This window comes from Roseicyclus marinus (assembly GCF_030163795.1).
Taxonomy (GTDB): Bacteria; Pseudomonadota; Alphaproteobacteria; order Rhodobacterales; family Rhodobacteraceae; genus Roseicyclus; species Roseicyclus marinus.
Genome location: NZ_JASJOF010000003.1, coordinates 158,675 through 215,597 on the forward strand (window position 1 = coordinate 158,675; position 56,923 = coordinate 215,597).

Here is a 56,923-nt window from a genome sequence, read left to right on the forward strand (position 1 = left end):
GGGCCGCCCATGGCTTGCCCGGTCAGGGCCGCAAGCGTCGATGCCGCCTCGGGGGTCAGGCGCAGGAAGATATCGGTGATCCCGCCGCTTTCGGACAATTCCACCGCCAGGATATCCCATGGGTGCAGGGCGATATCCTGTCCGGCCAATGAATATGTCACGACAGGATCGGGAGGATCCAGCGCACGCAGGTTTTCGGTGGCGGTCTGACCCTCTGCCGCGAACGGCACGAACAGGACAAGGGCCAGCGCCCTAGACAAGGGATCGGAACATGACCAGCGCATCGACATATCCCTCGGTCGGGTGGTGAAACGCTGCAGGCAGACGGCCCACGGTCTCGAATCCCGCGCGGTCCCAAGTCTCGATCGCGCGGGTGTTGGTGGAGACCACGAAATTGTATTGCATCGCGCGGTAGCCGCGCGCGCGGCCCTGATCCAGTGAATGGGCCAACATGGCGCGCGCGATGCCTTTGCCCCGTGCATCGGGCGCGGTGATGTAGCCGCAATTGCAGACATGCGCGCCGCCCCCGCCTTGGTTGGGGCGGAGGTAATAGGTGCCCATCACCATGCCGCCAAGCTCCGCCATGAAGGTCGTCTTGTCCGGGGACAGCCAATACTCCACCGCAGCTTCGGCCGTTATCGCGGGGTCGATGGCATAGGTGTCGCCCGCCCGGAATACCGGCAGGATCAGGGCAGCAATCGCCCCGGCATCGGCGCGGCCCGCTTCACGGATCGTCGGGTCGGGCATGGGGGCGACCTACTTGGTGCCGCCACCGAGTGTACCGCCACCCAGCGTGGTGCCGCCGCCCGCGGCGGGCGTGCCGCCCCCCGCCACGACCTCGTCCCAGATGTCGCCCAGACGGTCGGCGATCAATTCGCGGGCATCGCTGTCGTCATCGGTGTTGTGGATCACGAGAAACGGCGCGACGAATCCCGCTTCGTCGGGGCAGATGAACAGTGCATCGACCACCTCGCCGCGCAGGTCGTAGCCGCCCACGGTCCAGTCCGACCGGCCGGTAAAGCCGGGCGCGCCGAACCGGTTGCGGTACGTCTCGATGGTGACCTCGGCGTAGCTCATGCAGATGTCGCGGGTGTTGACCGCGTTGAAATCGATCACCGACCAGCCTTCGGCCGAGGCCGCCGAACCGATCCCTACCGCGAGGCAAAGCCCGCAACCCCATGCTTTTGCCGTCATAATCGGTCTCCTTTCACCTGTGACCCTCAGTAAACTACAACCGACCTGATCGACTTGCCTTCGTGCATCAGGTCGAAGGCGGTGTTTATCTCATCGAGCGGCATCTTGTGCGTGATCATGCTGTCGATCTCGATCTTTCCGTCCATGTACCAGTCGACGAATTTCGGCACATCGGTGCGGCCCTTGGCCCCGCCGAACGCCGTGCCTTTCCAGACGCGGCCCGTGACCAGCTGGAAGGGGCGGGTCGAAATCTCGGCCCCGGCGGGGGCGACCCCGATGATGACCGACACGCCCCAGCCACGATGCGAACACTCGAGCGCATCGCGCATTACCTTCACGTTGCCGGTGGCATCGAATGAATAATCCACGCCGCCGATCTGATCGGCCCCGCGCTTGGTCAGGTTGACGATTTCCTGCACCACGGATCCTTCGATTTTGGACGGGTTGACGAAATGGGTCATCCCGAACTTGCGCGCCATCTCCGCCTTGCCGTCGTTCAGATCGACGCCGATGATCATGTCCGCGCCCGCCATCCGCAGGCCCTGGATCACGTTCAACCCGATCCCGCCCAAGCCGAAGACGGCGGCAGTCGATCCGATCTCGACGCCCGCGGTGTTGATCACCGCACCGATACCGGTGGTCACACCGCAGCCGATGTAACAGATCTTGTCGAAGGGCGCGTCCTCGCGAACCTTGGCCAGCGCGATCTCGGGCATCACCGTGTGATTGGCGAAGGTCGAACAGCCCATGTAGTGATAGATCGGCGTCCCATCGAGCATCGAGAACCGCGTGGTCCCGTCGGGCATCAGGCCCTGGCCCTGGGTGTTACGGATGGCGGTGCAGAGGTTTGTCTTGCCCGACAGGCACGACGGGCACTGCCGACATTCCGGCGTATAGAGCGGAATGACATGATCGCCCGGCTTGAGGGTGGTCACGCCCTCGCCCACTTCCAGCACCACGCCCGCACCCTCGTGCCCGAGGATGGACGGAAACAGCCCCTCGGGGTCCGCGCCCGAGCGGGTGAATTCATCGGTGTGGCAGATGCCCGTGGCCTTGATCTCGACCAGAACCTCGCCCGCCTTGGGACCGTCGAGATTGACCTCCATGATTTCAAGCGGCTTGCCCGCTTCCAATGCGACGGCGGCACGAGTGCGCATGATCTGTCCCTCTCCCATGATCTTGTGTTCGTGCGACCTTGAGACAATCTGGTGGGCAGCGCAACGGAGGATAAACCCCATGAGATTGCTGATCTGCCTGATCCTCGCGATCCTGCCGGTCGCGGCGCAAGCCGGGTCCGAGGATACCTGCGGCGCCTCGGGATTTCAGGGTCTTGTCGGACAAACGGCCGAGATCGCCCGCCTGCTGGACCTCGATATGCCCCTGCGCGTCATCGAGCCGGGCATGGCCGTGACGATGGATTTTCGCCCGGATCGGATCAACTTCGAGATCGATGACGAGGGGCGCATCATGGTGGTCCGTTGCGGGTGACTTGCGCCGCCCCGCGATTCCCCCTATATCGCCTTCAACAGCGGCGCCCCCGGGTCCACACCGGATGGCACCACCGGACAAGTTCGACGGGCCGCGCGGCCCGTTTTTTCGTTTCTGGAGACCCGTTTTGTCGGAGCTGATCGCCAAGACCGCCATCGACCGGCGCATGGCCGAAATCCTGACCCCCGTGATCGAGGGGATGGGATTCGAGCTGGTGCGCATCCGTCTGATGGGCGGTCAGACCAAGACCTTGCAGATCATGGCCGAACGCCCCGGCGGCGGGATCGAGGTGGATGAATGCGCCCAGATTTCCACCGCCGTCAGCGCGGTTCTGGATGTCGAGGATCCGCTTGAGGATGCCTACACGCTCGAAGTCTCTAGCCCCGGCATCGACCGCCCGCTGACCCGGCTCAAGGATTTCGAGACCTTCGAAGGTTACGAGGCACGGATCGAGACGACCGAAATGATCGACGGACGCCGCCGCTTCAAGGGTGTCTTGGCCGGCGTCGAAGGCGACGAGGTTCTGCTGAACATCGAGGAAGGCACCGTGGGGCTGCATTTCGACTGGCTGTCGGATGCCAAGCTGGTCCTGACCGACGAGTTGATCAAAGAAATGCTGCGCCAGCGGAAGGCCGCCGGCATCATCGACGAAACCCAGTTTGACGACATCGAGGAAGAGTCCTCGGAGGCGGAGGAGTAACGCACAATGGCCATCACGTCAGCCAACCAGCTGGAACTGTTGCAGACCGCCGAGGCCGTGGCCCGCGAAAAGATGATCGACCCGTCGCTGGTCATCGAGGCGATGGAAGAGAGCCTCGCCCGTGCCGCCAAGTCGCGCTACGGTGCCGAACTGGATATCCGCGTCGCCATCGACCGCAAGACCGGGCGCGCACGATTTACCCGTGTGCGCACCGTTGTCGCAGATGACGAGGTCGAGAACGAAAAGGCGCAGCTGACGGTCGCACAGGCCAAGCCCTATCTCGAGGATCCCAAGGTCGGCGACACGATCATCGACGAGATCCCGCCGGTCGAACTGGGCCGGATCGCGGCGCAATCGGCCAAGCAGGTGATCTTGCAGAAGGTGCGCGAAGCCGAGCGCGACCGCCAGTACGAGGAATTCAAGGACCGCGCAGGCACCATCATCAACGGTATCGTCAAGCGCGAGGAATACGGCAACGTCATCGTCGACGTCGGCCGGGGCGAGGGCGTTCTGCGCCGCAACGAAAAGATCGGCCGCGAAGCGTATCGCAACGGCGACCGCATCCGCTGCTACATCAAGGATGTGCGCCGCGAACCGCGCGGCCCGCAGATCTTCCTGTCGCGGACGGCACCCGAATTCATGGCCGAATTGTTCAAGATGGAAGTGCCCGAGATCTATGACGGCATCATCGAGATCAAGGCCGTGGCCCGCGATCCCGGGTCGCGCGCCAAGATCGGCGTGATTTCCTACGACAGCTCCATCGACCCCGTGGGCGCCTGCGTCGGCATGCGCGGCAGCCGCGTCCAGGCGGTGGTGAACGAGCTTCAGGGCGAAAAGATCGACATCATTCCGTGGAACGAGGATCCCGCGACCTTCCTCGTGAACGCCCTGCAGCCGGCCGAAGTCACCAAGGTGGTGATCGACGAGGATGCCGAGCGGATCGAGGTCGTGGTTCCCGACGAGCAGCTGTCGCTGGCGATCGGGCGGCGCGGCCAGAACGTGCGGCTTGCCAGCCAGCTGACGGGTCTCGATATCGACATCCTGACCGAGGAAGAGGAATCCAAGCGCCGTCAGGCCGAGTTCGAGGAGCGCACCAAGCTGTTTGTCGATACGCTGGATCTGGACGAATTCTTCGCCCAGCTGCTGGTGTCCGAAGGCTTCACCTCGCTCGAGGAAGTGGCCTATGTCGACATGGACGAATTGTTGGTGATCGACGGCGTCGACGACAGCACCGCCGAGGAATTGCAGGCACGCGCCCGCGATTACCTCGAGGAGCAGAACAAGCAGGCGCTGGAAAAGGCACGCGGTCTCGGTGTCGAGGATGCGTTGATTGATTTCGAGGGCCTGACACCCCAGATGCTGGTGGCACTGGGCGAAGACGGCATCAAGACGCTGGAAGATTTCGCCACCTGCGCCGACTGGGAACTGGCCGGCGGCTGGACCACGGTCGATGGGGCCCGCGTCAAGGACACCGGCCTGCTCGAGCCCTTCGACGTCAGCCTCGAGGAAGCGCAGAACATGGTCATGACCGCCCGCGTCAAGCTGGGCTGGGTGTCCATCGAAGAACTCGAGGCGCAGGCCGCCGCCGAACGCGGCGAGACCGATGACGAGGATGAAGACGAGGAGGTGGAGGGCTGAGGCCCTCTTCCTTGGAGGACGCACGGGACATGGGCCGTGGCGGAGCACAGACAGACCGGGCCGATGGCCCCGAGCGCCGCTGTATCGCGACGGGCGAGGTTCAGCCAAAGCATGGGCTGATCCGGTTCGTCGTCGGCCCGGATGGCCTTGTCGTCCCCGATCTGGGCGAGAAATTGCCGGGGCGCGGCATCTGGGTCGCCTCGGAACGCGCGGCGCTGGACCTGGCGGTGAAAAAGAACCTCTTTTCCCGCGCTGCGAAACAGCCTGTCACCCTGCCCGATGGCCTTGTCGACATCGTCGAGGCCGGGCTGGCGCGGCGGCTGACGGACCTGATCGCGCTCAGCCGCAAGGCGGGTGATGCGGTGGCCGGGTTCGAGAAGGTGAAAGACTGGTTGGCGACCCGGAAAGTCGCTGTCCTGCTTCAGGCCACAGATGGGTCCGAGCGGGGAAAATCGAAGCTGTGGACGCCCACCGGCGCCCGCTATTTCAGCGTCCTGACAGCCCGGGAATTGGGTTTGGCATTCGGACGCCAAAGTGTGATACATGGCGCGCTTGCCGCTGGCGGTCTGGCCCCTCGTGTTGTAGAGGGTGCCGCGAAACTGCAAGGCCTGCGCAAGGCAGACGGCGGACCGACCGCCGGGAAAGACGAACGGAACGCATGAGCGACACGGACGGAAAGAAACCCCTTGGCCTCTCTGGTGGTGCGCGGTCTGGCCGCGTGAGCCAGAGCTTCTCGCGCGGACGCACCAAAAGCGTCGTGGTCGAGACCAAGCGCAAGCGCGTTGTCGTGCCGAAACCCGGCGCGCAATCCGCGGCTGCGCAGAATGCCGAGGGTGGCAAGCGCGAGAAATCCCTGCCCGATGCCGAGCTTGAACGCCGCCTGAAAGCGCTTCAGAACGCCCGCGCCCGCGAGGTCGAGGACGAGCAGCGCCGCCAGCAGGAAGAACGCGAGCGCGAGGAAGAACGCGCCCGCCGCCGCGCCGAAGCCGAGGCCAAGGAACGCGAAGACCGCGAGCGCGAAGAGATGCTTCGCGCCAAGGAAGAGGAAGACGCCCGTCGTCTTGCCGAGGAAGAAGCGCGCCGCAACGCACCCAAGGACGTGCCGAGCGATCCGGCCGCGGTCGAAGCTGCGGCTGCCGCTGCGCCCGCCGCACGCGGCGGCGCCAGCAAGCCCCTGCCGCCCCCTGTCCGCCGCAAGGCCGAGGACGAGGATCGCGGTGGCAAGCGTGGCGCAGGCGAACGCGATGGTCGCCGGTCCGGCAAGCTGACGCTGAACGAAGCGCTCACCGGAGGCGAAGGCGGCCGCCAGCGCAGCCTCGCCGCGATGAAGCGCAAGCAGGAGCGCGCGCGCCAGAAGGCGATGGGCGGCCAGCAGGACCGCGAAAAGATCGTGCGCGACGTGCAATTGCCCGAAACCATCGTGGTCAGCGAGTTGGCCAACCGGATGGCGGAACGCGTGGCCGACGTGGTCAAGGCGCTGATGCAGAACGGTATGATGGTCACCCAGAACCAGGTGATCGACGCCGATACCGCCGAACTGATCATCGAGGAATTCGGCCACCGCGTGCAGCGCGTGTCGGATGCCGACGTCGAGCATGTCATCGACTCCGTCGAGGACAAGAGCGACGATCTGAAATCGCGCCCGCCGGTCATCACGATCATGGGCCACGTCGACCACGGCAAGACCTCGCTTCTGGACAAGATCCGGCAGGCGAATGTCGTGTCGGGCGAGGCCGGCGGCATCACGCAGCATATCGGTGCCTACCAGGTGAAGACCGAAAGCGGCGCGGTGCTGACCTTCCTCGATACGCCCGGCCACGCGGCGTTCACCTCGATGCGGGCCCGTGGCGCGCAGGTGACCGATATCGTGGTTCTGGTCGTTGCCGCAGACGATTCGGTGATGCCGCAGACGATCGAGGCGATCAACCATGCCAAGGCGGCCAAGGTGCCGATGATCGTGGCGATCAACAAGGTCGACAAGTACGAAGCCGACCCCGACAAGGTGCGCGCCGAACTGCTCCAGCACGAAGTCATCGTCGAAAAGATGTCGGGCGAAGTGCAGGATGTGGAAGTCTCGGCCCACACGGGTCAGGGCCTGCCGGAACTGCTGGAAGCCATCGCGCTTCAGGCGGAGATCCTCGAGCTCAAGGCCAACCCCGACCGCCCCGCGGAAGGTGCCGTGATCGAAGCGCAGCTTGACGTGGGCCGCGGCCCCGTGGCGACCGTGCTGGTCCAGAAAGGCACGCTGAAACAAGGCGATATCTTTGTCGTCGGCGAGCAGTGGGGCAAGGTTCGCGCGATGGAGAACGACAAGGGCGATCGCGTGAAGATCGCCGGTCCGTCGGTTCCCGTCGAGGTTCTGGGCCTGAACGGAACGCCTGAAGCGGGTGACGTTCTCAACGTCGTCGAGACCGAGGCGCAGGCCCGCGAGATCGCGGAATACCGGGCGCAGGCCGCCAAGGACAAGCGCGCGGCGGCAGGTGCTGCCACCACGCTTGACCAGTTGCTGGCCAAGGCCAAGGCGGACAAGAACGTGGCCGAGTTGCCCATCGTGGTGAAGGCCGACGTGCAGGGCTCTGCCGAGGCCATCGTTCAGGCGATGGAAAAGATCGGCAACGACGAAGTGCGTGTGCGCGTTCTGCATTACGGTGTGGGCGCGATCACGGAATCCGACATCACGCTGGCCGAAGCTTCGGGTGCGCCGGTGATCGGCTTCAACGTCCGGGCCAATGCGCCCGCACGGACCAGCGCGAACCAGAAGGGCGTGGAAATCCGTTATTATTCGGTGATTTACGACCTGGTCGACGATGTGAAGGCCGCTGCTTCGGGCCTGCTTGGTGCCGAAATTCGCGAGAACTTCATCGGCTACGCGCAGATCCGCGAAGTCTTCAAGGTCTCGGGCGTCGGCAACGTCGCGGGCTGTCTGGTGACCGAGGGCGTGGCCCGCCGGTCTGCCGGTGTTCGGCTTCTGCGCGACGATGTCGTGGTCCACGAAGGCACGCTCAAGACGCTCAAGCGCTTCAAGGACGAGGTCAAGGAAGTGCAATCGGGCCAAGAATGCGGCATGGCTTTCGAGAATTACGACGACATCCGCAAGGGCGATGTCATCGAAATCTTCGAACGCGAAGAGGTCGAACGCTCGCTGGCGTGACCTTGCCAAAAGCGTAAAGCGCGGGCCGGTTTCTTGCCGAAAGGTAAAGAAACCGGCCCGTTTCTTTTTCAGGGATTAACAGCTGCCTGACCTGTTTGGCCTTTGGTCACGAAAGCGCGGAAACGGCGTCATTCGGCCGGTTGCGCGTCGCCCCGGTTGCGCATCCAGACGCTGCCGTTCAGCGCCCCCGCGACGGTGACCCAGACAAGATAGGGCAGGAAGAGCGCGCCCGAAATCCAGTCGAGTTGCCAGAAGGTGACCATGGTGCCCGCGACGGCAAACCAGAGACCCAGCATCACGACGAAACCCGCACGGATGCGGTGAAGGCCGAAAAAGACCGGGGTCCAGAGCGTGTTGAAGGCAATCTGCATCGCCCAGAAGGCCATGGCATAGGCGCTGCCCTCGAGAGGGGCGACGCGGGCGGCTGCGACGGCCGAGGAGATGTAGAGGATGGTCCAGACCACCGGGAACATCCAATCGGGCGGTGTCCATGACGGTTTGGACAGGGCGCGATACCACGCCCCCGGCATGAACATGGAGCCGGTCGTGGCAGCAGCCCCGCAGGCGGCCAGAAAAATCGCGAATAATGCCCAATCCATCCTTTGCAGATAGGGCGTCAGGCCGTCCGCGCCAAGGCACCTTGTGCGCGGTCGCGCGCTTCGAGTTGGGAGAGGACGGAAATGACACTTTCCCCCCAGCCCGATTTCGACGAATCGGGGTGGGCGGCTGCTTCGACCAGAAAGGCGACTTCGGGCAGGGGTTTGGCGAACAGCACGGGATTGGTCGGAAAGACCGTCACCATGCCGGCGCGTACCATGGACAGGCCCAGAAGCCCCATTTTCTGCCTGCGGGTCGTATAGGCGCGACAGGTCACGCTGTCATGACCGTTCCGGGCCAGGTTCCGGCCGATCGCGTCATAGCAATGGCGCGCGGCGAAGATGCCGGGACGTGCTGAGAGGGGCAGCGCGCCGATCCCGGCCTCGGAGCGGAGATAGAGGCGGTTCGCCTCGGCCAGAAGGCGGCGCACGAGGCGACGGATTTCAGGGCTGGGGCGCGGATCGGCAAGGAAGGCGTCAAGGTCGAGCCCCGCCTCGGCCATCCAGTCGGTGGGCAGGTAGAAGCGGCCTGCGCGCGCATCTTCGCCCACGTCGCGGGCGATGTTGGTGAGCTGCATTGCCACGCCCAGATCGCAGGCGCGCGCCAGTGCGCGGGGATCGCGGACACGCATCAAGACGCACATCATCGCCCCTACGGCGGAAGCGACCCGCGCCGAATAGCTGCGCACGTCCGACAGGGTGGCATAACGGCGTTCCATGCCGTCCCATGCCAGCCCTTCGAGCAGCGCCTCGGGCAATTCGCGGGGCATGTCGAAGTCTTCGACCAAGGCGGCAAAGGCGCGGTCGGCGGGTGCGTTGCGGGGTCGGCCGGCATAGACCAGATCGAGCCGGTCGCGCAGCGCGAGGACGGCGGCGGGTTTGTTGGTGCCGAAATCGACCTCGTCATCCGCGACGCGGCAGAACGCGTAAAGCGCCAAGGCCGGATCGCGCACGCGGGCGGGCAGAAGCCGGGAGGCCGCGTGGAAGGAATAAGACCCTTCGCGGATCGCGCTGCGGCACCAATCGAGATCGCCCGCCTGCATCATTCGGCGGCCACCTTGGTCGGGGCCACGACGTAGGGACGTGGCGCATCGGGAACGAGCTGTGTCAGCACCTCGGAGGAGGTGACGACCGAGGGGATGCCCGCGCCGGGATGGGTGCCTGCGCCGACAAGGAAGAGATTGGCGAATTCCTCGGAAATGTTGTGCGGTCGGAACCAAGCGGATTGGAAAATCCGGGGTTCCAAGCTGAAACCCGCGCCATGGGGGCTGAGGTAGCGGGTCTGGAAATCGGCGGGCGTGAGGATGTGGCTGGCCGAAAGATGATCCTCGAACCCCGGAATAAGATGCTCGTTCAACACGCCCGCGAGGTTGCGGCGATAGGTTTCGCACATCTCGTCCCAATCGACGCTGTCCGCGCCGTGGAGGTTCGGAACCGGGCTGAGGGCATAGAAGGTATCATCGCCCTTGGGCGCGACCGAAGGATCGGTGACGGAGGGGCGGTGCAGGTAGATCGACATGTCATGAGCAAGGTGCCGTTTCATGAAGATGTCGTTCAAGAGACCCTTGTAGCGCGGGCCGTTCAGGATCGTGTGGTGGCCCACATCGGTCCATTTGCCCGCCGTGCCCTTGGTCCCGAAATACCAGACGAAAAGCCCCATCGACCAACGGGAGCGGTTGAGCCGCGCCTTGGTCCAGCGGCGCTTGGTCTGGTTGCGCAGGAGGTGGTCGTAGGTCGTGCCCGGATCGGCGTTCGAGACGACGATATCGGCGGCGAGGTGTTCGCCGTCGCCGGTGATCACGCCATCTGCGCGGCCCGCGGTCACGGTGATCTCGTCAACCTCGACGCCGCGGCGGACGGTGCCGCCCTGATCCTCGATCACGCGCACCATGGCATCGGCCATCGCCTGAACGCCGCCCATCGCGTAATGCACCCCGAATTCCTTTTCGAGGTGGGAGACGAGGATATACATCGACGTCACATGCGTCGGATCACCACCGATAAAGAGCGGGTGAAAGGACAGCGCCATGCGCAGGCGAGGATCGCGGACGCGGGCGGCGGCATGGCCATAGACGGAGCGGTCGGCGCGCAGTTTCACGAAACCGGGCAATTCGCGGATGAGGTCCGCAAGCTTGTTCATCGGGCGGCGACCCAACCCTTCGAAGCCGAATTGGTAGCGCGCCTCGCTGTCCTTGAGGAATTTCCTGTAGCCCGGCACGTCGCGCGGCGAGAGGCGGTGCACCTCGTCGATCATCGCGCCCTCGTCCTGCCGGACGGTGAAGACGGAACCGTCGCGCCAGCGGATCTCGTAATAGGGATCGACGGGGCGCAGATCGACATCCTTGCGGAAGTCGCGACCGCATTCGGCCCAGAGCTGTTCGAAGACCTGTGGCACGGTGACGATGGTCGGGCCGAGATCGAAGCGATGGCCGTTTTGCGTGACGGAAGAGCCGCGCCCGCCCACCCGGTCGAGCCGGTCCAGCAACGTGACCCGGTAGCCCTTGGCCCCCAGCCGCATGGCGGCGGACAGCCCGCCCAGCCCCGCCCCGATGACGATCGCGCTGGAAGGGCCGGAGGAATTCGGTCGATCGGTCATCCGGGGCCTCAACTGTCTAGTTAGATTTACATTATGGCACAGAAGGCGGGATTGCCAAGACAATCCTGTGTCGCATTGCCTTTTCTTCTGGCCGGGAATATGTCAGACTAAGTTGACACATGGAGGACCGGCCATGCAATCCGTCACCTTGAGCCTGTATCGCTTCGGGTCAATGCGCGCGCGCCTGTGGGCCTTGGCGCAGATGGCGACCGCACGATTCGCCCTGAAAGCCGTGCGCGATATCGGCATGGTGAAGCTGTGCGGGTCGGGTGTGGGCGAGGGGTTCACGCCGGTTCCCGACACCTCGGTCTATGCCATCCTTGCCATATGGCCCGACCATGACGCCGCGCGGCGCGCGATGTTCGGAACGCGCGTGTTCCGGCGGTATGCGGAGATGGCCGACGAGACGATGACGATTTTCCTGACCCCGGCTTCGGCGCGGGGGCGTTGGGACGGGGCCGAGCCCTTTGTCCCGCAGGAGATCGCGTTGGATGGGCCTGTTGCCGCGCTGACGCGGGCGACGGTGAAGCTGCGCAGCGCGGGGCGGTTCTGGAAACAGGAACCCGCGATCTCGCGCGCCATCGGGCAGGACCCGAACGTGCTGTTCAAAGTGGGGATCGGGGAATTGCCGCTGGTGCGGCAGGCCACATTCTCGGTCTGGCCCGATACGGCGAGCATGGCCGCCTTTGCCCGCGCCGAAGGCCCCCATGCGACAGCCATTCGGGCGGTGCGCGAGGGCAAGCTGTTCAAGGAAGATCTCTATGCCCGGTTCCGGGTCGATGCGGTCGAAGGGTCATGGGGTGGCGTGACGCCGGACCTGACCCATGTGCCGCCCCAGACGATGAAAGTCGCCGCCGAATGAAGGATCTTGCACGCATGGGCCCGTTCCCCTTTTCCGCCATCGTCGGGCAGGAGGACATGAAACAGGCCATGGTCCTGACCGCCATCGACCCCGGTATCGGGGGCGTTCTGGTCTTTGGCGACCGTGGGACGGGCAAATCCACCGCTGTCCGGGGCCTTGCGGCTTTGTTGCCGCCGATTTCGGCGGTGGCGGGTTGCCCGGTGAATTCGGAACACGAGGGGCAGATCCCCGATTGGGCCAAGGTGGCCGACCGCGACGTGGTGGAAAAGCCCACGCCGGTGATCGACCTGCCGCTGGGTGCGACCGAGGATCGGGTGGTTGGTGCGCTCGATATCGAGAAGGCGCTGACGCTGGGCGAAAAGGCGTTCGAACCCGGCCTTCTGGCGCGGGCCAATCGCGGATACCTTTATATCGACGAGGTGAACCTGTTGGAGGATCATCTGGTCGACCTGCTGCTGGATGTGGCGCAATCGGGCCAGAACGTGGTGGAGCGCGAGGGGCTGTCGATCCGGCATCCGGCGCGCTTTGTCCTTGTCGGTTCGGGCAACCCCGAGGAAGGGGAATTGCGGCCGCAGCTTCTGGACCGGTTCGGCCTGTCGGTCGAGGTGACGTCGCCGAGGGATATCGACACGCGAATCGAGGTGATCCGGCGACGCGATGCCTATGACCGGGATCCGGTCGGGTTCGTCACGGAATGGCATGGGGCCGACATGGATTTGCGCGCCCGGATCGTGGCAGCGCGGTCTGCGCTGGGCCATGTCGAAGCGGGCGAGGATCGCTTGCGCGATTGTGCGGAATTGTGCGTGGCACTGGGGTCGGACGGGCTGCGCGGGGAATTGACGCTGCTCAGGGCCGCGCGGGCGCTGGCGGCGTTTGACGGTGACACGCAGGTCACGCGGGACCATCTGCGGGCGGTCGCGCCCTCGGCGCTCAGGCACCGGTTGCGGCGCGATCCGCTGGACGAGGCGGGATCGACCACGCGCGTGAGCCGCGTGGTGGAGGAGGTTCTGGGGTGAGCGCGGGCGAAGAGCGCTGGCAAAGGGTCAACCTGGCGCTGGCCTGCTTCGCGCTTGACCCCGCAGCGCTTGGCGGCATCTGGCTGCGCGCCCGTGTCGGGCCGGTGCGGGACCGTGTGCAAGATGCACTCTACACGGCATTGCAGGGTCTGAATTTGCGGCGCATCCATCCCGGTATCGGGGATGACGCGCTGTTTGGTGGCGTCGATCTGTCGGCCACCTTGGCCGAGGGCCGGGTGGTGCGGACCACGGGTCTGTTGGGCGATCCCGCCGTTCTGGTGATGCCGATGGCCGAACGGGTGAAACCGGGGCTGGCGGCACGGCTGGCCGCCGCGCTTGACGCGCGCAAGGGTCTGTCCCTGATCGCGCTCGACGAGGGAGCGGAGCCGGAGGAACGGCTGCCTTCGGCGCTGGCGGATCGGTTGGCGATCCATTTCGATCTAGCGGAACAGGGTCTGACATTCTCGCCCGAACTGGCGCTGGACCGTGACGCGCTGGCGGAGGCGCGGGCGCTGTTGCCGCGCGTGACGCTGCCCGATGGCGCGATCGCGGAACTGGCCGAGGTTGCCGCGCGGTTGGGCATAGAATCATTACGTGCGCCCCTGCAGGCCTTGGCCGTGGCGCGGGCCAGCGCCGCCCTGTCGGGCGAGGATTGCGTGGAAAGCGCGGATCTGTTGCTGGCGGTGGAACTGGTTCTGGTCCCGCGCGCGACGCGGTTTCCCGAGATGCAGGACGACGCCCCGGAGCCGGAACCCGAACAAGACCAACCCGACCCGCCGCCCGAGGCCGAGGACAGGCCCGAGCCGGAAGAGGACGAGGACAGGATGGACCTGCCCCCGGCCGAGATGCTGCTGGAAGCGGCCAAGGCGATGCTGCCCCCAGATTTGCTGGCGCGGCTGGCCGCCGGGCGGGCCGTCAGGTCGAGCCCGTCGGCCAGTGGATCGGGGGCTGCGAAGAAGGGGAACCATCGCGGCCGCCCCCTGCCGTCGCGCGCGGGGCGTCCCGGTGGCGATGCGCGGGTGGATCTGGTGGCGACGTTGCGCGCGGCGGCGCCGTGGCAGCCGATGCGGCGCAAGCTGGCGGGTCAGCATGACCGGTTGCACATCCGCATGTCGGATATCCGCCTGCGCCAGTTCGAGGAAACATCGGACCGGGCGATCATTTTCGTCGTCGATGCCTCGGGTTCGGCCGCATTGGCGCGGTTGGGCGAGGCGAAGGGCGCGGTGGAATTGCTTTTGGGCGAGGCCTATGCGCGGCGCGATCACGTGGCGCTGGTGGCGTTTCGGGGTGACGGGGCAGAGGTTTTGTTGCCGCCCACCCGGTCGCTGGTGCAGACCAAGCGTCGGTTGTCGCAATTGCCGGGGGGTGGCGGCACGCCGCTGGCCGCCGGGCTGAAGGTGGCGCTGGAACTGGCGCTGTTAGCGCAGGGCAAGGGGATGACACCGTCCGTGGCGCTGCTGACCGATGGTCGGGCGAATGTCGACCTCGCGGGTCAGGCGAACCGGGCGCAGGCGGGCGAGGATGCGTCGGCCATGGCGCGCGCGATCCGGGCGCGCGGATGGCCCGCGATCGTCATCGATACGGGCATCAGGCCGACGCGCGGGTTGGACGCGCTGGCGCGCGACATGGGCGCACCCTACCTGCCGCTGCCGCGCGCGGATGCGCGCAGCCTGTCGGCGGCGGTGGACGCGTCGCTGACCCCGGCATGAGGCTCGATACCAGAGAAAACCTGCCGCCACCCGATTGGCCGGGGCGGTCGGCCAGCAAGATCGTGGCCGCCAAGCCGCATCGCTGGCATGTGCAGGTGACGGGCGAAGGGCCCGATATCCTGTTGCTGCATGGCGCGGGGGCGTCGACGCATTCCTGGGCCGGGTTGATCCCCTTTCTGGCGGACCGGCACCGGGTGATCGCGCTGGACCTGCCCGGACATGGCTGGACGCGGAGCCCGCGAGGGCGGGCGCGGCTGGGCGATGTGGCGGGCGATATCGCGGCGCTGTGTGCGCAGGAGGGTTGGGCGCCCGAGCTGGTGGTCGGACATTCCGCGGGGGGTGCGATCAGTCTCGAACTGGCGCGTCAGGGTCTGTTGCGGCCCCGGCATCTGGTGATCGTGAATGGCGCGCTTGAGAATTTCCGTGGGGCGGCGGGTGTGTTGTTCCCGGTTCTGGCCAAGGTTCTGGCGTTGAACCCGTTCACCGGTCTGTTGATCAGCCAAGGCGGGCGATCGGTGCAGCAGGTGCGGTCGATCCTGTCGAGCGCGGGAACCACGTTGGATGACGCGGGGTTGGCGCGCTATGCGCATCTGATCCAGCGCAAGGCGCATGTCGACGGAACGCTGGCGATGATGGCGCAATGGTCGTTGGACGATCTGAACCGGAGGCTGTCCGATATCGCGGTGCCGACCCTGTTTGTGCATGGGGCAGAGGATGGCGCGGTGGATGTGTCCGTCGCGCGCCGCGCGGCATCGGTCATGCCGGCGGCGGAGTTGGTCACATTGCCCGGTGTCGGACATCTGGCGCAGGAAGAGGTTCCCGCGCGCGTGGCCGAGGAAATCCGGCGGTTCACCGACAGGTAATCTGGAAAAGGAAAGGGCGCCGCTTGGGCGCCCTTGTCCGATGTCATGCCGTCAGTTTGGGTTCGATCACTCGGCCGCGAGCGACACGAGGTAGGCGTAGAGATTGATCGCCTCTTCCTCGGAACGGACGCGGAAGGCCATTGCGCCACGCGCGCTGTTGTCGCCGGTGGCCTCGCGGATGTAGCCGGTCGGATCCTGCACATAGGCGACGAAGCTTGCCTCGTCGATGATGACGCCGGCCTCGTTCAGGGCCTGCATGCCGGGCGACCAGCGGAAATCATCGCCGGTGCCCCAGGCTTCGCCTGCGATGCCATAGAGGTTCGGGCCGGTACGGGCATTGCGGCCAGCCAGCGTGTCACCGGCCTCGTTCACGACGACGTGGCACGCCACGCACTGGCGGAATGCGGCTTCGCCAGCGGCGGCGTCGCCGGTTGCATCCTGCGCGAATGCCATCGGTGCGGAGAGGAGCGTTGCCGCCGCAGCGAGCACGAATTTGCGACTCATGGGGTAGTCTCCCTTCAGATTGGTCCCGGCGCACATAACTATGTCATTTCCACCGGGGTCCAGTGCTTTTTCGCGAAATCACGCCACGGCGTGCGCGATTGCGCATTGTTTCCAAAGGGTCTTGAGCGCCAGCACGAGGTATTCGATGTCCTCGTCGGTGTGGAGCGGTCCGGGGGTGAAGCGCAGCCGCTCGGTTCCCTTGGGCACGGTGGGGTAGTTGATCGGCTGAACGTAGATGCCGAACTGGTCCATCAGGATATCGGCGAGCATCCGGCATTTCACCGGATCTTTCACCATCACCGGGATGATGTGGGAGGGGTTGCGTTCATGCGGGATCCCCTCGGCGTCGAGGCGCGCGCGCAGGCGGGCGACCTGCCGCTTTTGCAGGTCACGCTCGTAGCTGCTTTCCTTGAGGTGCCGGATCGAGGCGGTGGCGGCGGCGGCCACGGCGGGCGGCAGGGCGGTGGTGAAGATGAAGCCGCTGGCGAAGCTGCGGATGAAGTCGACCAGGGCATGGCTGCCGGTGATGTAGCCGCCGACGACGCCGTAGGCCTTGCCCAGTGTCCCCTCGATCAGGGTGATGCGGTCCATCAGGCCTTCACGCTCGGCCACGCCGCCGCCGCGGGGGCCGTACATGCCGACGGCATGGACCTCGTCGATATAGGTCATGGCGCCGTGTTTCTCGGCCACTTCGACGATTTCGCGGATCGGCGCGATGTCGCCATCCATGGAATAGACAGATTCGAAGGCCACGATCTTGGTCGCGTTGGCGGGCAGGGCCGCCAGTTTGCGATCCAGATCCTCGGGGTCGTTGTGTTTCCAGATGACCTTTTGGCAGCGTGCGTGGCGGATGCCTTCGATCATGGAGGCGTGGTTGAGTTCATCGGACAGGATCACCGCATTGGGCAGGCGCGATCCAAGCGTCGAGAGCGCCGCCCAGTTGGAGACATAGCCGGAGGTGAAGAGAAGCGCGGCTTCCTTGCCGTGGAGATCGGCCAGTTCGGCCTCGAGCTGGCGGTGGTGCCACGCATTGCCGGAAATGTTGCGGGTGCCGCCCGCGCCGGTGCCGCATTCCTCGACCGTCTCGATCATCGCCTCCATCACCTTGGGGTGATGGCCCATGCCGAGGTAGTCATTGGAGCACCAGACGGTGACTTCGTCCTGGCCGTGGGAATGGTTCTTCACGCGGGGGAAATTCCCGCACTGGCGTTGCAGTTCGGCGAAGATGCGATAGTTCCCCTCCTGCTTCAGTTGATCGAGCTGGGCTTGGAACAGCTTGTCGAAGTTCATCGGACATCCTCGCTTGTCTTCATGGCTTGGGTATTGGGCGCGGGCGGCTCGGGGAGCATCCAGCGCCAGAGTTTTTGGTCGGGAAGCGGGAGCACCATGAACCAGTGTTCCAGCAGGGCGAGCGCGGCAAGCGCGGCAAGCAGGGCGAAACCGACGACATCGGCCTGCGCCTCGGCGAACCACACCCTCTCCAGGAAACAGGCAACGGCAAAACTGAGGCCGGTGATAGAGAGGGGGAACAGCCAGTTCATCCGCGCGATGCGGAAATGGCTGGGCAGGTGGTTCAGGTGTTCGGGGATGAATTCCACGTTGATCTTACGGACCCCGAGATAGAGGTTGAGCTTGGCCGAAATGCGGGCGGCGAAGAGGAGCGCGAAGGTCCACATGCCGAAGCGGTTATCGGCGCCGTAGCTGGCCAGGATCATCGCCAGAAGCGTGAAGGCCAAGAGCATCTCGTGATAGGCGATGGTGCCCCAGGCGCGGATGAAGCGTTCCCATTCCGGCACACCGTCCTTGAGGGGTTGGCGCACCGGGCCGGTGATCACACCGGTCAGGAACGCCAGTTCGATCCAGCCCCAGAGCGCCAGCGCCGAAAGAAAGGCGACATAGACACCCATGATGGACCCGTTGCCGAGCGTGTCGAGAAAGCCGAAGCCCCCAAGGATCAGGAAGGGCAGGTTCCAAAGCACGGCCCAAAGCCGCGCCTTGGCCCCTTCGTGATCGACACGGCGCACGGTCATCAGGATCGCCCCGGTGGAGAACCACCAGAGAAACAGGGCCACGAGGGCGGCGATCCAGGGCGAGGTGAGCATCAGTAGGCGGGCTCCAGCCGGGTGGAGGCGGGAACCTGATGCTTGACCGCCGGGATGGTGAAAAGACCGACGAAGGCGATCGCGGCCCGTGTGGAGGCCGACAGACGCTTGAAGACATTCCCGGTCTTTTTCGCGTCAGCCAGATCGACATTGGCGCGTTGCAGCGCCTCGAGCCCTTTTTGCCAGCGCGGGTGGTCGATATCGAGCGTGATCGGGAAGACCTGTTTCGAGATCGTCGAGGTCTTGGTGAAGACCTCGTGCGCGTACCAATCGGGATCGACGCCCAGCGCCTTGTGGAAGGCCGGGCGCTGATGGTCACGGACATACATCGTGGCATAGACCGCCGTCAGGAAGAACTTGATCCACAGCACGTTGACACCCGAGGTCAGCTTGGGGTCGGTCTTCATCAGGAGCGCGAAGGCTTCGCCGTGGCTGAACTCGTCGTTGCACCATTCCCGGAACCACTTGAAGATCGGGTGGAACCGATGTTCGGGGTTCGCCTCGAGGTGGCGGTAGATGGTGATGTAGCGGGCGTAGCCGATCTTTTCCGACAGGTAGGTGGCGTAGTAGATGAACTTGGGCCGGAAATAGGTGTATTTCTTCTTTTGCGTCAGGAAGCCGAGGTTCACGGAGATCCCCGCCTCGCGCAGCGCGTCGTTGATGAAGCCCGCATGCCGCGCCTCGTCGCGCGCCATGAGCTGGAACAGCGTCACGATATCCTCGTTGTTGCCGCGCCGCTTCATCTCCTTGTAGAGGACGCAGCCCGAGAATTCGGCCGTGCAGGAGGAGACGAGGAAATCGATGAATTCGGCCTTGAGCTTGGGCTCCATGCCGTCCCAGTCGATCTGGTCCCAGTCTTCGTTCTTTTTGAAGTGACCCTTGTTGGGATCGCTTTTCATCTGGTCGATCAGCTTGTCCCAGTCTTCGCGCACGCCGGAGACGTCGATCGCGTCCATCTCGTCGAAATCGGTCGTGTAGAAGCGTGGGGTCAAAAGGGTGTTCTGCATGGCAAGGGCGGTCGCGCCCTCGCTGTCGACCACGCCCTGATGATTGTCGGCTGCCAGCGCCTCTTCGACGGTGGCGGCATCGGCGGAATGAGTCAGATCCTTCATGCCGGGAGTCCTTCTTTGTGCGTTGCCGGGGCGCGGCCGGGCACGGGTTCGGGCGTGATCTCGTCGGAGAAGGAGAATTCGCACAATTCCATGAACTCGAAATCGCCGGTCATGCGCGTCCAGAGCTGTTCGAGCTTGCTGGCGCGGGAGATGCGGGCGATGCGCTGTTCGCGCACGACCTCGCCATAGGGGGCCATCACCGGCGGCCCCTGAACCTGAACCTCGTCACCGGGGTTGATCACCGCCCCGTTCAGGAATTTCACATGCGCGTGTAAACTGTCGAAGCAGTGGCTGACCTCCACTTCGCAGGGCGCGGTTTCAAAATCTTTCGTGAGCCATCCCATGGGTCATTCCTCCAGCAGGCGGGCAAAGACCGCCTCGTTGCTTGCGCCGAACCCGAACAATTCTGCCCGGAAGTCGGTCAGGTCATCCCGAAGCCCGATGCGTCCGTCTGAAAAACGCACCAACCGGATGGGCTCGGACGGGGACAGGCCGACGGCCCCCCGTTCGCGTTCCAGCACGCGGTAGATCCCGGCGACAAAGCCGCCTTCGGTGGGGCCCAGATCGGCGATCAGGGACCCGTCGATATCCAGAACGCGGGCGGACCCGTCCATCTGGCCGAAAATGCGGATGATCCGTTCGTGCACCACGGGCACCTCGGCCTCGCTGGGCGGCATTGCCTCGAGCGGGCGGTCGGTGAGGCGGGCATAGGCCACGATGATCAGGACCGAAATGCACAGGGCGAACATGGCGCGCACGAGGATCGTGGGGACCATTTCCTTGTCACGTTCGACAAGCTTCTGTTCGGCCTTGGTGTAGCTGCGGGTGAATGTGGGCATGATGCTTACTCCGCCGCGACCGGCCGGGCGGCCGGAACGCGTTCGATGACAGGCTCGGAAACAGCGGTTTCGGCCGCCTCGGACAGGATCGCGGCGACCTTGCGCGCGTCGGGGATGCAGCGCAGCGCGGGCTGCGTGTGCTTCATCTTCCACGGGCGGACATGCGGCCATGTCATGATGTAGGAGAGCCGCGCGCCGTCATCTTCCATCAGGTCCAGCGCGATGGAGCCATGCCCATCCTTGCGCAGGCCCAGGGAGGCATTGGCGATCTTCCGGAAGGGCAGGTTGAGCGTCATCGTCAGCGCCGCCCCGATGCGCATGGCGACGCGGCGGTTGGTGATGGTGTAGACGGTCGATTTCGCCTGCATCACGGCGACGACGAGCAAAAGCGCGCAAACGATCAGCCCCAGCACGAGGAAGAAGGAGGCGGCGGTTGCGGCATCGGCCCAGGTTTCGGTGGCGGCACCGGCGACGGTGCGCCAGGCGAAGAGGAAGGCGAAGTAGCCCGCCACCCACCAGAAGCTGAGGCTTTCGGTCAGAAGCGGCCACCAGGCCGGCTGGCCCTGCCAGAGAATATGTTCGCCTTCGGGCAACGCCTCGGGGAGGCCCCGGACGGGTTCCATGACGAAATCGTCGTGATCATGCGGCATCGGTCGTTTCTCCTTCCTCGGTCTGTCGGTAGGACCGGCGCGCGGGGTCTGGCCGCGCGCCGGGTCTTGGTGTCACAGGAGCGGGTCGATCCGGTCTTGCGACGCGTAGAGGATGCCGCCGCCGTAGTAGGCGGAGATCTTCTCTTCCTCGAGCAGGGTGATCTGCGTCGGGGATTTCGTGACGGGCACAGCGGCGAAATGCTTGCCGTAGATCGCGTTGATCTTCACCTTGCCGCCCCAGATCCGGCAGAAATGGATGGGCACAAGGCGCGTGCCGCCACCATGATCCGCATCAAGTTCGATCTCGAGGTAGCGGACCAGCTGTTCGGGTGCGTCGACCCACATGTCGCTGATCGTGCCGACCACCGCCCCGTCGCCCGCGACGGCGGGCATGCCGCGCGGATCGCTGCCGGCGGATACGCGGAAGCTTTCGGTCTGACCCATGGGCACGATCTTGGCGTGGCCATGGCCGTCAAGCTCGGGCACGTCGCGGCGCGGCGTCCATGCACCGGGTCCGACACCGGCCAGCATCGCATCGCCGGTGACGTCATAGGGGTAGCCGTTGCTGGCGTTATGCGCGGCCTTGGTCAGCGGCAGGTCGGCGCGGCGATGCGCGGCCTCGTTCTCGGGCGAGGGCACGGTGACCTCGCCGCGGCCATGCATCAGTTTGAAGGTCTTGGGATCGGGAACCGGGAAGGGGCCCTGGTTGGGGGCGACGGTCCCGTCCTCGTTCTCGAGCGGGTAACCTTCGCGCATGTTCTCGGTCTGCAGGTAGTAGATCAGCAGCGCGAAGAAGATCCAGAACAGCCAGATAGACAGGCTGGCGAGATCGAAGTTGCCGAAGAATGCGTTTTCCATTGGATTTATCCTCTTGGTCTCGGCGGTTTCAGGTGGGCAGGTCGGCGAGCCCGATCTTGCCGGCCCCCCCTTCCCTCATGTCGGTCGTTGCGGTGCGCACCAGCGGCCCGAGGGCCACCAGCGTGATGAACAGGAACAGGATCTCGATGTGGTAGACGACCGAGTAGCCGGTCGCCGGATTGTCGAGCGCCGCGCCAAGGTGGCCTTGGGTCGCGGCGGAATTCACGAGGTCGCGGATGCCGCCGCCGATGGCGGTGGACAGGCCCGCGGCGGTCGCCTGCGCGGCACCCCATGCGCCCAGCGCGAGGCCCCGGCCCGCCTTGCCCGCGGGCATGGTCATGGCCGCCGTCAGCGTGGCGACGGAGAACAGACCGCCGCCGAAGCCGATCAGCGCGGCGCCCGCGAAGAACAGCGGCGCGGAGCCCCAAGGGTTGGCGAAGATCACGGCGGAAAAGGCGACGAGACCGGCAAGGATGCCGCGCGCGCCCATGCGGTAGGGATTGATCCCGCCCGAAAGCCATTTGGCGGCAAGCGCGAAGCCGACCAGCGCCCCGGTCGCCCAGGTCGCCGTCAGCATGGTCGTGGCCGAAACCGACAGGCCCAGAATCTCGCCGCCGTAGGGTTCGAGCAGCACGTCTTGCATGTTGAAGGCGATGGTGCCGAGGAAGACGACGGCCAGAAGCCGCCCGGCGGTGCCGCCCGCGGCGTAATCGGCCCAGGCATCGGCGAAGCTGGGATCATCCTCGGCCGCCTCGCGCTGGGCGCGGGTCATGGGCTGCACGCGTTCCTGTTTCCACAACGCGATGACATTAAGAACGATGGTGACGACCGCGGTGGCCTGCACGACCTGGATCAGTTCGATGGGCGTGAATTCGCGCAGGAACCATCCGATCACGATGGAGGAGACTGCCATGCCGATGAGCAGCATCACGTACAGCAGCGCCACGACGCGAGGGCGCGTTTCGTCGGTGGCGCGGTCGGCGGCGAGCGCCAAGCCTGCCGTCTGGGTCATGTGCATGCCGAGGCCGGTCATCAGGAAGGCGATGCCGGCCAGCGCCTCACCCGCGAAGGGGATATCGTAGCGCACCTGCGTGACATCGCCGCCCAGAACCAGAAGGGCGGCGGGCATGATGGCAAGGCCGCCGAACTGCCACAGCGTACCGAACCAGAGATAGGGAATGCGTTTCCACCCTATGGCGGATTTGTAGGTGTCGGACTTGAACCCCAGAAGCGCGCGGAAGGGCGCGATCAGAACGGGCAGCGCGACCATGGAGGCGACGAGGAAGGCGGGAACCTGAAGCTCGACGATCATCACGCGGTTGAGTGTGCCGAGCAGCAGGACGGCGGCCATGCCGACCGAGACCTGGAACAGTGACAAGCGCAGCAATTGCGACAGCGGGAAATCGTCCGACGCGGCATCGGCGAAGGGCATGTAGCGGATCGAGATGCGCTTGAGCAGGCTCATGCCCGATACTCCAGGCAGGTCGAGATGTAGAAGCCGCGGCTGACGCGCTCGATCTCGGAAATCGAGCCTGTCGCGCCGTTCCGGGTCGCCTCACGCGACAGGTGGCGGGGGTTGTGCGGGATCATCGTGGGCGAACGGTCCGAGCGCGGGAAAAGTTTGCCCAGACCCCAGAAAGCCATGAGGAACGCCGTGCGCGGCGCGACCGTGAAGATGACGCTTTCGCGGACGCGGGGGCACAGATGCGCCAGCGCGCGGCCCAGATCGGGGGCCTCGTAATAGATCATCGAATCCATCGCCATCACATGGTCGAAGGCACCCAGATCCGACGCCAGCATGTCGCCGGAGGTGAAGGTCACCTGACGGGCGAGCGGTTCGGGCAGACGCTTGGCCGCGATCTCGACCAGCGCGGGCGAGATGTCGATGGCGACAACCTCGGCACCACGGCGGGCCAATTCCTCGGTCATGGCGCCGGTGCCGCACCCCGCATCCAGCACGCGGCGGCCGGTCAGGTCATTGGGCAGGCGGGACAGCATGATCGCCCTCATCCTGTCCCGCCCTTCACGCACGGTCTGGCGGATGCCGGACACGGGCGCATCGGAGGTCAACCGCTCCCACGTTTTCGTGGCGGTGCGGTCGAAGTATTCTTCGACCCGGTCGCGCGTGGCGCCATATGTCGGCGTTGCGACCATCAATCGAACCCCAGCAATTCAAAGATGTGGCGGTCTTCCAGCGGCGAGGGCGAAAGAGGATCGGTGCCGCGCCACAAGGTTTCGGCCAGCCGGATGTATTCAGCGCGACACTGCACGATGTCCTCGTCGTCGGGCATTTCGAACAGGGTCTTTTTCTTGAGCCGCGAGCGCCGGATCGCATCCACATCGGGCATGTGGGCGATGCGGTTGAAGCCGACCTCGGCGCAGTAGCGATCCACCTCGTCGGTGGCTTTCGAGCGGTTGGCGATGCAGCCCGCAAGCCGCACGTTGTAGTTCTTGGACTTGGCCTGCACGGCGGCGATGATGCGGTTCATCGCGTAGATGCTGTCGAAGTCATTGGCGGTGACGATCACCGCGCGGTCGGCGTGTTGCAGCGGGGCGGCAAAGCCGCCGCAGACCACATCGCCCAGAACATCGAAGATCACCACGTCGGTGTCTTCCAGCAGGTGGTGCTGTTTCAGGAGCTTGACCGTCTGGCCCACGACATAGCCGCCGCAGCCGGTGCCTGCGGGCGGGCCGCCGGCCTCGATGCACATGACGCCGTTGTAGCCCATGGTCACGAAATCCTCGGGGCGGAGTTCCTCGGCGTGGAAATCGACCTCCTTGAGGATGTCGATGACGGTCGGCTGAAGATGGCCGGTGAGGGTGAAGGTGCTGTCATGCTTGGGATCGCACCCGATCTGGAGCACTTTCTTGCCAAGCTTGGAAAAGGCCGCCGAGAGGTTCGACGAGGTGGTCGATTTCCCGATGCCGCCCTTGCCGTAGACGGCAAAGACCTGCGCGCCCTCGATCTTCGTCTCGGGATCGAGATGGACCTGAAGCGAGCCTTCGCCATCCTCGCCCTTTTTCAGGACGGGGGGCGCGCCAAGATCGCGTTTGGCGAGACCTGCGGCCTCGCGCATGTTGGCGCGGGCGGCGGGGGGCTGTCGTTCGTCCAGCATAATCTCGGGTCCTTCCCTATTCGGCGGCCACGTTGAGACCCTCGAGCGTATCCTCGAGCTCGTCCGCGCCAGCCTGAAGCGCGGCCAAGGTGGCCTCATCGGGTTGCCAGTAATTCCGTTCGAACGCCTCGATCAGGCGGTTGGCCATGCGGGCCGAGGCCTGCGGGTTCAGCGCGGCCAGACGGCGGCGCATGTCTTCGTCAAGCACGAAGGTTTCGGTCAGGCGCTGGTAGACCCACGGGTCGACCTGCCCGGTCGTCGCGGACCAGCCCATCGTATTGGTCACCTGCGCCTCGATCTGGCGGACGCCTTCATGGCCGTGTTTCAACAGCCCCTCGAACCACTTGGGGTTCAGGCTGCGGGACCGGGTTTCAAGCGCGACCTGTTCCTTGAGGGTGCGGACCTTGCCCTCGCCCCGGGTCTGGTCGCCGATGAACACCGGCGCTTCGACCCCGCCCTTGGCGCGTTTCACCGCGCGGGAGATACCGCCCAAAGTGTCGAAGTAATGGTCGACCGTGGTGACGCCCAGTTCGACCGATTCAAGGTTCTGATAGGCCAGATCGACATCTTTCAGCGCCGCCTGAAGGAGGCCCGCGTTCTTGTGCGCCTTGCCGTCCATGCCATAGGCGAAGGACTTGCGCGCCTGATAGGCGTCGGCCAGTTCGTCCTCCTGACCCCAAGCGCCGCTGTCGACCAGTTGGTTGACGTTGGAGCCATAGGCCCCTTCGGCATTCGAAAAGACGCGAAGGGCCGCTTCCTCCATGCCGACACCCATCTGCGCGGCGTAGTCGAGCGCATGGGCACGGACGAAATTCATCTCGATCGGCTCATCGGCGGTGGCGGCCTTGTAGGCGGCTTCGGCCAGCATCCGGGTCTGGAGCGGCAGCAGATCGCGGAAGATGCCCGAAAGGGTCATCACCACGTCGATGCGCGGGCGGCCCAGTTCGGCGAGGGGGATCAGATCGGCGCCGCAGAGCCGCCCGTATCCGTCGAAACGCGGTCTGGTGCCCATGAGCGCGAGCGCCTGGCTGATTGGGCCGCCATCGGATTTGATATTGTCCGAGCCCCAGAGCACCAGCGCGATGGACCGTGGGAATTCCCCGGCCGCTTCGATCAGCCGCTGCGCCTGTTTCGCGCCATCCTGCAGTGCGAAGGCGGTGGGCATGCGGAACGGGTCGAAGGCGTGGATGTTGCGCCCGGTGGGCAGAACCTCGGGCGAACGGATCAGGTCGCCGCCCGGAACGGGTTCGATGTAATGGCCCGAGAGCGCGCGCATCAGCCCGGTCAGCTCCGTTTCCTGCCGCAGCAGATGCTCGATCCGCTTGCGGGTGTCGGGGTCGGTCTCGGCCATGACGCGCAGGTGTTCTTGCAATTCGGCTTCGGCCATCGGGCGGCCCACGACATGCAGACCGTCGGGGATCAGGGCGTCTTCGGTTTCCAGAAGGGTCAGCCAGAGCTTGTCGGGATCGCGTTCGGTCAGATCGACCGCCTCGGCCTGGGTGGCGATGAGGGCGGCCAGATCGTCGCGTTCATGGGCATCGGGGGCAAGCGAGCGCCAGCGCGTCAGGCTGTCCTTCAGTTCGGAAAGACCTTTGTAGAGACCGGCGGAGGCCAAGGGCGGCGTCAGATGCGTGATCGTCACCGCGTTCGAGCGGCGCTTGGCCAGCGTCGCCTCGGACGGGTTGTTGGAGGCGTAAAGATAGACGTTCGGCACCTCGCCGATCAGCCGGTCGGGCCAATCGCGCGCGCCCAGCCCCGCCTGCTTGCCCGGCATGAATTCCAGCGCGCCATGCATCCCGAAGTGCAGCAGCACATCGGCGGACCATGTGTTGCGCAGCCAGAGGTAGAACTGCGTGAAGGCATGGGTCGGGGCGAAGCCGTGCTCGAACAGGAGGCGCATCGGGTCGCCCTCGTAGCCGAAGGTCGGCTGGACGCCCACGAAGACATTGCCGAAATGCTGGCCGAGGATGAACACGCCGCGCCCATCCGATTGCACCTTGCCGGGTGCGGGGCCCCAGACCGCCTCGATCGCCTTGAGGGGCGGGGTGTTGCGGACGATCGTGTCGGCATCGACGTGGGCGGCGACATTGGCTTCCTGGCCGTATTGCTTGGCATTGCCATGCAGGATCGCGGCGCGCAGGTCGTCGACATTTGCCGGAACCTCGACCGCGTAGCCATCCGCCTTCATCCGGGTCAGCGTGTTGAACAGGCTCTCGAACACGCTGAGATAGGCAGCGGTACCGATCGCGCCCGCATTGGGCGGGAAGCCGAAGAGGACGATGCCCACCTTTTTCTCGGCATTCGCCTTGCGCCGCAACAAAGCCATCCGGCGGGTCTTTTCCACGAGGCTGTCGATGCGTTCGAGACAGGGCGCCATCGCCTTGGTGTCGGAGGCGCGCGGGCAATTGTAGGAACAGCCGTGGCAGCCATCGGCACTGTGGCGTCCGCCGAAGATCGTGGGGTTGGTCGCGCCGTCGATCTCGGGCAGGGCGACCAGCATGGTGGTTTCGACAGGCCCCAGACCGCCACCCGATTCGGCCCATTGGCCCAGCGTCTGAAACTCCAGCGCATGGGCGGCGATGTAGGGCAGGTCGAGCCCCTTGAGCACCTCGACCGCGGCCGCGCTGTCGTTATAGGCGGGCCCGCCGATCAGGCTGAACCCGGTGAGCGACACCAGCGCATCGATGCGACCGCCGGTGAAATAGGCCTCGATCGCGGGCCGCCCGTCGAGACCGCCGGCAAAGGCCGGGATCACGGCAAGCCCCGCCGCCTGCATCCGCCGGATCACGCCATCGTAATGCGCGGTGTCGGAGGCCAGCACGTAGCTGCGCATCATCATCAGCCCCACGGTCGCGACCGGGTTTTCCGGCTGCGGCAGGGTGGTGGCATCGGTGGTGATACGGTGGCCGGGCAGATCGGGGTGATAGAGGCCGACCTCGGGGTAATCGATGGGGGCCGCGGCCTTGGCGCCCTTGAGGGCGCGATCCTTTGCATAGGTGCCGACGAGAAACCGCACCATCTGTTCGACGTTGTCGTCGGAGCCGCCCAGCCAGTATTGCATGGTCAGGAACCATGCGCGCAGATCCTGCGCCTTGCCGGGGATGAATTTCAGGATCTTGGGCAGGCGGCGCAGCAGTTTCATCTGCTTTTCGCCCGAATTGGCCGAAGGTTCCTTGGACCCGCGCAGCTTTTTCAAAAGGCGCATCGGCCCGGTGGCCGGCTTCATCATGTCCAACTCGCCCATCCGGGTCAGCTGGACGACCTCGCGCGCCGAGATCACGCCGATCATCGCGTCGCAGGCATCGCGCCGCGCCTGCAGGTCGGGCAGGATCGCGGTGATGTGTTCCTCGATGAACAGAAGGTTCGCAACGATGATGTCGCCATGGCGCACGGCGATCCGTGCCTCTTCCAAGGCGGCGGGGTTCTCGGCCCATTCGGCGGCGGCGTGAACGGAAACGTTCAGCCCCGGAAACTCGCCCGCAAGTCGTGCGCTGACCCGCGCCGCCGGACCCGCCGCGTGGCTGTCCAGCGTGACGATCACGACCCGGTAGCCGGGGATATGATCGCCATCACCGCGCATAATGGGCCTTGGCCTCGTAAAGCGTATCGACGCTGATTTCGGTGACGCCGCGTTCGGCGGCGAATTTCTCGGTGTTGCGCTTGGCCTTGCCGCGCACGAAGAAGGGGATCTTTTTCAATTCGCGCTCGGCATCGGCGAGCCAGACCATGACATCGGTGCCGGTTTCCACGGGCGCGGGCATGTCCGTCTTTGATTCCGAAATACTCCGGGGGGAGTCAGCTTCGCTGACGGGGGGCTGGCCCCCCTCCACGGCGCGGGGTGCGTGACCACCGTGGTGGCTGGCGCCGGCCTCGTCATGGAACTCGAAATCCTCGCGGAACATCGCCAGAAGATGTTCCTCGAGCCCCATGACCAGCGGGTGGATCCAGGTGTCGAAGATCACGTTCGCGCCTTCCCAGCCCATTTGGGGGGAATAGCGGGCCGGGAAATCCTGAACATGGACGGGGGCCGAGATCACGGCGCAGGGGATGCCGAGGCGCTTGCCGATATGGCGCTCCATCTGGGTGCCGAGGATCATCTCGGGCGCGGCATCCTCGATGGCTTTTTCCACCTCAAGGTAATCGTCGGTGATCAGCGCCTCGAGGCCGAACTCCTTGGCCAGTTGACGGATCGGCCGGGCGAATTCGCGGTTGTAGCAGCCAAGGCCGATGACCTCGAAGCCCATCTCGTCGCGCGCGATGCGGGCGGCGGTCTGGACATGGGTGGCGTCACCGAACAGGAACACTCGCTTGCCGGTCAGGTAGGTGCTGTCGACCGATTTCGACCACCACGGCTGGCGGAGGCGGGACAGATCCTTTTTCGGCTCCACACCGCAGATCCGGGCCACTTCGGCCACGAAATCATGGGTGGCGCCGACGCCGATGGGGACGGTTTTCGTGAAGGGAATGCCAAGCGTCCGCTCCATGTGGCGGGCCGCCGTTTCGGCATGTTCCGGATACATCAGGATGTTGATGTGGGCCGCGCCCAGCCGGGTGAGGTCATGGGGCGTCGCATCGAAGGGGGCCACGACATTGATGCCGATCCCCATCTCTTCGAGGAGCGCCTTGACCTCTTCGATGTCGTCGCGGTGGCGGAAGCCCAGCGCGAGGGGGCCGATCAGGTTGGCGGTGATATGGGGCGTCTTTTCGACAGGACCGGCCAGCGCCTTGACGAGCTGGTAGAAGGTCTCGTCGGTGCCGAAGTTTTCCTTGCGCTGGTAGCTGGGCAGTTCCAGCGCGATGACGGGAACGGGCAGGTTCATGGTTTCGGCCAGCCCGCCCGGATCATCCTGGATCAGTTCGGCGGTGCAAGAGGCGCCGACGATCAACGCCTGCGGCTTGAACCGGTCATAGGCGTCTTGGCAGGCCCGTTTGAACAGGCCAGCCGTATCCTCGCCCAGATCGCGCCCTTCGAAGGTGGTGTAGCTGACCGGCGGGCGGTGGTTGCGCCGTTCGATCATGGTGAAAAGCAGGTCGGCGTAGGTGTCGCCCTGCGGCGCATGCAGGACGTAATGCAGACCCTTCATCGCGGTGGCAACGCGCATCGCGCCGACATGCGGCGGGCCTTCGTATGTCCAGACGGTGAGTTTCACGCGCGCTCCTCCAATTTCAGGAGGGCACGGCGGCGCAGAGGGCGGCTGAAGAGACCCGCCAGATCACCGGCCTGATCGTAGAAATGGACCGGGGTGAAGACGAGTTCGATCGCCCATTTGGTCGTCAGCCCCTCTGCCTCAAGCGGGTTGGCAAGGCCAAGGCCGCAGACGGTCAGATCGGGACGGGCGGCGCGCACGCGGTCGAGTTGCTTTTCGACATCCTGGCCTTCGGAGATCGTGGGACCGGCCGGGATCAGGTCGAGGTCGGGGCCGACGAGGCCCTTGTGGATGAAGGGCTGGCCGATCTCGACCGCCACCATGCCGCATTCACGGGTCAGGAACCGGGCCAGCGGGATTTCCAGTTGGCTGTCGGGCAGAAAGAAGATCGACTTGCCACGCAGATGTTCGGAAGCGTTGGCGATGGCCGTCCGCGCGCGGGCGCGGGGGGCTGCCGTCACGGCGTCGAAAGTCGCGTCATCGACGCCGAATTCATCGGCGATGGCCTTGAGCCAAAGCGTCGTTCCCTCTTCGCCGAAGGGGAAGGGTGCCTGGATCATCCGCGCGCCACGCCGTTCGAGCGCGGCGGCAGTATCGCCGAGAAAGGGCTGAAGGCAGGCGAACACCGTGTTCGGCCCGATCCCGGGCGCATCCGCGCTGCGCGGGGCGGGCAGGACATGGATCGGGCCGATGCCCATCTTGGTCAAAAGATCGACGGCCTGATCCTCGACAACATCCGGCAGGGCACCCACGAGCAAAAGCTCGCGGTCTTCCGTCCCGGGGAGGACGGGAACCATGGAAGCGAGACAGGCATCTTCGCCTTGGGTAAAGGTCGTCTCGATGCCGCTGCCGGAATAGTTCAGCACGCGCACATGGGGCGCGTGGATTTGGGTCAGCCGTTCAGCGGCGCGGGCGAGATCGAGCTTGATCACCTCGGACGGGCAGGAGCCGACGAGGAAGAGCTGCTTGATGTCGGGGCGACGGGACAAAAGGCGCGCGACCTCGCGGTCGAGTTCGTCATTGGCATCTGCCAAGCCGGCCAGATCGGTTTCCTCGAGGATGGCCGTGCCGAAGCGGGGTTCGGCGAAGATCATGACGCCGGCGGCCGATTGCAGCAGGTGGGCGCAGGTGCGCGAGCCCACGACAAGGAAGAAGGCATCCTGCATCTTGCGGTGCAGCCAGATGATGCCGGTCAGGCCGCAGAACACCTCGCGCTGGCCGCGCTCCTTGAGGATGGGCGCATCGCGGCAGGTGCTGGCGGGGATATTGGCGGGGCGGTTCACAGGCGGCCCTCCGCGTCGAGGCGGGCCATGCGCAGTTTCCAGACGAATTGCGCCGCATTGATGACATAGGCCGTGTAGGCGGCGAGCGCGATCCACATCTGGTCGGCATGCGACCAGCCCGCGACAAGCGCCCAGACATAGGTGAGGTGCAGGGCGATCACGAGAAAGCTGACCACATCCTCCCAGAAGAAGGCGTGGGCAAAGAGGTACTGGCCGAAGACGACCTTTTCCCAGATCGCGCCGGTGATCATGATCGTGAGCAGCACGGCGGTCTTGGCGATGATCGACCAGGTCGCGGCGTCATAGCCCGCGCCGGTGAGCAGGAAACGCAGCACGAGAGCCAGCGACACGAGAAAGACGAGAAATTGAACCGGGGCGAGCACGCCCTGGACGGTTGTCCAGATCGTGGCATCGCGCCGCGCGCGTTCCTCGGGCGTGTAAAGCTGCCGTGACGGGGAAGATGTCAGGGTTTCGCTGGTCATGCGAATGTCGATTCCTCTGGGCGATAGGGAAAAACTAGCCCCCAGAGCAGGAGAGTGTCAACTAAAACTTACACCTTAAATGGACATCGACAGAGACATTTCGGGTGCGGCAGGACCGGGGTGAGTATTGGATTTCCCAATAATTTTTGGGTTGCGCGCATTCGGAATTCGGTGACTGCCCCTTGAAGCTGGGGTGCTGTCAATTTACTTTGACATATAGAACGGTTTGCGCGACAGTTGCGCAGGCCAATTGCTGCCCGACCGACGCATGGCCATAGAAAGACGTCGGAGGGGGGCGCAAGCGGTGGCATCACATGAAAGACGACTCGCATAACAAGGCGACGACGAGCCTCGCGACCGACGGTGCCGAGGTGCGGCTTTTGGCGCGGCGCGCGATTGCCGTGCTGGCCGCCAACGGCAACGGCCGGAACGACGGAGTGACCCGGCGGCTGGAACAGCTGTTGGATGCTTTCGTCGCTGCCGACGAGGATCAGCGCCACGAGATGCTGCTGCGCCTGCGGCAGGACAGCGTGTCGGCCGATGACATCATCGACCATATCATTCCCGCGGTCGCGCGCCTGATGGGCGAGCGTTGGGCGGGCGACCAGATCAGTTTCGCGGATGTGACCATCGGCACCGCACGGCTGCAAGAAGCGGTGCGCGCGCTGGGCTGGCACGACAAGAGCCGCCAGAAGATCCCCGAGAGCGCGCCTGTGATCCTGCTGATCATCCCGCGGCCCGAACATCACACCCTTGGCGCCTTCGTTTTGGCGGACCAATGGCGGCGAATGGGATTCAGGGTCGATATCGCCATGGATCAACATCCGCGCCAGATCGCGGAACGGCTGCGCAAACGGCGTTACGCCATGATCGGGATCACCGCGTCGGGGCGCAGAACCCTTGCGTCGGCAAGGGAATTGGTGGACATAATCCGGCTTACCGTTGCGCGGACGTCGCCCGTTTTCATTGGTGGTTCCATTCTGGACCGGGACGTCGATGTTCTCGCCATTACCGGAGCAGACCACACCGCGCGCGATGCGGGCACGGCGTTGCGGAAATGCGGGCTTGTAGAAGCGGGGTGGGAGGCCCCGTCACTTGAAACGTCCGGGAATGTCGGCACCCGACAGGAACGGCGGTAGGGGCATGGATCGCATGAACACGCGCGGATCGGATTTTCTGGGTCAGCCGTCCGCTCCGGCCATCGGGCCGGAGCAGTTCAACGAAATCGTCACCACCGCAGCGGATCTTGCCATCGTGCTCGATACGCGGGGCACCGTGAAATCGGTGATCGTGAACCCGCTGAACCCGACGCTGGGGCGTCTGGATCACTGGAAAGACCGCGACATCCGCGAATTCATGGCCGAGGACAGCCTGTCCAAGCTGGAAACGCAGCTCGAAGCCTATCGCGCCGGCAAGAAGGGCGCGGTGGATGCCATTGAGGTCAACCATTACGACAATGCGAATTGGGAATTCCCGATCCGCTACACGCTGCACAACACCGGCAATCCCGACATCATCTTGATGCTGGGCCGCGACTTGCGCCCGATCGCCGAGCTTCAGCACCGGCTGGTCAAGGCGCAGCTGGCGCTGGAGAAGGATTACGAGACTCATCGCGATTACGAAACGCGCTACCGGGTCATCATGGAGGCGTCGCGCGATGCGCTGGTGCTGGTCGATGTCGCCTCGGGGCGGATCGTCGATCTGAACGCCGCCGCGGCGCAGGTTCTGGGCGCGGATGCCGATGCGCTGACCGGCAGCGCCTTTACCCAGGAATTCGACGGACGCCGCAGGGGCGAATTCATCGAGGGGCTGGTTCTGGCCGCCACCGACGATTCCAGCGGGCCGGTGCCGGTCAAGACGCGGCGCGGCAAGCTGGACGTGGCGATCCACCCGATCGTGTTCCGCGCGGCGGGCGACAAATCGCTTCTGTGCCGGATCGAGACCGCGCAAAGCGCCGAGACGGTGGCCGCCGAATTGTCCAGCACGCTGGCGCAGCTGTTCCGTGAGGGACCGGACGCCATCGTCATCACCGATGCCATCGGGACGATCCGGGCGGTCAACGACGCCTTCCTCAACCTGACCGAGGTGGGCAGTTCGAACGAGGTGAAGGGCAAGTCCCTGTCCGAGTTCCTGTCGCGCGGCAGTGTCGACCTGAAGGTCCTGACCGACAATGCCACGCGGGCGGGCAAGATGCGGATGTACGCGACCCGGCTTGAAGGGGCGTTCGGATCGCAGCTGTCGGTGGAAATGTCTGCGACGCACCTCAACAGCAACGGCATCACCGGCTTTGCCTTCGTCATTCGCGACACGTCGCGGATGGAGGTGGTGCGCGACCCCTCGGCCTCGGTCATACCCGGGCCGGGGCCTGTCTCTGACGACGCCATGCGCAACGTGATGGACCTTGTCGGGTCTGCCCCGTTGAAGGATATCGTCGCCGCGACCACCGACGTGGTCGAGAAGATGTGCATCGAGACGGCGGTGGAGCTGACGGATAACAACCGCGTCGCTGCCGCCGAAATGCTGGGCCTGTCGCGCCAGTCGCTCTACGTCAAGCTGCGCAAGTACGGCCTGTTGAACAAGAACGACCGCGGCGGCTGATACGGCCCGCACCTTCCCGAAAAGCTGACTTGTGAACGACGCGCGTGGCGCGGCGTCCACCAGCCTTTACACTTGCCGACTCGTAGACTGTCAGGCTATGTTTACACTTATGAGTGTAACGACCGACCTCACCAAGCCGACATCCAACCGCACTCTGCCCGAGCCGCGGGCGGTATTGACGCTGCTCAAACCCATCACGTGGTTCCCGCCGATGTGGGCCTATCTGTGCGGCGCGGTTTCGGCCGGGGTTTCACCGTCAGGGCATTGGCTTGCGGTGATATTGGGCGTGGTTCTGGCCGGCCCCATCGTCTGCGGCATGAGCCAGGCCGCCAATGATTGGTGCGACCGGCATGTCGACGCCATCAACGAACCACATCGCCCGATCCCGTCAGGGCGCATTCCGGGCCGCTGGGGCCTGTGGATCGCCATCGCCATGTCGGCGCTGGCCGCTGTCGTGGGTCTGGCGCTTGGCCCCTGGGGCTTCGGCGCGACGCTGGTCGCCATCGCCGCCGCCTGGGCCTATTCGGTCGAACCGATCCGGCTGAAGCGGTCGGGCTGGTGGGGTCCGGGTCTGGTCGGCCTGTCCTATGAGAGCCTGCCGTGGTTCACGGGCGCCGCCGTCCTGTCGATGGGCGCGCCGGGTTGGCCGGTGGTCATCGTCGCCCTGCTCTATGGCATCGGCGCGCATGGCATCATGACGCTCAACGATTTCAAGGCGCTGGAAGGCGACCGGCAGATGGGGGTCAATTCCCTGCCCGTCACGCTGGGCCCCGAGCGCGCGGCAAAGCTGGCCTGTGTCGTGATGGCCGTGCCGCAAGTGATCGTTTTCGCGCTCTTGTTCTTCGTCTGGGACCGCCCGGTTCATGGGCTGGTGATCGCGGTGTCGCTGATCGCGCAAGGCTACGCGATGCAGGTTCTGCTGCGCGATCCCAAGGGCAAGGCGCCGTGGTATAACGGGGTCGGCGTCACGCTTTACGTCTCGGGCATGATGGTCACGGCCTTTGCCGTTCGTACGCTGGAGGCGTGGCCGTGACGCTCAGCTGGCTCCAGATCATGCGCCTTGGCCTTGTCCAGATGGCGCTTGGGGCCATCGTGGTGCTGACGACCTCGACCCTGAACCGGCTGATGGTGGTGGAACTGGCCTTGCCTGCCGTTCTGCCCGGCGCGCTGGTCGCCTTGCATTACGGCATCCAGATCACGCGCCCGCAATGGGGCTACAAATCCGACACCGGGGGCAAGCGCACGCGCTGGATCATCGGTGGTATGGCGATCCTTGCGCTTGGTGGCATGTCGGCGGCCTTGGGTGTCGTGCTGATGGAGACGCAGGCGGCACTGGGTCTGATCGTTTCGATCTTGGCTTATGCGGCCATCGGGGTCGGCGTCGGGGCATCCGGCACCTCGCTTCTTGCGCTGCTTGCCACGGCGACAGCGCCCGAACGGCGACCGGCGGCGGCGACGATCACATGGCTGATGATGATTTTCGGCATCGCGATGACGGCGGGCGTGTCGGGCCAGTTCCTTGACCCCTACACGCCGCTGCGCCTGATGGAGGTTGTGGGCGTCGTCATCTTGGGGGCCTTTGTCCTCACCTGTGTCGCGGTCCGGGGCATCGAACGCCGGGTCGTCGCGCGGCCGCAGGGCCCGAGCGCGCCTTTCTTCGAGGGGCTGCGCGAGGTCTGGGCCGAACCCAAGGCGCGGATGTTCACGCTTTTCGTATTCCTGAGCATGACCGCCTATTTCATGCAGGAACTGATCCTCGAGCCCTATTCCGGCCTCGTCTTCGGCTTCACGCCGGGGCAGTCGACCACGCTGTCGGGGGCGCAGAATGGCGGCGTCTTCCTTGGGATGGTCGTGGTCGGTGTGGCGGGCACGGCGCTGCGGCTGTTTACGCTCAAGACATGGGTGGTGGTGGGCTGCATCGGGTCGGCGGCGGCGCTGATCGGGGTGTCGATGCTGGGCCAGATCGGGCCGGGGGCGCCGCTGCTTCCCGCCGTGATCGGCTTGGGCTTTTTCAACGGCATGTTCGCGGTGGCGGCCATCGGCAGCATGATGGCGCTGGCCGGCGAAGGACGCGACGCGCGCGAAGGCACGCGGATGGGCCTGTGGGGGGCGGCACAAGCCATCGCCGCGGGCTTTGGCGGGCTGACAGGGGCCGCGCTGGTCGATGTCGCGCGCCTGATGATGGATGATGCCGGTGCCTTTGGTGCCGTCTTTTCGATCGAAGCGCTTCTCTATCTCGCCTCGGCCCTGATGGCCCTGCGGGTGATGGAGGGCAGGATATCCATGTCGCCCGGGACCCGCGCGACCGTACCGGGGGAATGACCATGAAATACGATGTCGTCGTTGTGGGCGGTGGCCCTTCGGGTGCCACGGCGGCCGAGGATCTGGCGCGGTCGGGACACAAGGTGGCGCTGATCGACCGGGCGGGGCGGATCAAGCCCTGTGGCGGCGCGATCCCGCCGCGACTGATCCGCGATTTCCAGATCCCCGAGGATCAGCTTGTCGCCAAGATCACGACCGCGCGGATGATCTCGCCCACGGGCCGCCGCGTCGACATCCCGATCGAGAACGGCTTTGTCGGCATGGTGGACCGTGAGCATTTCGACGAATTCCTGCGGGTCCGTGCGCAGGAGGCGGGCGCGGAGCGCGTAACCGGCACATATACCAAGATCACGCGCGACAGCGACGGCACCCATGTCCATTACCGCGACAAGGCGACGGGCGAGGACCGGCAGCTGACCACGCAGCTTGTGATCGGGGCCGATGGCGCGCGGTCGAACGTCGCCCGGACCGAGATCAAGGACGGCGACAAGATCCCCTATGTCATCGCCTATCACGAGATCGTCGAGGCCCCGGGGCCGCGCGGCGACTATCACCCCGATCGCTGCGACGTGGTTTATGATGGCCGCATCAGCCCGGATTTCTATGGCTGGGTCTTTCCGCATGGCAAATCGGCCAGCATCGGGATGGGGAGTTTCCTGAAAGAGGTGGATCTGAAAAAGGCCACCGCCGATCTGCGCGAGGCGAGCGGCCTGACAGATTGCAAGACGATCCGCAAAGAGGGCGCGCCGATCCCGCTCAGGCCGCTGGATCAATGGGACAACGGGCGCGACGTGGTGCTGGCAGGCGATGCCGCCGGTGTCGTGGCGCCGTCGAGTGGCGAGGGCATCTATTACGCCATGGTGGGCGGGCGCGTTGCGGCCATTGCTGCGGCAACCAAGCTGCAGACCGGCATGATCAAGGACCTGCAACTGGCGCGCAAGCTGTTCATGCGCGAGCACAAATCGGTCTTCAAGGTGCTGGGCGCGATGCAGAACGCCTATTACAAGTCCGACGATCGCCGCGAACGGTTCGTGTCGCTCTGCCATGACATCGACGTGCAGCGCCTGACCTTCGAGGCCTATATGAACAAGGAACTGGTCAAGGCGCGGCCGCTCGCCCATATCAAGATCGGTATCAAGAACCTTGCCCATTTGACGGGCCTCGTGCCCGCGACACGCGTATGACCGAGATGATCCCGGCCTGGGTGAACGGCACATTGACCCCGGTGGAAAAGTTGGAAGCCCATCAAAAGGGCATCCGGCACAAGGCGATTTCGGTTTTCCTGATGCGCGGGGACCGGGTTCTGCTGCAAAGGCGAGCGATGGGAAAGTATCACACGCCAGGGTTGTGGGCGAATACGTGCTGTACCCATCCCCATTGGGGTGAACCTGCGCTGGACTGCGCCACGCGGCGGCTGGACCAGGAGCTGGGAATATCCGGAATTCCGCTGGTTTTCCGCGATACGGTCGAATATCGCGCCGATGTGGGCGGGGGTCTGATCGAGCATGAAGTTGTGGATATCTTTGTGGGCGAAATGCCCGATGGGCAGGAACCCGCGCCCAATCCCGACGAGGTGATGGATACGATCTGGCAACCCCTGCCCGATCTCATGCGCGCGGTGATCGATACGCCGCGCAGCTTTACCCCGTGGTTGCAGATCTACCTGCGCGACCATGCCGGGGTCATTTTCCAGCACGCCTGACTGTCCGGACTTTCGACGGTCACGCCCGCGCCCCTCAGGCGCGGGCTTTTCCTTGCAGACTTGCCACGCCCAACGCCGACAAGGCGGCATCGGCGATCTGCTGTGCGGAAAGGCCCGCATCCTCATACATCTCGGCGGGGCTCGCCTGATCGATGAAGCGGTCGGGCAGGTGCAGGGTGCGGATGGCGACACCGCGATCCAGCTGCCCGGTGGCGGCCAGATGGTGCAGCACGATGGCCCCGAACCCCAACATCGCGCCCTGTTCGACGGTGATCAGGGCGGCATGGCCCGCAACGAGGCGATCCACGAGGTCGGTATCCAGGGGCTTCGCGAACCGGGCATCCGCGATGGTGACGGACAGGCCCCGCGCCTCGAGCGCGCGGGCGGCATCGGTCGCTTCGGCCAGATGCGCGCCGAAGCTCAGGATCGCCACGTCGCGCCCCTGTTGCAGGATGCGGCCGCGACCGATCTCCAGCACTTCACCCTCCTCGGACATGGGAACGCCGGTGCCTTCGCCGCGCGGATAGCGCAGCGCGATGGGGCCGCTGTCATGGGCGGCGGCGGTGGCCATCATATGGACCATCTCGGCCTCGTCGGCGCAGGCCATGACGGTCATGTTGGGCAGGGCCGCCAGAAACCCGATGTCGAACGCCCCGGCATGGGTCGGCCCATCTGCCCCCACCAGCCCGGCGCGGTCGATCATGAAGCGGACGGGCAGGTTTTGCAGCGCCACGTCATGGACGACCTGATCATAGCCGCGCTGCAAGAAGCTGGAATAGATCGCGCAGAACGGGCGCATCCCGCCCGCCGCCATCCCGGCGGCAAAGGTCACGGCATGCTGTTCGGCGATGCCCACGTCGAACACGCGGCCCGGCATCGCCTTTTGCAAGATGTTGAGACCCGTGCCGCCGGGCATGGCGGCGGTGATCCCGACGATCCGGCTGTCGGTTTCGGCATGGTGCCTCAGCCGCTCACCGAAGACGGTGGTATAGGCGGGGGCATTGGGTGTTGATTTCTTCTGCACACCGGTCGCGACATCGAACTTGTTCACGCCGTGATAGCAATCATCCGACAATTCGGCGGGGGCATAGCCCTTGCCCTTGACGGTGACGGCATGGATCAGAACCGGGCCGGTGGCCCGCGCCTTGGCGCTGCGCAACACGTTCAGAAGCTGGCCCATGTCATGCCCGTCAACCGGGCCGATATAGGTGAAGCCAAGATGCTCGAAAAGCGTGGCCGACCGCTGCTGACCCGTGACCAGCTCCCGCGCTCGTTCAGCGCCCTGGCGCAACGGCTCGGGGAGATGTGCCGCAACGCCGTCGGCGATATCCTTGAGGGCCGCCAGCGGAGAATTCTTCGACAGGTTGGCCAGATAACTCGACATCGCGCCCGTTGGCGGTGCGATGGACATGTCATTATCGTTGAGGATCACGAAAAGGCGGCGACCGAGGTGACCCGCGTTGTTCAGCGCCTCATAAGCCATGCCCGCGCTGATCGACCCGTCGCCGATGACGGCGATGGCATCGCCGGTCGCCTGCCCCATCTCGCGCGCCATGGCAAAGCCGAGGGCCGCGGAAATGCTGGTCGAGGAATGCGCCGCGCCGAACGGGTCGTAATCGGATTCCGCCCGCTTGGTGAAGCCCGACAGGCCGCCCTTCTGCCGCAGGGTGCGGATGCGGTCGCGCCGCCCGGTGACGATCTTGTGGGGATAGCATTGGTGGCCGACATCCCAGACAAGCTTGTCATAGGGGGTGTTGAACACGGCGTGGATCGCCACGGTCAATTCCACCACGCCGAGCGAAGATCCCAGGTGCCCGCCGGTTTCCGATACGGCCGAGATCGTTTCGGCGCGCAACTCGTAGGCGCATTGCTTCAGTTCGGCATCGGTCAGACGGCGCAGATCCGCCGGATGGGTGACACGGTCGAGAACGGGGGTGTGGGGTCTGTCGGTCATTTGTGCTGGTCCTCCCGAACCGGCGGTGGGGATCGAAAAAACCGCGAGCAGGGTCTGAACCTGCCCGCGGCGGAGAGCCTCACGAAGGGACGTAAGGAAAGGTCGAGACCGGGGGCGGGGCGAGGCCGCGCCCCCGGTCGCATGTCATATGGGCCGGGGCCCGCATCGCCCTACTCGAAGGCCGAGTAGTCGGGCATGTCATCCACCACGGCCAGTTCGGGCCAGTTGTGGATCACGTTCAACCCGTTGAGCGGTTGCTGTTCGCCCTGGTGGCAGGTGCGGCAGGCCAGTTTCGGCACATCCGCGTAAACCGGGCCAAGCCGTTCGGGCGGCAGGACGGTTTCCAGCGGCAGGATGTACTGCTCCAGCGTTTCCTGAACCATCAGGATGCCCAAGCTTGCCGTAGCCCACTGCGGGGTCACCTGCGCCGGATCGTAGAAAGCGCGGGTGTTGTGGCAGAAGGTACAGTTCACCCCCAGCGAGTTGGAGAAGTAATTCATCCAGGCATAGGTCATTTCGGCCTGCTGGATGAGGGGATCGCCAGGCTGCTGCTGAACGCGGCTTTCGAGGTCGTGGACCTGCGCGACGCCATACTGCCCGTTCTCGTCCAGAAGCAGGAAATGCTCCAGGTAGGTCGAGGGCAGCGAGGTGAAGTTCGAGGTCATCGTCACCCGGTTCTGTATCGCCGGCCATCCCGCCACGTTCGAATTCACGTTCCCGACGCGGAACCAGATGTTGTTCGGGACAGGCTGTCCGCGGTGGCAGGTATAACAAGTTACCCCCACCTCGGCATTGGCCTGAACGTGACCCGCCCAGTTCTGGTTGATGTTCTGCGTCATCTCGATCATCGAGTAGGCGAGCGCCGTCTGGTAGCTGTCATTGCCCGGTTCCAGAAGGTCGGGAATGCCGGTCCATGAGCGCATGGCCTCGCGCAGGCGTTCGTAGTTTTCCACGGTGACATTGGCCAACGCGGGCGGAACGCCTTCGAGAACGTCGATCGCAAGCTGCGAGTCGGCGGTGGGAACCACCGGCTCGGAGGTGACGAAGCCATCCACATCCGGGTAGACGGCGAGGTCCGACACGAATTCCTGCACATGCATGCCGGTGCCGCGCGGGCCTGTCTGCTGGCTGGCCGTGGCAAAGGGTTGCCCCCATGCCACGATCATGGCTGCAACAAAGATCGCCGATCCAGCGACACCCACCGCGATGGCGGGGCCGAAGATGTTGGTCGGGTTGTCCTTGTTCCAGTTGTCAAACCACTTGGGAAACATGGCTCAGTTACCTCCCGCCGGAACGCCGCCGAAGTCCTGGTAGGTGCCGTAGGCTTCGTAGCCGTAAGCGCCCAGGTATTCAGGTGCGAAGTTGTGTTCGATGGCCCAGATGAACCAGTTGTCCACGACTGTGCCGGTCAGAAGGATGCCGATGCCGCCGGTGATCGGGGTCAGGACCGCGAACCACCATGCCCAGCGGTGAATGCCTTCCATCGTGGCGTTGAAACCCATGGTCCAGCGCCAGAAGAGACCGGCCCGCTCGGATGCCGTGCCACGGTCGTAGATCTGTTCCAGTTCCCGGTCGCCGCCATAGCGGGAGACGGCAAGGATGGTCGCGCCATGCATCGCGAAGAGCAGGACGGAGCCGTAGAGGAACACGATCGAAAGCGCGTGGAACGGGTTGTAGTAGAGGTTCCCGTAGCGGATCGAGAAGGCCGTGGTCCAGTCGAGGTGCGGGAAGATGCCGTAGGGCACCGCCTCGCTCCAGGATCCCATCAGGACGGGACGGAACAGGCCGAGGACGAGGAAGAGCCAGATCGCGGCCAGGAAGGCCCAGGCGATATGCTTGCCCATCTTGTGCTGTGCGGCCAGGAGATAGGTCCTGAGCCACCAGCTCATCACCGAGATCAAGAGGAAGAAGCTGGAGATGATGTACCAGCCGCCATCATTGAGCGGCGGCATGGACAGCCCGTGTTCCGGCCCCGGAGGTTCGAGCGCCAGCCAGAACAGCTGCCGGACGAATTCGGGGATGGACCAGTCCACTTGGCTCAACATGTTCAAGCCGACGATGTTGAACCAGAGCGTACCGGTGGCAAGGCTGATCAGACCGGCCCAGCCAAGGTAGATCGGGCCGATCTGGGCGTTGCCGATCCAACCGATCAGGGTCGAAAAGGTCGCCTTTTTCGTGCGCTCGCCGCCCAGGATGTTTTCGCCGGTCTGGGCCATGCCCATCTCGGGCTCGCCCTGCACCTGCACCTGGGTGAAGATGTTCTGATATTCGAAGTAAGCCATGGCTCAGTTTCCTCCCACGACTGCGGGGGCGTTCGTGCCGTAGGTGGCAAGGCCCGTGCTGTCATAGACGACACCGGGGTCCGGCCAGATCGGCAGCGTCAGCCACCAGTTCCACCATTCGGGCCAGCCGGAGGTCCAGACCGGGCCGGAGATGATGATGCAGACCGCGCTCCAGAAGCCCGCGTTCAGCGCCAGAAGCAGACCGACGCGGTGGATGCCCAACGTGCCGATCGAATAGCCGATGAAATCGCGGAAGAACGTGTCTTCGTGATCCGGGGTCTTGGCTTCCTCGCCCTTTTCGGGATTGGCCGCCGACAAGATCAGGCCACCGTGCAACGCGAGCGCGAAGGTCGTCGCGAAGAAGAAGGTGACGGCGATCATGTGTGCCGGATTGTAGTGGAAGTGCAGGTAGGCATAGCCCACGTTCGAGACCCAATCGAGGTGGCTGAAGATCCCGTAGGGAAATCCATGACCCCAGGCGCCCATCAACAGCGGGCGGAACACCACCAGCGTCACATAGGCGAAGATCGCGAAACCGAAGGCGAAGGGCACGTGATAGCCCATGCCCAGCTTGCGGCTGATCTCCACTTCGCGCAGCGCCCAGGACACGAAGGCCCCGACTGCGCAGAACGTGACGATCTGCCAAAGACCACCCTCCATGAGCGGTGCGAACCCGAGCCCGTAGCTCAGGTCAGGGGGCGCGATGTTGATCGTCCAGGGGTTGAAGTTGCCATCCATGGCAGCTCCCCAGAAGATCAGGATCGTCCCCAAAAGGGCGAAAAACGCTGTCGTCACTCCGAAGAAGCCCACGTAGAAGGGCCCCACCCAGAAATCGAACAGATCGCCGCCAATCAGCGTCCCTCCGCGGACGCGATATTTTTTTTCGAAGCTTAGCAAAGCCATGCGTCTGTCTCCGCGTTCGGCGGCGTCAACGGGCAGCGCCGGTCAGCCGTCAGTCAAGTCATTCGGATCGCTGCGGGCGAAGCGGTCACGGCACCGCCCGCAGCAAGACTGTTCCGCGCCCGACAGGCGCGGATGCAGGTCAGCCGCCGAAGCCGGCGGTTGCTGCTGCGGACTCGAACCAGTTCAGGCCCGACGACAGAACCACGAGGTGGATCATTGCCGCGAGGAGGAACAGGAAGACGCCCTGGGCCACGAACACGCGGCGGGGGTCGAAAATGAGCCAGATCTTGTAGAACTTAGCCATGATTTAGCTCCTTCTCAGAACCAGGGTGCCCAGATGTACGTGGCAAGGTGAGCAACAAGGGCGACGGCCGAAAACAGCCAGAGCCCGCTCATGTATACCGCGTGCAGCTCTTGCGCCTGCTCGTCGGTAAGACCCGTGAAGGACAGGTCGGAATTATCAGCCATTTAACTTTCCTCCGGAACGTTAGACCGATGCCGCGAACCCCGCGGCCGGGCCCCGACAAGGCCTCATTGCCCTGTCGGCCATCCACCCCACCCCGCGTTGCCTTGGGATGTGGCGAATTTCGTATCGGCTCCGGTCGTCACGCCGAGTGTGTCTTGCGGCCCGGCTGCCCCCCTGTGGTCTGACGACAGGGTTGATGGGGCAGGCCGGAGCCTTGTCAGGCCGAAAAGATCATCGGTGTGATGATCCGCGCCTGGCTCCAGGCGCGCTTGATCGGTCCCTTGTCGGTCATGTTGCCCGCGCGGATCGCGGCGAGCGCCCATGTGATGGTCGCCAGCGGCAAAGTCGCGAGGAAGATGATCCCGAAATAGATCATGAACTCGGTCTTCGGCGGTTTGTGCCGGCTGACCGGATGGTCAGAGGTGAAGTCCGTCATCTTTCCTCTCCCTCATTGAGATCGAAACCCGTAGGGGCGAGTGCCCGCACGGTATCCTTGACGACCCGCTCGGCCCCATTCGCCAGCGCAGCCTTTTCGGCGGCGTCGCGCAGCGATTTGGCGGCGGAGATGCGGGTCAGAACCGGGTGTTCCTCGACGATGCGGTCGAGCAGCGCCTGCGCATCCGCATCCCAGGGGAAATCGCGGCGCAGGGTGGTCGGCGTGGCCTCGGCGGCATCCATGACGCTGCCCAGGGGCAGGATGTGGAAGAGCGCGTCGAAAAGGCTGTTGCAGACTTCTTGTATCATGTAGGTCGCGCCCGCGTAGCCCATGAAGGGCGTACCCGTCGCGCGCCGGATCGCGGCGCCCGGAAAGCTGGCGGGGATGAACGTGGGCTTGGGCCCATGCCCCCCGGCCATTTCGGCGAGATACATCTTTTCGTTGATCGACCCCATCAGGACGAGGGGGCGCTTGCCATGTACCATGGCGCGAACCTCGTCGTTGTTGGTCTTGCGCCCGGCGATCCGCGCCACGGCAAAGGCGCAAGGAAGGCCCATGTCGGTCTCGAGAAACTGGCGCACGCCGCGGGCATAGGTCTCGTTCGCCACGATGCCAAAGCTCGCCGTGGCAAAGAAATCCTGCGTCACCGAGCGCCAAAGATCCCAGACCGGTTTGATCGTCGAGTGCTTTTCTCGCGCGATGAAGGGCTCCGGGTCGAGGCCCGTCAGCTCACCCAGCTTGCGCAGGAATTTGGTGGTCGATTCGATCCCGATGGGCGCCTGCAGGTAGGGTTTGCCCAGAACCTCGGCCAGACCGCGTCCGAATTCGCGGTACATCACGATGTTCACATCGGCATTCACGAGGTTGCGCATCTCGGCCAGATGGCTGCCCAAGGGCATGACCATGTTCACTTCGGCCCCGATGCCTTCGACCAGACGCCGGATCTCGGCGAGGTCGGAGGGCATGTTGAAGGTGCCGTACATGGGACCAAGGATGTTGACGCGGGGGGCGGCGCCCTCCTCGCGCTTTTTCTCCGGAGGCATCCGGCCTTTGGTCATGCCGAATTCGGTGAAGATCCAGGTCATCGCGCGGTCGGCGCTTTCCCATTGATCCTCGTCGATGGTGCGCGGCAGGAAGCGCTGGATATTCGTGCCCATGGGTGTCACGCCGCCGCCGATCATCTCGGCGATGGAACCCGTCACCACGACCGACGGCAAAGCGGGGTCGAGCACGTCCCAAGCGCGTTTCATCGCGCCCTCGGTGCCGTCGCGGCCCAATTCCTCTTCGCCCAGACCCGTGGTCACGATGGGCAATTCATGGGGCGGCAGCGCGTCGGTGTAGTGAAGCACGCTCGTTACCGGCAGGTTTTCGCAGCCGACCGGACCATCGATGATGACCTGCAGGCCCTTCACCGCGGTGAAGGCATAGACCGACCCCCAGTAGCCGCCGGCGCGATCGTGATCCTGGATCAGCATCAGATCATCTCCTCGGCCTTGGCGGCGCGCGCCAATTTGTCGAGTTTCTTCTGATGCGCGGCGCGGAAATCGGGGCGCAGGTTCGGTTCGCCTTCCCAGATGCCGGCGGTGTCGCCCTCGCCCACTCCGGCGAAGAACTCGCGCATGTGCTCCATGCGGCCCTTGTTGGCCATGGCGGCGTTGACCACCTGCCCCAAGGACCCCGCGCCCGCAGGCCCCATCAGGGGACGGGCAGAGATCAGGTTGGTGAAATAGAGTGAGGGGATCCCCATCTCCTTGCCCTTCTGCACCACGGGCGTGGTGCCGATGGCGAGATCCGGCTTGATCGCCTCCATCGCGGCGCAATCATCCTCGAGGCTGGCGCGGAACTTCACCTTGACGCCGCGCGCCTCCAGCCATGCGACATCGGGCGCGGACCATTTCGTCTTGGGGCAAGCGGTGCCCACGTAAGGAACCTCAGCGCCGCTTTCGATCAGGAGGCGCGCGACCAGCAATTCCGAACCCTCGTAGCCGGACAGCGTGATCGTGCCCTTTACAGGGTTCGCCGCCAGCCCGGCCTTGATCGCGGGCAGGAACGCGTTTTGCGCTGCGGCCACCATCTCGGGCTTCACACCATAGGCGGACCCGATCGCGGCAAGCCAATCGGCGGTGCCGTCATGTCCCACGGGGGCAGAGCCCACGATGGTGCGGCCCGCCGCCTCGAATTCGCGGATCGCAGCGGTGTAGAATGGGTGGATCGCCGCAACGACATGGCTATCCAGCGCAGAATAGAGCTCGCGCCACTCACGGCAGGGAACGACCGGACCTGCCGCCAGACCGAGTGGCGCGAGCATCCCTCCAATACCCAAAGGGTCTGCAGGGAACATTTCGCCCAACAGGGTCACTGTCGGACGATCGGATTTGCCCGAAACGGGGGCTTGCACTGGGCCAGCCTCCACTTCCTTGCGGGCATAGTTCAGCATCGCGCCGGCCAACACATCCTTGGCCTCGGCGTGGGTGGGGATCCCGAAACCGGGCACATCGATGCCGACGATCCGGACCCCGTTGATTTCGTTCGGCAACAGCCGCAGCGGAACACCCGACGCGGTGGGCACGCAAAGATTCGTGACCACGATGGCGTCATACCGATCCGGATCGGCCATGTCGTGGACCGCCTCGCGGATATCCTCGAACAGCTTGCCCGTGACGAGCGTCTCGGAATTGAACGGCACGTAGCCGACCGAACGGCGCGCGCCGTAGAAATGCGAGACAAAGGTGAGGCCGTAGACGCAGCAAGCCGAGCCAGAGAGAACGGTCGCGGTGCGGCGCATCCGAAGGCCCACGCGGAGCGAGCCGAAGGCCGGGCACATCGACTGCGGCTTGTCATGCGGGCCTTGCGGATAATCCTTGGCGTATTGATCGAGGATCTCGGACTTGCCCGCCATGCGGGCGGCCTTTTCCATCTCGCCGGCACCGGCATGGCAACCCATGCCGTCGCCACCTTTGGGCGCGGTGCCGGTGGGTTCGACACGCGCCTCGCCGCGGATCACCTCCACTTGGGCACTGTCGTCGTATCTGATTTCCTCGGTCATCCGCTCATGCCTCGTCGTAGATGACTTCGAGGGACGGCCTGATGACCGCATTCTTGCCGCGCATGTCGGCGTCGCTGGCGGGTTCGAGCGTGATACCGGCACCGGTTTCCGAGCCGTCGAACAGCTGCAACAGCTGATCCTGGTTCAGCGCGACGGGCTTCATCGGCGGCGCGACGGCGACATTGTCGCCCAATGCCGCAAAGAGGCTGCCCCATTCGCTCTCGGCCGTGCCGACGATCTGGTAGTTCGCCGATTTCTTGCGAAGGTCGTCGTTTTGCGGGATGGCGGCGAGGATCGGGATGCCTACAGCCTCGGCAAAAGCTTGCGCCTCGCCCGAGCCGTCATCCTTGTTGATCACCAGACCCGCGACACCGACATTGCCACCCAGCTTGCGGAAATATTCCACCGCCGAGCAGACGTTGTTGGCCACATAAAGCGATTGCAGGTCGTTGGACGCGACGAGGATCACCTTTTGCGCCATGTCGCGGGCAATCGGCAGGCCGAAGCCGCCGCAGACCACGTCACCCAGGAAATCGAGCAGCACGTAGTCGAAATCCCAATCGTGGAAGCCGAGTTTTTCCAGCAGTTCGAAACCGTGGATGATCCCGCGCCCGCCGCAACCGCGACCGACCTCGGGCCCGCCCAGTTCCATCGCAAAGACGCCGCCGCGTTTGAAGCACACGTCGCCGATCTTCACTTCCTCGCCCGCCAGTTTCTTTTGGGTCGAGGTTTCGATGATCGTCGGGCAAGCCTTGCCGCCGAAAAGCAGCGACGTCGTATCCGATTTCGGATCGCAACCGATCAGGAGCACGCGCTTGCCCTGTTCGGCCATCATGTGGCTGAGGTTGGCGAGCGTGAAGGACTTGCCGATCCCGCCCTTGCCGTAGATCGCGATGATCTGCGTCTTTTTCGTGGGTTCGCCCTGCGGCACCTCGAGCGTCGGCTCGTTGGCTTCTTCGCGCAGCTTGGCGTCGTAATCACGCAGGTTCGGAACATCGAGGCTCATGCGGCGTTCTCCCAATCAAGTATCATCTTCAGGCAGGCGGGGTCTTCGAACGCGGTCTGATACGCACTCTCGGCCTGCTCGGCGGAAACAGTGTGGGTGATGAGACCAGCAAGGCTCAGCGCCCCGTGGTCGATCAGGTCGCGGGTGGCGACCAAGTCTTCGCGCGTCCATTCGGCGGCGATGCGGAACCGCGCCTCGCGCAGAAAGGCGGGCGGGAAAGAGAATTGCAGCGGCTCGGGGTAGAAACCGGCGAGAACGATCTCGCCGCCCTTGGCCAAGCGGCCGACCATCGTGTCAAGCAGGGATGACACGCCCGAGGCGTCATAGATGCAGCCGTAATCGCGGCGCGGATCGTCATCGGGGTGAAGGACGCTGTAGCCCGTCGCGCCGACCTGACGGTCGGCATTGATTTCCCAGACGGTGGGGGCGGCCCCGCCTGCTGCGATGGTCAACCGGGCAAGCAGGCGCCCAAAGACGCCGTGGCCGATGATCAGTTCGGGCAGTTTGGTGTTCATGCCGGCAAGCGCATGACGCGCGGTGGCGGCAAGGGCGAGCAGCGCACCTTCGGCCCCAAGGGCCGGATCGATCCGGACGACGCGGTCGGCGCCCGTCACCAGACGACGCGACGCGCCGCCGAACAGGCCTTTGACGTCGCCATAGCAATTGGCGCCGGGAACAAAGACGCGATCACCAGGCTTGTAGCCTGTTCCCGCCGCCGCCTCGACCACCTCGCCAGCGGCCTCGTAGCCGGGGATGAGCGGATAGCCCATGCCCGGAAAGGGGGGCATCTGGCCGGACCAAAAGAGTTTCTCGGTACCCGTGGAAATCCCGGAATGACGAACCTCCACCACCAGATCGCCGGCGCCCGGATCATTCAGCGTCACCTCACCCAGTCCTAGGGTTTTGGGGCCTTGCAAGATGACGGCGGTGGTTCTCAAGGTCGTGGGTCCCGGTGTTTGCAGAGGAGGGTGTAAAAGAATCCCACGTCTGCGGCATTGTGAGTGTCAGTTTAACCTGACACTCTGCTATGTCAATCTCAATAGACATAGCTGTCCGTTTTTCCTTACAGTTTCCGGCCCTCGACCACCGAGGTGATGAAGGGTCGGGCTGTCTTGCGGATACGGATGTCGGTGAAACCGGCGGCTTTGAGGTGATCGGCGATCTCCGCGGCGCTGCGCGCGCGGCCGGTGCCCATGGCAAGGCAATAGAGGCCGAAATAGGCGTCGCCTGCGCGCGCCGGATGATCGCCGCCCGACATCGGCTCGCTCACGATGATGCGCCCGGCTTCGGGCAGGGCGGCGTGGGCCTTGGTCAGCAATTGCCGAACCGTGGCGTCGGTATGGTCATAAAGCACGCGGATCAGGCTGATCGCGTCGGCGCCTTGCGGAAGGGCGTCTGTGCGGAAACTGCCCCCGGTGATCTGCGCGCGGTCGGTCAAACCAGCCTCGGCGAAACGCTGCGTCGCGGGTTCGATCACGACGGGCAGATCAAAGAGATGCAGGCTCAGACCCGGATAGGCTCGCCCCACAGCTGTCAGGAACGCGCCCGTTCCCCCGCCCACATCCAGAAGCGTTTTTATTCCCCTAAGGTCGAGGGCGCGCAGCGCCTCTTCGGCCACCAAGGTCTGGCTTTGCGCCATCAGCTCAGAATAGGTGGCGGCGGTCGCGGGATCGATCTGACCGCCGGCGCCGAAGACATAGGGCCAGAAGGCCGCCAGTTCGGTCGCGGGCGCATCGCGGAAGAAGGCGACCGGATCGGCCATGTCACGATAGAGCACGTCATGGTGCCGGATCATTTGCGCCAGCCCGGGAATACCCGGCAACGCGGCGCCCAAACGGCCCAGCGCATAGCGCCCGTCGCGTTGCCGTTGCATCAGGCCCAGCGCGGCGGCCGCCAGACACAAGACGCGCATCCGGTCAGGATTGATCCCCGTCCTGAGCGCCAACCCCGCGATACTGCGCGGCTGCGTGGACAGGTGCTCGGCCAGGTCCAGCTGGACGAAGGCCATCAAGATCTGGCTGTGAAGAAACCCCGCCACGAGATCGAAGAGCGCCTCGCCGTCCTTGCGGGCGATCCGCGCCGCGACCGGCGTGCGGGCAGCCCAGGATTGGAACCGCCGCGAGCGGAGCAAACCCGTTTTCCAAGCATAAAGCCTGTCCCGGAGGCGCGGGCGGTCGGGGTCACTCTGATCGGCCAAGGCCATGGATCACGCTGTATGATGAGCGGGAAGAACGGGGGTCAGGCGCTCGGCGGTCTTGCGAACCATGTCGCACAGCATCGCCTCACCGGGGCAGGACGGGATCGAGGCGATGGCCCCCGACAAGATATCCTCCAACCGGCGGATCGCGCCGCGCACACCCAGTTCGGAGACCGCGTTGGGCCGTCCGTTGATTTCGTCCTGATGCGCGGGCTTGCCCAGCGTCGCCTCGTCATAGAGCGCGTCGCGCAGATCGTCTGCGACCTGAAACGCTTCGCCGATGCGCGCGCCCAGTTCGGTCCATGCGTCCGGCTCCTCGCCGGCGGCGGCGGCGCCCATGCGCGTTGCCGCGGTGAATAGGGCGCCTGTCTTGGCGCGGTGATAGGCGCGCAGATCGATTTGTGTCTCGCTTTCCCAGCCCTGACCGGCACAGATGCCGCCGGGCATGCCGCTCGATTCTCCCAAGATGCGGATCAGGTCGATGGCACGGGCGGGATCCACAACGGCGGCGCGGGCCAGAACCTCGAAGGCCATGATGATCAGGCTGTCACCCGTCAAAAGCGCCAGCGGCTCGCCATAGGCGCGATGCACGGCAGGCTTGCCCCGGCGGATATCGGCATTGTCGAAACAGGGCATGTCGTCATGCACAAGGCTGGCGCAATGGATCAACTCGATCGCGCTTGCTGCGGCATCCGCAACGCCGGGCCGGTCATCGCCACAGGCCAGCGCGACCGACAGGCAGATGGTGGGGCGGATACGGGCGCCACCGGGGCTGACCGCGTAATCAAGCGCCGAGGCAAGGCGGGGCGGGGCCGATCCGGCCTGGCCCAGCCGGATGGCACCGGCGATGGCGGCTTCGATCCGGGGTTTCAAGGACATCGGCGCGCCTTTCCGCTGAGGAAGAATCTGGTCCAATGGACATGTCTGATGTAAACTAGAGTGGACAAATGCCTTTTGACTGTCAATATAAACTGACACTTGTTCAGGAGAATGCCGTGACACATGCCCAGGTCCGGGCCCCCGCGCGGGCCGTCGTGATCGGCGCAGGCATCGGCGGCTTGTCGGCGGCATTGCGGCTGGCACATGCGGGGCTGGCGGTGACGGTCGTCGACATGGGCCAAGGCCCGGGCGGCAAGATGCGGACCCGCGACAGCGTGGCGGGCCCGATCGACATCGGCCCGACCGTCATGACCCTAAAGCGCGTGTTCGAAACGCTTTTTGCCGATGTCGGCGCGCGCCTGTCCGATCACGTGACGCTGACGCCCGACAGCATCCTGGCCCGACACCACTGGCGCGATGGCTCCACCCTCGACCTGTTCCACGACCCCGAGGAAAGCGCGCGCGCAGTCCATGCCTTTGCCGGGGCGGAGGCGGAAAAACAGTTCCGCCGGTTCTCCGGACGGGCAAGGAAACTATACGACGCTTTCGAAGGGCCGGTGATGGAAGCGGCCAAGCCCAGCCTTCCCGCGCTTACCGCGCATGTTCTGAAAAACCCGGGCCTGATCCCTGCCATGGCACCGGGCCGAAGCCTTGCCGCGACCCTAGCCGCGCAATTCACCGATCCCCGCCTGCGGCAGCTATTCGGGCGTTATGCCACCTATGTCGGTGGGTCCCCTTACCAAAGCCCCGCCGTTCTGAGCCTCATCTGGCATTCCGAGGCCGGTGGCGTCTGGCGCGTCGACGGGGGGATGAACCGATTGGCGCAAGCGATCTGCACATTGGCCAAGGACAGGGGCGCCACCTTTCGCTTCGGCACGAAGGCCGAGCGCATCGAGCAACAGGACGGGCGCGTCACAGCCGTACACCTGTCTGACGGTACGCGCCTGCCCGCAGACCTGATCTTGTTCAACGGTGACCCCAAGGCTTTGGTCGACGGCCAACTGGGCCACGGGCCTGCCACGGCCGTTCCGCGCAAATCGGTGGCCGACCGCAGCCTGTCCGCCTTCGTCTGGGGATTTGCCGCCGAACCCGCAGGCGTCGATCTGGCCCATCACAACGTTTTTTTCTGCGCCGATCCCAAGCGGGAATTCGACGATCTGGCCGCGGGCCGCATGCCCGAGGACGGCACGCTTTACCTCTGCGCGCAGGACCGGGGCGGCGTCTCCCCCACCGGCCCCGAGCGTTTCGAGATCATCCTCAACGGCCCGCCCGGGCACCCCTCGACCCCGGAGGACGCATACACATGCCGAACACGTACATTCGAAACGCTGGCCCGGATGGGGCTGAGGTTCTCGCCGACGCCGGACATCACGGCCTTGACCATGCCAGGGGATTTCGACCGGGCCTTTCCCGCGTCGGACGGTTCCCTTTACGGGCTTTCCCCACATGGGATGATGGCGACATTCCAGCGGCCGACGGCGCGGACGAAACTGCGCGGCCTTTACCTGGCCGGGGGCGGGGCGCATCCGGGGGCGGGGATTCCGATGGCCTGCCTCTCCGGGCAGCACGCGGCCGCGGCGATCTTGAGCGACCTTGCTTCGACCTCGATGTTCCGGCCGATGGCTACGCCTGGTGGTATGTCGACGGGATCAGCGACGATGGCGAACGCGCGATCTCCATCATCGGCTTCATAGGGTCGGTTTTCTCGCCTTGGTATCGCTGGTCGGGACGCAAGAACCCCGCCGATCATTGCTGCCTGAACGTCGTGACCTACGGGCGCGGCGGGCGGTGGACGATGACGGATCGCGGTCAGGATGCACTTGGCCTGTCGCGCGACCGGCTCCAGATCGGGCCATCGGCGATGGTCTGGGCAGGCGATCACCTGCGCATCGAGATTGCCGAGATGTCGACGCCCCATGCCCAGATGCTGACAGGCGAGGTGATCGTGCGGCCCAGCGCCCTGACACAGGTGGAAATGGCCCTGACGCCCGACGGGGCACATGTCTGGCGACCCTTCGCGCCCAAGGCCGATATCGAAGTGCGATTGAACCGCCCGGGATGGAGCTGGACGGGGCATGGCTATTTCGACGCCAATTTCGGCACCCGCGCGCTAGAGGCCGATTTCCGGTACTGGACATGGGGGCGGTTCCCGCTGAGGGACGGCGCGGCCTGTTTCTACGACGCCCAGCGCCGGGATGGCTCCGAACTGGCCGCCGCCATCGGCTTTGCCGAGGACGGGACGCCGCGCGCGATCGACATGCCGCCGAAGGCGCGGCTGAAACGGCCCGGCTGGATGGTGCGCCGCGAAACACGTGCCGATGCAGGCCACCAGCCCCGGCAGGTCAAGGCGATGCTCGATGCGCCCTTCTACAACCGCGCCGCCGTGCAGACCCGCATCAATGGCGAGGATACCGTCGGCGTGTTCGAGGCGCTTGACCTCGACCGGTTCCGGGGCCCGTGGCTGATGCCGATGCTCGCGGTGCGGGTTCCACGTCGACCCGGCTGGCCGGGATGGTTTTGACCCTGCCATGCTGAAACCCCGCCTGACGCGGTGAAGGGCAGGACGGTTGCGAGCGCCCACCCGGCCCGCCATATAAGTCCCGACAAAGACGGAGGCCTCATGGCAGACAGTGATTTTCCCGGCTGGCACGGCACAACGATCATCGGCGTCCGCAAGGGCGGGCAGGTGGTCGTCGCGGGTGACGGGCAGGTCAGCCTTGGCCAGACCGTGATCAAGGGCAGCGCCCGCAAGGTTCGGCGCCTTTCGCCCGGCGGCTATGACGTGGTCGCGGGCTTCGCGGGGTCCACCGCGGATGCCTTCACCCTTCTGGAACGGCTGGAGAAAAAGCTGGAGGCGACGCCGGGCCAGTTGCAGCGCGCCAGTGTCGAATTGGCCAAGGATTGGCGCACCGACAAGTACCTGCAAAAGCTCGAGGCGATGCTGATCGTCACCGATGGGCGCGAGCTCTACATCATCACCGGTGCGGGCGACGTTTTGGAACCCGAACACAACGTCGCGGCCATCGGGTCGGGCGGCAATTACGCATTGGCTGCCGCCCGCGCGATGATGGAGACGGAGAAAGACGCCGAAACCATCGCACGGGATGCGATGGCGATTGCTGCCGATATCTGCGTCTACACGAACGGCAACCTGACCGTGGAAAAGATCGGCGGATGACCGGGATCACCCGCGACGACATCCGCGCCGCCGTCACGGCGGGCGTGATGACCGAGGCGCAGGCGGCGGCCCTTGTCGTCCTGTCCGAACAGCGGTCGGGCGTGCGCAAACATGTCGATGGGCTCGACGAACCTTTTGAATTGTTCAAATGCTTCAACGAGATCTTCATCGTCGTCGGCCTGAGCATCCTGTACCTTGGCTTTGCCGGGGTCACGGGCATGACGATCCTTGGCACCACGCAGGGCTATATCCTCGGGATGGTCAATGCGGTGGTGGGCATGGCGGGCGTCATCGCGCTGGCGCGGTATTTCACGATCAAACGCCGGATGGTCGCGCCCTCCATCGCGCTGGCGGTCATCTTTGCGCTGATGGCCGCGCAATTCGGTTTCGCCTTTGCCGCCATGCTGGACATGACCACGCCCGGATCCCTGACCACGGCGGCGGCGCTGTCGGCCCTGTTCCTGTCGGTCTATTATGCCCTGTTCCGGGTGCCCTTCACCGTCGCCCTGATCGCGCTGTCGGTGTTCGCCACTAGCTTTGGGATGGCTACGCTGGGCGGAAACTTCCCCACGGATCCGCGCGACATCTTCCTGCTGAGCGCTGATGGCCCCTTTGCCGTCCTGACCGTGGTTTTGGGCCTTGTCGGTCTCATCATCGCGCTGGGCTTTGACATGTCTGACCCGCACCGCGTGACGCGCCGGGCGTCCTCGGGGTTCTGGCTCCATGTGATCGCGGCCCCTGCCATCGTGAACACCGTGGCGCTGACCTTGTTCGACGCGGGCACGCTGGCCGCCCAACTGACGCTGGCCGCCTTTCTCGCGCTGATGGCGCTTTTCGCCGTGGTGATCGACCGGCGGTCCTTTCTTGTGGCGGGGGTGGGCTATGTCGTTGCGCTGGCCATCACCGTCGTCGAGGGGCAGGCGTTTTTCGTTATCCTAATGCTGGGTGCGGGCCTTGTCCTGCTTGGCGCGCAATGGGAGGCGCTGCGCCGCAAGATCATGCGCGCCCTGCCCGGCTTTCCCGGCAAGACCCGCTTGCCGCCCTACGAATCCCTGAAACAGGAGTCCGCATCGTGACCGACCTGACCCCCCGCGAAATCGTGTCCGAGCTTGACCGCTTCATCATCGGGCAAAAGGACGCGAAACGCGCCGTGGCCGTGGCGCTGCGCAACCGCTGGCGGCGCAAGCAGCTGGGCGACGACCTGCGCGAAGAGGTCTACCCGAAGAACATCCTGATGATCGGCCCCACCGGGGTGGGCAAGACCGAGATCAGCCGCCGCCTTGCGAAACTTGCCCGCGCGCCCTTCATCAAGGTCGAGGCGACGAAATACACCGAGGTCGGCTATGTCGGCCGCGATGTCGAGCAGATCATCCGCGATCTGGTCGATGCCGCGCAGGTCATGGTCCGCGACCTGATGCGCGAAGACGTGAAGGCCCGCGCCCATGACGCCGCCGAGAACCGCGTGATCGAGGCCGTCGCCGGCAAGGATGCCCGCGACCAGACGCGCGAGATGTTCCGCCGCAAGCTGCGCGCGGGCGAACTGGACGACACGATCATCGAATTGGAGATCGCGGACACCTCCAACCCGATGCAGGGCCTCGAAATCCCGGGCCAGCCCGGCATGGGCGGGGGCATGATGAACCTTGGCGACATTTTCGGGAAAGCCTTTGGTCAGCGGATGGTGCGCAAGCGCCTCACCGTCGCGGCCAGCTACGAACTCCTGATCGCGGAAGAGGCCGACAAGCTTCTGGATGACGAGAGCGTGAAAAAGGCCGCACTGGAAGCGGTCGAACAGAACGGCATCGTCTTCATCGACGAGATCGACAAAGTCGCGGCCCGGCAGGACGTGCGCGGCGGCGATGTCAGCCGCGAAGGCGTGCAGCGCGACCTGCTGCCTCTGATCGAGGGCACGACCGTTTCAACCAAGCTAGGGCCAGTGAAAACCGACCATATCCTGTTCATCGCATCGGGCGCCTTCCACATCGCCAAACCCTCGGACCTTTTGCCCGAACTTCAGGGGCGCCTGCCGATCCGGGTGAACCTGCGCC

Annotated in this window: 55 protein-coding genes (2 of these 55 cut by a window edge); 20 read left to right on the top strand and 35 right to left on the bottom strand. The window is 64.9% G+C overall.

What is annotated here, in order from left to right:
• The 4 genes in view from QQK63_RS05840 to QQK63_RS05855 are tightly spaced (at most 26 nt apart) and all read right to left on the bottom strand, a layout consistent with a single transcriptional unit that may run on beyond the window.
• Positions 1–284 carry the 5' portion of a hypothetical protein gene (locus tag QQK63_RS05840; RefSeq protein ID WP_277825398.1) on the bottom strand. Its footprint begins 181 nt before the window's first position, so the window shows 284 of its 465 coding nt (coding positions 1–284); it begins with the start codon at positions 282–284; its stop codon lies beyond the left edge, outside the window.
• Positions 253–747: a GNAT family N-acetyltransferase gene (locus tag QQK63_RS05845; protein WP_277825400.1), complete on the bottom strand. Its 495-nt coding sequence runs from the start codon at positions 745–747 to the stop codon at positions 253–255. Before QQK63_RS05845 ends, QQK63_RS05840 begins: the two co-directional genes overlap by 32 nt.
• 9 nt (positions 748–756) lie before the next feature.
• Positions 757–1,194 carry a hypothetical protein gene (locus tag QQK63_RS05850; protein WP_277825402.1) on the bottom strand — a complete coding sequence of 146 codons (438 nt, stop codon included), beginning with the start codon at positions 1,192–1,194 and terminating at the stop codon, positions 757–759.
• 26 nt (positions 1,195–1,220) lie between these two features.
• Positions 1,221–2,351, bottom strand: a complete 1,131-nt coding sequence (locus QQK63_RS05855) for an S-(hydroxymethyl)glutathione dehydrogenase/class III alcohol dehydrogenase (protein ID WP_277825404.1) — start codon at positions 2,349–2,351, stop codon at positions 1,221–1,223.
• 79 nt (positions 2,352–2,430) lie between these two features.
• On the opposite strand from QQK63_RS05855, the gene QQK63_RS05860 reads away from it, so the two are divergent.
• The 5 genes from QQK63_RS05860 (at position 2,431) to infB (ending at position 8,171) form a co-directional block, all read left to right on the top strand.
• The gene (locus tag QQK63_RS05860; protein WP_277825406.1) at positions 2,431–2,682 is read left to right on the top strand and encodes an I78 family peptidase inhibitor; all 252 of its coding nucleotides are present in this window, start codon (positions 2,431–2,433) and stop codon (positions 2,680–2,682) included.
• Positions 2,683–2,848: 166 nt separating this feature from the next.
• On the top strand, positions 2,849–3,382 hold the full coding sequence (rimP, locus tag QQK63_RS05865; protein WP_277825947.1) for a ribosome maturation factor RimP: 534 nt from the start codon (positions 2,849–2,851) through the stop codon (positions 3,380–3,382).
• 6 nt (positions 3,383–3,388) lie between these two features.
• Complete coding sequence (gene nusA, locus QQK63_RS05870; RefSeq protein ID WP_277825408.1) at positions 3,389–5,020, top strand: transcription termination factor NusA; 1,632 nt, start codon at positions 3,389–3,391, stop codon at positions 5,018–5,020.
• Positions 5,021–5,049: 29 nt separating this feature from the next.
• Positions 5,050–5,682: an RNA-binding protein gene (locus tag QQK63_RS05875; protein ID WP_277825410.1), complete on the top strand. Its 633-nt coding sequence runs from the start codon at positions 5,050–5,052 to the stop codon at positions 5,680–5,682.
• Entirely contained in the window at positions 5,679–8,171 is a 2,493-nt protein-coding gene (gene infB, locus QQK63_RS05880) for a translation initiation factor IF-2 (RefSeq protein WP_277825412.1), read from the top strand. The genes QQK63_RS05875 and infB overlap by 4 nt, the downstream gene beginning before the upstream one ends.
• A 128-nt stretch (positions 8,172–8,299) precedes the next feature.
• On the opposite strand, the gene tspO is transcribed toward infB, so the two are convergent.
• The 3 genes from tspO to QQK63_RS05895 are packed head-to-tail and all read right to left on the bottom strand — an operon-like array spanning position 8,300 to position 11,363.
• Complete coding sequence (gene tspO / locus QQK63_RS05885; protein WP_277825415.1) at positions 8,300–8,770, bottom strand: tryptophan-rich sensory protein TspO; 471 nt, start codon at positions 8,768–8,770, stop codon at positions 8,300–8,302.
• Between the two features lie 17 nt (positions 8,771–8,787).
• Entirely contained in the window at positions 8,788–9,813 is a 1,026-nt protein-coding gene (gene crtB, locus QQK63_RS05890; protein ID WP_277825417.1) for a 15-cis-phytoene synthase, read from the bottom strand.
• The gene (locus tag QQK63_RS05895) at positions 9,810–11,363 is read right to left on the bottom strand and encodes a phytoene desaturase (protein ID WP_277825419.1); all 1,554 of its coding nucleotides are present in this window, start codon (positions 11,361–11,363) and stop codon (positions 9,810–9,812) included. Before QQK63_RS05895 ends, crtB begins: the two co-directional genes overlap by 4 nt.
• A gap of 133 nt (positions 11,364–11,496) precedes the next feature.
• On the opposite strand from QQK63_RS05895, the gene crtA reads away from it, so the two are divergent.
• Genes crtA through bchO form a run of 4 tightly spaced genes read left to right on the top strand, consistent with a single transcriptional unit; the run spans position 11,497 to position 15,813 of the window.
• Positions 11,497–12,225 (top strand): spheroidene monooxygenase, encoded by a 729-nt coding sequence (gene crtA, locus QQK63_RS05900; protein WP_277825421.1) that lies wholly within the window; start codon positions 11,497–11,499, stop codon positions 12,223–12,225.
• 14 nt (positions 12,226–12,239) lie between these two features.
• Complete coding sequence (bchI, locus tag QQK63_RS05905) at positions 12,240–13,241, top strand: magnesium chelatase ATPase subunit I (protein WP_277825423.1); 1,002 nt, start codon at positions 12,240–12,242, stop codon at positions 13,239–13,241.
• On the top strand, positions 13,238–14,950 hold the full coding sequence (locus tag QQK63_RS05910; protein WP_277825425.1) for a magnesium chelatase subunit D: 1,713 nt from the start codon (positions 13,238–13,240) through the stop codon (positions 14,948–14,950). The genes bchI and QQK63_RS05910 overlap by 4 nt, the downstream gene beginning before the upstream one ends.
• Positions 14,947–15,813: an alpha/beta fold hydrolase BchO gene (bchO, locus tag QQK63_RS05915; protein ID WP_277825427.1), complete on the top strand. Its 867-nt coding sequence runs from the start codon at positions 14,947–14,949 to the stop codon at positions 15,811–15,813. Before QQK63_RS05910 ends, bchO begins: the two co-directional genes overlap by 4 nt.
• 66 nt (positions 15,814–15,879) lie before the next feature.
• On the opposite strand, the gene QQK63_RS05920 is transcribed toward bchO, so the two are convergent.
• From QQK63_RS05920 to bchF, 15 genes are all read right to left on the bottom strand, one after another.
• A complete protein-coding gene (locus tag QQK63_RS05920) occupies positions 15,880–16,317 on the bottom strand; it encodes a c-type cytochrome (protein WP_277825429.1) in 438 nt (145 codons plus the stop codon).
• A 78-nt stretch (positions 16,318–16,395) separates the two neighbouring features.
• Positions 16,396–17,607, bottom strand: a complete 1,212-nt coding sequence (gene hemA, locus QQK63_RS05925; RefSeq protein ID WP_277825431.1) for a 5-aminolevulinate synthase — start codon at positions 17,605–17,607, stop codon at positions 16,396–16,398.
• Positions 17,604–18,419 (bottom strand): putative photosynthetic complex assembly protein PuhE, encoded by an 816-nt coding sequence (gene puhE, locus QQK63_RS05930; protein ID WP_277825433.1) that lies wholly within the window; start codon positions 18,417–18,419, stop codon positions 17,604–17,606. Before puhE ends, hemA begins: the two co-directional genes overlap by 4 nt.
• The gene (gene acsF, locus QQK63_RS05935; protein ID WP_277825435.1) at positions 18,419–19,531 is read right to left on the bottom strand and encodes a magnesium-protoporphyrin IX monomethyl ester (oxidative) cyclase; all 1,113 of its coding nucleotides are present in this window, start codon (positions 19,529–19,531) and stop codon (positions 18,419–18,421) included. The genes puhE and acsF overlap by 1 nt, the downstream gene beginning before the upstream one ends.
• Positions 19,528–19,875 (bottom strand): hypothetical protein, encoded by a 348-nt coding sequence (locus tag QQK63_RS05940; protein ID WP_277825437.1) that lies wholly within the window; start codon positions 19,873–19,875, stop codon positions 19,528–19,530. The genes acsF and QQK63_RS05940 overlap by 4 nt, the downstream gene beginning before the upstream one ends.
• Positions 19,876–19,878: 3 nt before the next feature.
• Entirely contained in the window at positions 19,879–20,370 is a 492-nt protein-coding gene (gene puhC, locus QQK63_RS05945) for a photosynthetic complex assembly protein PuhC (RefSeq protein WP_277825439.1), read from the bottom strand.
• 5 nt (positions 20,371–20,375) lie between these two features.
• On the bottom strand, positions 20,376–21,020 hold the full coding sequence (gene puhB / locus QQK63_RS05950) for a photosynthetic complex putative assembly protein PuhB (RefSeq protein ID WP_277825441.1): 645 nt from the start codon (positions 21,018–21,020) through the stop codon (positions 20,376–20,378).
• 72 nt (positions 21,021–21,092) lie between these two features.
• Complete coding sequence (puhA, locus tag QQK63_RS05955) at positions 21,093–21,878, bottom strand: photosynthetic reaction center subunit H (protein WP_277825443.1); 786 nt, start codon at positions 21,876–21,878, stop codon at positions 21,093–21,095.
• Between the two features lie 28 nt (positions 21,879–21,906).
• On the bottom strand, positions 21,907–23,343 hold the full coding sequence (locus QQK63_RS05960) for a PucC family protein (RefSeq protein WP_277825445.1): 1,437 nt from the start codon (positions 23,341–23,343) through the stop codon (positions 21,907–21,909).
• The gene (gene bchM, locus QQK63_RS05965) at positions 23,340–24,032 is read right to left on the bottom strand and encodes a magnesium protoporphyrin IX methyltransferase (protein WP_277825447.1); all 693 of its coding nucleotides are present in this window, start codon (positions 24,030–24,032) and stop codon (positions 23,340–23,342) included. The genes QQK63_RS05960 and bchM overlap by 4 nt, the downstream gene beginning before the upstream one ends.
• On the bottom strand, positions 24,032–24,955 hold the full coding sequence (gene bchL / locus QQK63_RS05970) for a ferredoxin:protochlorophyllide reductase (ATP-dependent) iron-sulfur ATP-binding protein (RefSeq protein ID WP_277825949.1): 924 nt from the start codon (positions 24,953–24,955) through the stop codon (positions 24,032–24,034). Before bchL ends, bchM begins: the two co-directional genes overlap by 1 nt.
• Before the next feature lie 55 nt (positions 24,956–25,010).
• Entirely contained in the window at positions 25,011–28,574 is a 3,564-nt protein-coding gene (locus QQK63_RS05975) for a magnesium chelatase subunit H (protein WP_277825449.1), read from the bottom strand.
• Positions 28,564–30,144: a ferredoxin:protochlorophyllide reductase (ATP-dependent) subunit B gene (bchB, locus tag QQK63_RS05980; protein WP_277825451.1), complete on the bottom strand. Its 1,581-nt coding sequence runs from the start codon at positions 30,142–30,144 to the stop codon at positions 28,564–28,566. The genes QQK63_RS05975 and bchB overlap by 11 nt, the downstream gene beginning before the upstream one ends.
• Entirely contained in the window at positions 30,141–31,424 is a 1,284-nt protein-coding gene (locus QQK63_RS05985; RefSeq protein ID WP_277825453.1) for a ferredoxin:protochlorophyllide reductase (ATP-dependent) subunit N, read from the bottom strand. The genes bchB and QQK63_RS05985 overlap by 4 nt, the downstream gene beginning before the upstream one ends.
• Positions 31,421–31,906, bottom strand: coding sequence for a 2-vinyl bacteriochlorophyllide hydratase (gene bchF, locus QQK63_RS05990; protein WP_277825455.1), 486 nt, complete (start codon positions 31,904–31,906; stop codon positions 31,421–31,423). The genes QQK63_RS05985 and bchF overlap by 4 nt, the downstream gene beginning before the upstream one ends.
• Before the next feature lie 314 nt (positions 31,907–32,220).
• On the opposite strand from bchF, the gene QQK63_RS05995 reads away from it, so the two are divergent.
• The 6 genes from QQK63_RS05995 (at position 32,221) to idi (ending at position 38,528) form a co-directional block, all read left to right on the top strand.
• On the top strand, positions 32,221–33,045 hold the full coding sequence (locus tag QQK63_RS05995) for a cobalamin B12-binding domain-containing protein (protein ID WP_277825457.1): 825 nt from the start codon (positions 32,221–32,223) through the stop codon (positions 33,043–33,045).
• Positions 33,046–33,058: 13 nt separating this feature from the next.
• The gene (gene ppsR, locus QQK63_RS06000) at positions 33,059–34,504 is read left to right on the top strand and encodes a transcriptional regulator PpsR (RefSeq protein ID WP_431312818.1); all 1,446 of its coding nucleotides are present in this window, start codon (positions 33,059–33,061) and stop codon (positions 34,502–34,504) included.
• A 109-nt stretch (positions 34,505–34,613) separates the two neighbouring features.
• On the top strand, positions 34,614–35,537 hold the full coding sequence (gene chlG, locus QQK63_RS06005; protein ID WP_277825461.1) for a chlorophyll synthase ChlG: 924 nt from the start codon (positions 34,614–34,616) through the stop codon (positions 35,535–35,537).
• Positions 35,534–36,826, top strand: coding sequence for a BCD family MFS transporter (locus QQK63_RS06010; protein ID WP_277825463.1), 1,293 nt, complete (start codon positions 35,534–35,536; stop codon positions 36,824–36,826). The genes chlG and QQK63_RS06010 overlap by 4 nt, the downstream gene beginning before the upstream one ends.
• A gap of 2 nt (positions 36,827–36,828) precedes the next feature.
• Entirely contained in the window at positions 36,829–38,010 is a 1,182-nt protein-coding gene (locus QQK63_RS06015; protein ID WP_277825465.1) for a geranylgeranyl diphosphate reductase, read from the top strand.
• A complete protein-coding gene (idi, locus tag QQK63_RS06020; RefSeq protein WP_277825467.1) occupies positions 38,007–38,528 on the top strand; it encodes an isopentenyl-diphosphate Delta-isomerase in 522 nt (173 codons plus the stop codon). The genes QQK63_RS06015 and idi overlap by 4 nt, the downstream gene beginning before the upstream one ends.
• A gap of 34 nt (positions 38,529–38,562) precedes the next feature.
• Here idi and dxs read toward each other — a convergent pair whose 3' ends face one another.
• The 13 genes from dxs to QQK63_RS06085 form a co-directional block, all read right to left on the bottom strand.
• A complete protein-coding gene (gene dxs / locus QQK63_RS06025) occupies positions 38,563–40,482 on the bottom strand; it encodes a 1-deoxy-D-xylulose-5-phosphate synthase (RefSeq protein ID WP_277825469.1) in 1,920 nt (639 codons plus the stop codon).
• A 170-nt stretch (positions 40,483–40,652) separates the two neighbouring features.
• Positions 40,653–41,753 carry a photosynthetic reaction center cytochrome PufC gene (gene pufC, locus QQK63_RS06030; RefSeq protein ID WP_277825471.1) on the bottom strand — a complete coding sequence of 367 codons (1,101 nt, stop codon included), beginning with the start codon at positions 41,751–41,753 and terminating at the stop codon, positions 40,653–40,655.
• Positions 41,754–41,756: 3 nt separating this feature from the next.
• Positions 41,757–42,764: a photosynthetic reaction center subunit M gene (gene pufM, locus QQK63_RS06035; protein ID WP_277825473.1), complete on the bottom strand. Its 1,008-nt coding sequence runs from the start codon at positions 42,762–42,764 to the stop codon at positions 41,757–41,759.
• Between the two features lie 3 nt (positions 42,765–42,767).
• Positions 42,768–43,667: a photosynthetic reaction center subunit L gene (gene pufL / locus QQK63_RS06040; RefSeq protein WP_277825475.1), complete on the bottom strand. Its 900-nt coding sequence runs from the start codon at positions 43,665–43,667 to the stop codon at positions 42,768–42,770.
• A gap of 139 nt (positions 43,668–43,806) precedes the next feature.
• On the bottom strand, positions 43,807–43,971 hold the full coding sequence (gene pufA, locus QQK63_RS06045) for a light-harvesting antenna LH1, alpha subunit (RefSeq protein WP_109666569.1): 165 nt from the start codon (positions 43,969–43,971) through the stop codon (positions 43,807–43,809).
• A gap of 14 nt (positions 43,972–43,985) precedes the next feature.
• Positions 43,986–44,135 carry a light-harvesting antenna LH1, beta subunit gene (gene pufB, locus QQK63_RS06050; protein WP_109666570.1) on the bottom strand — a complete coding sequence of 50 codons (150 nt, stop codon included), beginning with the start codon at positions 44,133–44,135 and terminating at the stop codon, positions 43,986–43,988.
• Between the two features lie 215 nt (positions 44,136–44,350).
• A complete protein-coding gene (pufQ, locus tag QQK63_RS06055; protein WP_277825477.1) occupies positions 44,351–44,569 on the bottom strand; it encodes a cytochrome PufQ in 219 nt (72 codons plus the stop codon).
• Positions 44,566–46,044 carry a chlorophyllide a reductase subunit Z gene (bchZ, locus tag QQK63_RS06060; RefSeq protein WP_277825479.1) on the bottom strand — a complete coding sequence of 493 codons (1,479 nt, stop codon included), beginning with the start codon at positions 46,042–46,044 and terminating at the stop codon, positions 44,566–44,568. Before bchZ ends, pufQ begins: the two co-directional genes overlap by 4 nt.
• Positions 46,044–47,615: a chlorophyllide a reductase subunit Y gene (gene bchY, locus QQK63_RS06065; RefSeq protein ID WP_277825481.1), complete on the bottom strand. Its 1,572-nt coding sequence runs from the start codon at positions 47,613–47,615 to the stop codon at positions 46,044–46,046. Before bchY ends, bchZ begins: the two co-directional genes overlap by 1 nt.
• 4 nt (positions 47,616–47,619) lie before the next feature.
• Positions 47,620–48,621: a chlorophyllide a reductase iron protein subunit X gene (locus tag QQK63_RS06070; protein ID WP_277825483.1), complete on the bottom strand. Its 1,002-nt coding sequence runs from the start codon at positions 48,619–48,621 to the stop codon at positions 47,620–47,622.
• Positions 48,618–49,559, bottom strand: a complete 942-nt coding sequence (gene bchC / locus QQK63_RS06075; protein WP_277825485.1) for a chlorophyll synthesis pathway protein BchC — start codon at positions 49,557–49,559, stop codon at positions 48,618–48,620. The genes QQK63_RS06070 and bchC overlap by 4 nt, the downstream gene beginning before the upstream one ends.
• A 125-nt stretch (positions 49,560–49,684) precedes the next feature.
• Positions 49,685–50,824: a methyltransferase gene (locus QQK63_RS06080; RefSeq protein ID WP_277825487.1), complete on the bottom strand. Its 1,140-nt coding sequence runs from the start codon at positions 50,822–50,824 to the stop codon at positions 49,685–49,687.
• A 3-nt stretch (positions 50,825–50,827) separates the two neighbouring features.
• Positions 50,828–51,697 (bottom strand): polyprenyl synthetase family protein, encoded by an 870-nt coding sequence (locus tag QQK63_RS06085; protein ID WP_277825489.1) that lies wholly within the window; start codon positions 51,695–51,697, stop codon positions 50,828–50,830.
• Between the two features lie 68 nt (positions 51,698–51,765).
• On the opposite strand from QQK63_RS06085, the gene crtD reads away from it, so the two are divergent.
• The 5 genes from crtD to hslU form a co-directional block, all read left to right on the top strand.
• Entirely contained in the window at positions 51,766–53,391 is a 1,626-nt protein-coding gene (crtD, locus tag QQK63_RS06090; protein WP_377133953.1) for a 1-hydroxycarotenoid 3,4-desaturase CrtD, read from the top strand.
• Positions 53,346–54,218 (top strand): carotenoid 1,2-hydratase, encoded by an 873-nt coding sequence (gene crtC, locus QQK63_RS06095; protein ID WP_277825951.1) that lies wholly within the window; start codon positions 53,346–53,348, stop codon positions 54,216–54,218. Before crtD ends, crtC begins: the two co-directional genes overlap by 46 nt.
• Positions 54,219–54,317: 99 nt before the next feature.
• Complete coding sequence (hslV, locus tag QQK63_RS06100; RefSeq protein WP_277825493.1) at positions 54,318–54,875, top strand: ATP-dependent protease subunit HslV; 558 nt, start codon at positions 54,318–54,320, stop codon at positions 54,873–54,875.
• A complete protein-coding gene (locus QQK63_RS06105) occupies positions 54,872–55,951 on the top strand; it encodes a hypothetical protein (protein ID WP_277825495.1) in 1,080 nt (359 codons plus the stop codon). The genes hslV and QQK63_RS06105 overlap by 4 nt, the downstream gene beginning before the upstream one ends.
• On the top strand, positions 55,948–56,923 hold the 5' portion of the coding sequence (hslU, locus tag QQK63_RS06110; RefSeq protein WP_277825497.1) for an ATP-dependent protease ATPase subunit HslU. 332 nt of this gene lie beyond the right edge of the window; only the first 976 of its 1,308 coding nucleotides appear in the window; the start codon lies at positions 55,948–55,950; its stop codon lies off the right edge, out of view. Before QQK63_RS06105 ends, hslU begins: the two co-directional genes overlap by 4 nt.

Coding starts and splice junctions, on each gene's coding strand:
- QQK63_RS05845 (WP_277825400.1), bottom strand. CDS start 747: ATGCCCGACCCGACGATCCGTGAAGCGGGCCGCGCCGATGCCGGGGCG.
- QQK63_RS05850 (WP_277825402.1), bottom strand. CDS start 1,194: ATGACGGCAAAAGCATGGGGTTGCGGGCTTTGCCTCGCGGTAGGGATC.
- QQK63_RS05855 (WP_277825404.1), bottom strand. CDS start 2,351: ATGCGCACTCGTGCCGCCGTCGCATTGGAAGCGGGCAAGCCGCTTGAA.
- QQK63_RS05860 (WP_277825406.1), top strand. CDS start 2,431: ATGAGATTGCTGATCTGCCTGATCCTCGCGATCCTGCCGGTCGCGGCG.
- rimP (WP_277825947.1), top strand. CDS start 2,849: ATGGCCGAAATCCTGACCCCCGTGATCGAGGGGATGGGATTCGAGCTG.
- nusA (WP_277825408.1), top strand. CDS start 3,389: ATGGCCATCACGTCAGCCAACCAGCTGGAACTGTTGCAGACCGCCGAG.
- QQK63_RS05875 (WP_277825410.1), top strand. CDS start 5,050: ATGGGCCGTGGCGGAGCACAGACAGACCGGGCCGATGGCCCCGAGCGC.
- infB (WP_277825412.1), top strand. CDS start 5,679: ATGAGCGACACGGACGGAAAGAAACCCCTTGGCCTCTCTGGTGGTGCG.
- tspO (WP_277825415.1), bottom strand. CDS start 8,770: ATGGATTGGGCATTATTCGCGATTTTTCTGGCCGCCTGCGGGGCTGCT.
- crtB (WP_277825417.1), bottom strand. CDS start 9,813: ATGATGCAGGCGGGCGATCTCGATTGGTGCCGCAGCGCGATCCGCGAA.
- QQK63_RS05895 (WP_277825419.1), bottom strand. CDS start 11,363: ATGACCGATCGACCGAATTCCTCCGGCCCTTCCAGCGCGATCGTCATC.
- crtA (WP_277825421.1), top strand. CDS start 11,497: ATGCAATCCGTCACCTTGAGCCTGTATCGCTTCGGGTCAATGCGCGCG.
- bchI (WP_277825423.1), top strand. CDS start 12,240: ATGGGCCCGTTCCCCTTTTCCGCCATCGTCGGGCAGGAGGACATGAAA.
- bchO (WP_277825427.1), top strand. CDS start 14,947: ATGAGGCTCGATACCAGAGAAAACCTGCCGCCACCCGATTGGCCGGGG.
- QQK63_RS05920 (WP_277825429.1), bottom strand. CDS start 16,317: ATGAGTCGCAAATTCGTGCTCGCTGCGGCGGCAACGCTCCTCTCCGCA.
- hemA (WP_277825431.1), bottom strand. CDS start 17,607: ATGAACTTCGACAAGCTGTTCCAAGCCCAGCTCGATCAACTGAAGCAG.
- puhE (WP_277825433.1), bottom strand. CDS start 18,419: ATGCTCACCTCGCCCTGGATCGCCGCCCTCGTGGCCCTGTTTCTCTGG.
- acsF (WP_277825435.1), bottom strand. CDS start 19,531: ATGAAGGATCTGACTCATTCCGCCGATGCCGCCACCGTCGAAGAGGCG.
- QQK63_RS05940 (WP_277825437.1), bottom strand. CDS start 19,875: ATGGGATGGCTCACGAAAGATTTTGAAACCGCGCCCTGCGAAGTGGAG.
- puhC (WP_277825439.1), bottom strand. CDS start 20,370: ATGCCCACATTCACCCGCAGCTACACCAAGGCCGAACAGAAGCTTGTC.
- puhB (WP_277825441.1), bottom strand. CDS start 21,020: ATGCCGCATGATCACGACGATTTCGTCATGGAACCCGTCCGGGGCCTC.
- puhA (WP_277825443.1), bottom strand. CDS start 21,878: ATGGAAAACGCATTCTTCGGCAACTTCGATCTCGCCAGCCTGTCTATC.
- QQK63_RS05960 (WP_277825445.1), bottom strand. CDS start 23,343: ATGAGCCTGCTCAAGCGCATCTCGATCCGCTACATGCCCTTCGCCGAT.
- bchM (WP_277825447.1), bottom strand. CDS start 24,032: ATGGTCGCAACGCCGACATATGGCGCCACGCGCGACCGGGTCGAAGAA.
- bchL (WP_277825949.1), bottom strand. CDS start 24,955: ATGCGCGAGGCCGCAGGTCTCGCCAAACGCGATCTTGGCGCGCCCCCC.
- QQK63_RS05975 (WP_277825449.1), bottom strand. CDS start 28,574: ATGCGCGGTGATGGCGATCATATCCCCGGCTACCGGGTCGTGATCGTC.
- bchF (WP_277825455.1), bottom strand. CDS start 31,906: ATGACCAGCGAAACCCTGACATCTTCCCCGTCACGGCAGCTTTACACG.
- QQK63_RS05995 (WP_277825457.1), top strand. CDS start 32,221: ATGAAAGACGACTCGCATAACAAGGCGACGACGAGCCTCGCGACCGAC.
- ppsR (WP_431312818.1), top strand. CDS start 33,059: ATGAACACGCGCGGATCGGATTTTCTGGGTCAGCCGTCCGCTCCGGCC.
- chlG (WP_277825461.1), top strand. CDS start 34,614: ATGAGTGTAACGACCGACCTCACCAAGCCGACATCCAACCGCACTCTG.
- QQK63_RS06015 (WP_277825465.1), top strand. CDS start 36,829: ATGAAATACGATGTCGTCGTTGTGGGCGGTGGCCCTTCGGGTGCCACG.
- idi (WP_277825467.1), top strand. CDS start 38,007: ATGACCGAGATGATCCCGGCCTGGGTGAACGGCACATTGACCCCGGTG.
- dxs (WP_277825469.1), bottom strand. CDS start 40,482: ATGACCGACAGACCCCACACCCCCGTTCTCGACCGTGTCACCCATCCG.
- pufC (WP_277825471.1), bottom strand. CDS start 41,753: ATGTTTCCCAAGTGGTTTGACAACTGGAACAAGGACAACCCGACCAAC.
- pufM (WP_277825473.1), bottom strand. CDS start 42,764: ATGGCTTACTTCGAATATCAGAACATCTTCACCCAGGTGCAGGTGCAG.
- pufL (WP_277825475.1), bottom strand. CDS start 43,667: ATGGCTTTGCTAAGCTTCGAAAAAAAATATCGCGTCCGCGGAGGGACG.
- pufA (WP_109666569.1), bottom strand. CDS start 43,971: ATGGCTAAGTTCTACAAGATCTGGCTCATTTTCGACCCCCGCCGCGTG.
- pufB (WP_109666570.1), bottom strand. CDS start 44,135: ATGGCTGATAATTCCGACCTGTCCTTCACGGGTCTTACCGACGAGCAG.
- pufQ (WP_277825477.1), bottom strand. CDS start 44,569: ATGACGGACTTCACCTCTGACCATCCGGTCAGCCGGCACAAACCGCCG.
- bchZ (WP_277825479.1), bottom strand. CDS start 46,044: ATGCTGATCCAGGATCACGATCGCGCCGGCGGCTACTGGGGGTCGGTC.
- bchY (WP_277825481.1), bottom strand. CDS start 47,615: ATGACCGAGGAAATCAGATACGACGACAGTGCCCAAGTGGAGGTGATC.
- QQK63_RS06070 (WP_277825483.1), bottom strand. CDS start 48,621: ATGAGCCTCGATGTTCCGAACCTGCGTGATTACGACGCCAAGCTGCGC.
- QQK63_RS06080 (WP_277825487.1), bottom strand. CDS start 50,824: ATGGCCTTGGCCGATCAGAGTGACCCCGACCGCCCGCGCCTCCGGGAC.
- QQK63_RS06085 (WP_277825489.1), bottom strand. CDS start 51,697: ATGTCCTTGAAACCCCGGATCGAAGCCGCCATCGCCGGTGCCATCCGG.
- crtD (WP_377133953.1), top strand. CDS start 51,766: ATGCCTTTTGACTGTCAATATAAACTGACACTTGTTCAGGAGAATGCC.
- hslV (WP_277825493.1), top strand. CDS start 54,318: ATGGCAGACAGTGATTTTCCCGGCTGGCACGGCACAACGATCATCGGC.
- QQK63_RS06105 (WP_277825495.1), top strand. CDS start 54,872: ATGACCGGGATCACCCGCGACGACATCCGCGCCGCCGTCACGGCGGGC.